Consider the following 49,438-nt stretch of genomic DNA (forward strand, 5'->3'; position numbering starts at 1 on the left):
CGCCACACCCGTGCTGCGCGTCGGCGGGCCGTCGGCGGAGGCGGTCCGGGTGGCCGTCGCGCCCGGCGGCACGGCCCGGCAGGCGCTGCGCGAGGCCCTGCTGGACTGGCCGGCGAACGGGCCGGCGCTGCGCCTGCTGATGGCCGAAGAGCCGGACGTCGACGAGGAGTTGCTCGCCGTCGCGCTGGACCACGCGGCCTGTGACGAGCAGGCGCTGGGCACCGTCACGGCCGAGCTCTCCGAGGCGTACGCGCAGGACGAGGAGCCCGGCGCGGGCCTCGACCCGGCCGCCCTGGCGGCCTACCGCGTGGCCGTCGAGTGCCAGCTCGCCGCCGAGGACGCCGCGTCCACCCCCGCCGCGGCCGCCCACTGGGGCCGGCGGCTCGGCGGTCTGGCCGGAGCCGGCGGAAGCCCGGTGCAGTCCACCGGCATGCTCAGCCACCGGCTGCCCGCCGCCACTGGCGCCGCCCGCAGCGCAGTCTTCCCCGCCCTGTTGGACGCGGTCTCGGTGGCCGGCCACCGGCTGTACGGGACGGACGCGCCGCTCGCCCTCGGCTACCCGTGGGGCGGCCGCCCGCCCGGCGCGCCCGCCGCGCTCGGCTGCTTCCTCAACACCCTCGTCCACGCGGGCACACTCGGCCCAACCGACGACCTGGACGCACTCGCCGACGCCTGGTGGGACGACCTCGACCACGCCGACACGCCCTTCGACGAGGTGGTCCGCGCCGCCCGCGGGGCCGGCGCCGCCTGGACGGGCGCCCTGGACGGGCTGCTCACCCTGGAGGACCTGCACCGCCGCCCGCCGCTCGCGCTCGCCGGCGTCCCCGGCCGGGAGACCCACCTGGCCGGGCGTCCCCTGCCCGTGCCGCTCGCCGTCTCCGCCTCACACGGCGACGACCTGCTGGTCCGCCTCGCCTGGGACCGCGAACGCTTCCCGGACGCCACCGCCGAGGCGGCCTTCGACGGCCTGCTCGGCACGCTGCGCCACCACCTAAAACCGGCCGCCTGACCGCGCGCCGCCGTACAGATCCCCAAGAACCCCAAGACCTCCGAAGACCCCCAAGACCCCCAAGACCCCCACGCCGTACCGCCGTTCGCGCCACCACCCTTGGCGCGCCCGGCACCGGCCGGGGCGGGACCACCCCACACCCGCTCCGCCACCGCAGGACGAACACGCCCGCCACCACATGGGAGTCGCCATGTTCGCTCTCTCCTCCTCGCAGGAGATCGTCTGGCTGCACGAGCAGATGCTGCCCGGCAGCCGTGCCTACAACTTCACCGCCGTCCTCGACCTCTGGGGCACGCTCGACGAGGACGCCCTGCGGGTCGGCCTGGCCGCCGTGCTCGCCCATCATCCGGGCCTGCGGCTGGAGTTGGTCGCCAGTCCGGAGGGCCTGCCCGGCCAGCGGGTCGCGCAGAACTGCCAGCCCCGGCTGCGCACCAGCGACTTCTCCGCCGAGGCCGACCCGGAGGCCGCATTCCGCACCCTGCTCGCCGCCGAGGCCGAGGAGCCGCTGGACACCGGGCAGGCGCCGCTGCTGCGCTGGCACCTGGTCCAACTGGCGGACGACCACCACCGGTTGATCCACGTCGAGCACCATCTGATCCACGACGGCCACTCCTTCGCGCTCCTGTTGCGCGACCTGTTCACCGTCTACCGCGCCCACCTCCTCGCCGAGCGGTACGAGCTGCCGCAGGCGCCGTCGTACGAGCGGCACGTCCGCACCGCCACCGGCCCGAGCGAGGACGGACTCGCCTTCTGGGTGCGGGAGTTGGCCGACGCGCCGCGCGAGGTCACGCTGCCCGGGATGGCCCGGCCGGGAGCCGTCCGCCGCCATCGCGGCGGGCAGCTGCGCCAGGCGATCGGCGCCGACCTGGCCGAGCGGCTGCGCGAGCGCAGCAAGGCGGACGGCCACACCCCGTTCAGCACGCTGCTCGCGCTGCTCGCCGAACTGCTGCGTCGCCACAGCGGCCGCGACGAGCTCGTCGTCGGCACCGCCGTCGGCAACCGCCCGGCCGGTTTCGAGGGCACCGTCGGCATGTTCGTGAACACGGTGCCGCTGCGCCTGCGGCTGGACCCGGAGGCGCCCGGCACCGAGGCCGTCGACGAGGTGACGGACGTCCTGCTGCGCGCCCTGCCGCACCAGGACCTCCCGGTCCAGGAGCTGACGCGCCGCCTCGGGCTGCACACCACCGGCGCGGACAACCCGCTGTTCAACGTCATGTTCAGCGCGCACGACGCGGCGCTGCCGGACGTGCGGGTGCCGGGCCTGGAGGTCCTGCTGTACGAGGGCTTCAACACCGGCACCACCCGGTTCGACCTCGACCTCGTCCTGATCCCGGACGACCGCCGGGTGGTCGGCGAGAAGCACGGCGCCGCCGGAATGACCCTGGTCTGGGACTACGACGCGGACCTGTTCGGCGAGGCCGAGGCGGCCCTGCTGTCCGAGCGGCTGCTGGAGCTGCTGCGCGCCTACCTCGACCGGCCGGAGACGGCGCTCGCCTCGCTGGCGGCGGCGGAGACCGTCACCCCTGCGGTGGCAGGCGTCGAGCCCGCTACCGCCGACGCGGCCGCCACCCTCGACCCGGCCGCCGTCCACGACCCCACCGCCCTCGCCCTGATCGCCGGCACCGAGCGGATCACCTACGGCGAGCTGGACCGCCGGGTGGCCGAGCTCGCCGAGCGGCTGCGCGCCGCCGGGGTGGTGCCCGGCCAGCCGGTGGCCGCCGTCCTGCCGCGCGGCGTGGACAGCGTGGTCGCCCTGCTCGCCTGCCTGCGCCACGGCGCCGTGTACGCGCCGCTGTCCGCCGAGGACCCGGCCGCCCGCCTCGGGCTGCTGCTCGACCGGCTGACCCCGGCCCTGGTGCTCGCCACCAGGCAGAGCGCGCTCGCCCTGCCTGTCGACGGCGTCACGCCCGCGCTCCTGGACGGACCGGCCTTCCCCAAGGCCGACCCGGCCGCGGTGCTCGACGGCGCCGCCTACGTGATCCACACCTCCGGCTCGACGGGCGTGCCCAAGCCCGTCCTGGTCGGCCGCGCGGCGCTGGCCGGGTACGTCGCCGCGCTTGCCGGACGGTACGAGCTGACCGCCGCCGACCGGGTGCTGCTGTTCGCCCGCCCGTCCTTCGACGTGGCGCTGGAGGAGGTGCTGCCCGCGCTGGCCGCCGGCGCCGCCCTCGTCGTGCCGCAGCGCGAGGTGCCCACCGGGCCCGAGCTGGTCGCCGTCCTGGCCGCCCGCGCCGTGACCGTCGCCAACCTGCCCACCAGCTACCTGCTCGCCGTCCGCGAGGACCTGCGCGAGGCCATGGGCGACGGCCGCTGGACGCCGCGGCTGCTCGTCCTCGGCGGCGAGCGGCTGCCCGCCCGCGCGCTGGCGGGCCTGACCGGGGCCACCACGGTGCTCAACGCCTACGGCGTCACCGAGGCCACCGTCACCTCCACCGTGCACGAGGTCGCCCCGGCCGACCTGGACAGCGACGGCGAGGTGCCGCTCGGCGTCGAGCTGCCCGGCGTGCGGATGCACGTCCTGGACGCGGCGCTGCGCCCGCTCCCGGCCGGCTGCGTCGGCGAACTCGCCGTGGGCGGCGCCATGGTGGCCGACGGCTACCTCGGCCTGCCCGAGCCGACCGCGGAGCGCTTCCGCGACCTCCCCGGCCTCGAGCGGGTCTACCGCACCGGCGACCGCGGCTACCGCGACCTGGACGGGAGGTTGCGCTTCCTCGGCCGTACCGACAACCAGGTCAAGCTGCGCGGCCACCGGATCGAACTGGAGGAGATCGAGGCCGCAGCCTCCGCCGAACTCGGCGGCCGCTCCTGCGCGGTGGTCCTGCACACCGACCCGGAGGCCGGTCCCCGCCTGGTAGGCTTCCTGGAGGGCGCCGAGCGGCCCGACCAGGCCGCCCTGCACACCGCCCTCGCGCAGCGGCTGCCCGGCGGGCTCGTCCCGGCCACCTGGACGGCCCTGCCCGCGATGCCCACCCTGCCCGGCGGCAAGCCCGACCGCGCCGCCCTCGCCCGGCTCGCCGCCGAGGCGCCCGAGCCGGCCGAGGCCCCCGTCGAGCCGGCCGCCTTCGACGGCCCCGGGGAGGAACTGGTCGCCGCCGCCTGGCGCGAGGTGCTCGGCCACGACCGGTTCACCGCCGAGTCGCACTTCTTCGAGGTCGGCGGCCACTCGCTGCTCGCCGCCCAACTCGCCGCCTGGCTGGAACCGCACCTCGGCGGCCGGCCGCCGCTGCGCACCCTCTTCCGCCACCCCGTCCTGGCCGACCAGGCCCGCGAACTGACCGGAGGTGCCGCGTGAGCGAGCGCAGCGAGCGAACCATCAAGAGGTGCGCGTTTCGCGAAGCGGCCACCGAGCGCAGCGAGGTGGGCGCATGAGCGAGCGCAGCGAGCGAACCATCAAGAGGTGCACGTTGGCGAATGCCCCTGCCGAGCGAAGCGAGGTGGGTGCATGAGCGCCACTCCGTCCTCCGTTTTGGAGAGCGACCACAGCGAGATCGTCGAGGCGTTCGAGAGCTTCATCCGCCGCGAACTCGTCCCGCTGGCGGCCGAGTTGCCCGAGACCGCCGACCAGCCGCCGGCCGACCTGCGCACCTACGTCCGCAAGCGCTCCGCCGCGCTCGGCTTCTACGCCGGCGACTACCCCGAGGAACTCGGCGGCGCCGGCATGCCGTTCACCGCCGTCGTGCTGCTGCACCACGCCGCCGGCCGCAGCGGCTGTCTGCTCGCGCCGTACGCCCTGGCCGGCTCGGACGGCCCGAGCCCGCTGCTGCGCAACGGCACCCCCGAGCAGGTCGAGCGCCACCTCGTGCCGCTGGTGCGCGGCGAGCAGACCCGCTGCCTCGCGCTCACCGAGCCGCACGCCGGCTCCGACGCGTTCCGGCTCACCACCACCGCCGTCCGCACCGGCGACACCTGGGAGTTGAACGGCCGCAAGACCTTCGTCAGCAACGCCGACCGGGCCGGCCTCGCGCTCGTCGTCGCCGCCACCGACCTCGGCGACGGCCGCACGGTGGGCGCCACGGCGTTCGTCCTCCCGATGGACCAGCCAGGCCTGCGGATCGGCCAGCGCTACGAGGGCATGTCCGGCGAGCCGCTGTTCGAGCTGCTGCTCGACCGGGTCACCGTCGGGCCGGAGGCCGTCATCGGCGGCGAGGAGGGCATCGGCGCGGCCACCGCCCTCGCCATCGACAGCCTCTCCCGCGGCCGGCTCGTCGTCGCCGCGATGTGCAACGGCATCGCCGAGTACGCGCTGCGCATCGGCGTCGAGTACGCCCGCGAGCGGCAGGCGTTCGGGCGGCCGATCGGCGACTACCAGCACGTCCAGGAGCACCTGGTGAGCACCCGGGCCGAGGTGGAGGCGTCCAAGCTGCTCACCCTCGCCTGCGCTCGGCTGGTCGACGCGGGCACCGAGGCGCCCGAGAACGCGGCCCTCGCCAAGCTCACCGCCTCCGAGACCGCCGTCCGCGCGGTGGACCGCTCGCTCCAGGTGCACGGCGCCACCGGCTGGGTGCGCGGGCACCCGCTGGAGTTCCTGTACCGGTACGTCCGGATGATGACGATCATCGAGGGGACCTCCGAGGTCCAAAAGGTGATCGTCGCCCGGGCCATGGGCCTGAACTGATGCCGGCCCTTTCTGACGGACAGTCAACTCCCTGGAGACGATGATGGAATCCCCCAGCATCGGGTACGGCCGTTCGCACCACGACGGCGCCGTGCTCGACCTGTTCACCACCTGGGCGCACCGCACCCCGGACGCGCCCGCGCTCGTCGACGGCGCCCGCACCTGGAGCTACGCCGAACTCGACCGCCTCGCCGACACCGTCGCCGACGCCCTGCGCGAGCGGGTGCGGCCGGGCGACCTGGTCGGCGTCTGCCTCGACCACTCGGCGGCCCTGGTCGCCGTCACCCTCGCCACCGCCAAGCTCCGCGCCGTCCACCTGCCGCTCGGCCCGCGCCCCGGCGAGCGCCGGCTCCAGGCCGTCGCCGAGCAGCTGCGGCCCTCCTGTCTGGTCGGCGACCCCGTCCTGCTGCCGCCCGGGCACCGGGCCGGCGAACACCTCCCGCTGGCCGTGCCCGCGGAGGGGGCCAACGCGGCGGCCACCGTGGTCGCCGCCTTCGCCCCCGGCGGTGCCGTGAGCGTGCCCAAGGGCACCCACTACGCGGTGCTCACCTCCGGTTCCACCGGCACGCCCAAGGCCGTCGCGGTCGGCGAGCCCGCGCTCGGCGCCATGCTGCACTGGTATCGCGGCCTGACCGGGCTCGGCCCCGGCGACCGGCACAGCCTGCTGATCGGGGTGGCCTTCGACCCGCACCTGAAGGAGCTGTGGGGCACCCTCACGTCCGGCGCCGCGCTCAGCGTCGCCCCCGACGCGGTCCGCTGGGACTCGGGCGCCCTGACCGACTGGTGGCGCGAGGCCGGGATCACCGTTGCGGTGCTGCCCACCCCGCTCGCCGAGCCCGTCCTCGACCGCCCCTGGCCGGCCGGGCTCGCGGTGCGGCACCTGTCCGTCGGCGGCGACCGGCTGCGGCGTGCTCCCGGCCGCGACGTCACCGCCACCGTCCACAACGCGTACGGCCCGGCCGAGGCCACCGTCGTGACCACCGTGCACACCATGGCCCCCGGCGTCGACCACGGCGCCGACGCGCCGCCGATCGGCCTGCCGATCCCCGGCGCGGTCGTCGTGGTCACCGACGAGGACGGGCGGCCGGTGCCGCGCGGGCAGGCCGGCGAACTGCGGATCGGCGGCCGGGGCCTGGCCGCCGGCTACCTCGACCCCGAGCTCACCGCCCGCCGGTTCGTCGGCGCGCCCGACGGCGTCGAGGGCGCCGACCGGGTCTACCGCACCGGCGACCGGGTGCTGATGCGGGCCGACGGCGTGCTGGAGTTCCACGGGCGGCTCGACGACCAGGTGAAGGTCAGCGGCGTGCGGATCGAGCCGGCCGAGGTCGAGGCCGCGTTCGAGCGCGACGCCCGGGTGCGCCGCGCGGTCGTCGCCGCCGAACCCTCGCCCGCGGGCGGCACGCGGCTGCTCGCCTTCGTCCAGGCGGCGCCGGCGGAGCTGCCGACCGGTCCGGAGCTGCTCGCGGCCGTGCGTCCCTGGCTGCCAGAGCAGGCCGTGCCATCGGTCGTCCGGCTGGTCGACACCTTCCCGCTCGACGCCAACGGCAAGGTCGACCGGGCCGCCCTGCTCGCCGCCCCGGTGGAGGAGGGCCCGGACGACGACGGCGCCACACCCACCGAGCGCACCGTCCTGAAGCTCTGCCGCGACCTGCTCGGCCGCGCCGACCTCGGCCCGCTCGACAACTTCCTGGACGCGGGCGGCAATTCACTCGCCGCCGCCCGCCTGCTGGCCACGCTGGAGGAGGAGTTCGGCGTGCGCCTGCGCGCCGCCCAGCTGCTGCGCCAGCCCGACCTTCGCGCTGTCGGACGACTGGTGGACGAGCGGCGCGTCGGCGCCGCCGCCACCGCCTGACCGCGTCCTCAAGGCCTTGACCAGGGCGCCCCGGCCATCTCCGGGGCGCCCGGAAGGGAACCACGCCATGTCCGCTGCGGACACCGTCCCCGCCCTGATCGCCCGGCACGCCGAGGAGCGCCCGCAGGCGCTCGCCGTGACCGACGGCACCACCGTCCTGACCTATCGCGAACTCGCCGACGCCACAGAGCGGTTGGCTACCGTGCTGACCGCCCGCGGGATCGGCCCGGGCAGTGCCGTCGGCCTGCTCTGCGCCCGCTCGACCCGCCTGGTCGTCGCCCAGCTCGCCGTCTGGCGCGCGGGCGGCCACGTCGTACCGCTCGACCCGGCCTACCCGCGTCCGCGCATCGCCGAGATGACCGAGGACGCCGGCGTCCGGCTCACCCTCGGTGACAAGGCCCTGCTCGCCGAGGCCGGCCTGCCGGAGGAGCAGACCCTCGTCCTCGCCGAGCGCGGCGCCGACGACGACCTCGAAGACGTCGTAGCGGGCGCCGTCGGCGTCGGACCGGCCGCGACCGCCCTGGTGCTCTACACCTCCGGCTCCACCGGCCGCCCCAAGGGCGTCCGGATCCCGCACGGCGCCATCGTCGACCTCACCACGGCCCCGGGCGGGATCACCCTCGGCCCCCGCGACCGCGTGCTGTTCCACTCCACCGTCACCTTCGACGCCTCCACGTTCGAGCTGTGGGCCCCGCTGGCGCGCGGAGCCGCGGTGGCCGTCTCACCCGCCGACCGGCCCACGGCCGAGGAACTCGCCGCCGACGTCGAGCGGTTCGGCGTCACCACGCTCGTCCTCACCACCGCCCTCTTCCATCACCTCGCCGCCCGCCAGTCCCGGATCTTCGGCGTCCTGCGCACCCTGATCGTCGGCGGCGAGGCGCTCTCGCCCGACCACGCCGGGGCCGTGCTGCGCGCCTTCCCGTGGCTGGAGCTCGTCAACGGCTACGGACCGACCGAGGGCACCACCTTCACCTCCCTGCACCGCGTCGACCCGGCCGACTGCACCGGCCCGATCCCGATCGGCCGCCCGGCCGGCGGTGCCCGCACGCTCGTCCTGGACGAGCACCTCGCGCCCGTACGGCCCGGCACCGTCGGCGAGTTGTGGATCGCCGGTGCGCGGATCGCCGACGGCTACCTCAACCGGCCCGAGCTGACCGCGGAGCGCTTCCGCGAGGTCCCGGGCGTCGGGCGGGCCTACCGCAGCGGTGACCTCGCGCTCGAACGCCCGGACGGCGTCCTGGAGTTCCACGGTCGCGTCGACGACCAGGTCAAGGTGCGCGGCTTCCGGATCGAGCCCGGCGAGGTGGAGCACGCGCTGCTGCAGTTCCCCGAGATCGCCGAGGCGGCCGTGGTCGTCCGCCGGCCCGGCCTCGCCGACGCCGCCCTGACCGCCTGCGTCGTCCCCGCCGAGGGCACCCGCCCGCACGCCGACACCCTGCGCGCCCGGCTCGCCGAACGGCTGCCGGCCCACCTGGTGCCCACCTCCTGGACCGTCCTGGCCGCCCTGCCGCTCACCACCAGCGGGAAGGTCGACCGCCGGGCGCTCGCCACGGACACCGACCCGGACGCCGGTCCGGCGGCCCGCGACGCGGAGTTGACGCCGATCCAGCAGGCCGTCGCCGACGCCTGGTCCCGCGCCCTCGGGCGCCCGGTGACCACCCCGGCCGCCGACTTCCTCGCCGAGGGCGGCCACTCGCTGCTCGCCATGTGGGTCGTCGACGACCTCCGCGAGGATCTCGGCGTCGAGCTCTCGCTCGCCGACTTCCTCGGCCACCCCACCGTCGCGGCCCAGGCCGACCTGCTCGAACGGTCCCTGCGCGACGCGGACGCCCAGCCCCAGGGAGCCGCCCGATGACCACCGTCGACCAGGCCGACCTGCTGCTCCGCGCCCGGCGGCGCGCACGCCCTGCCGCTCCCACTCCTATGGCATCCACCGGCCCCGCCCCGCTGTCGCACGCCCAGCAGCGGATGTGGCTGATGGACCACCTCGGCCAGGGCGGCGCCCTCTACAACGTCCCGCTCGCCACCCGGTTGCACGGTCCGCTCGACGCCGACGCCCTCGCCACCGCGCTCACCGCCCTCACCGAGCGGCACGCCGTCCTGCGCACCCACTACGGCCGGCGGGGCGACGAGCCCTACCAGGAGGCCGCCCCGGTCACCCCGGTGCCCCTCCCGGTCGTCGACGCCACCGCGTCGGACGCGCCCGCGCTGCTCGCCGCCGAGGCGGCCCGCCCGTTCGACCTCGCCACCGGCCCGGTCCTGCGTGCGCTGCTGCTCCGGCACGCCCCGGACGACCACACGTTCCTGTTGACGATCCATCACATTGCCGTGGACGGCGGGTCCCTGCCGATCCTCGGGGCCGACCTCGCCGCCCTCTACCGGGCTTCGCGCGACGGCATGCCCGCCCAACTCCCGCCGCCCGGAATGCCGTACGCCGACCACGCCCGCCGCGAGCGCGCCCGCGACGCCGAACTCACCGCCGCCGCCGACACCCGCGCCGCCCAACTGGCCGGTGCCCGCCCGCTCCCGCTGTTGCGTCCCGTCCCGCCCGGCGCCCGCGAGCGCCGCGCCGCCCTGCACAGCGCCCCGCTCGACCCCGGCACCCTCGACGGCCTGCGCCGCCTCGGCACCCGGCACGGCGCCACCCTGTTCGCCGTCGTCCTGGCGGCCGCCTTCGCGACCCTGCGCATCGCCTCCGGCGAGGCCGACCTCACCCTCGGCTGCGCCAGCGGCCACCGCGCCGGGCCCGAGCTGCGCCGGACGGTCGGCCTGAGCGTCAACACCCTCGCCGTCCGGGCGGACGTGGCAGGGGACTTGGCGTTCGCAGAGGTCCTGGCCCGGGTCAAGGCCGCCCTGCTGGACGCGCAGCAGCACCACGAGGTCCCGTTCGACCTGGTCCTCGAACGCCTCGGCGCCGACGCGCGCGGAGCGGACGGCAGCCCGCTGCTCGCCGTGAGCTGCGACGTCGTCCACCCGGCCGAACCCCTGGCGCTGCCCGGGCTGCGCGCGGAGAACGTCGAACTCGACCTCGGGCTGGCCAAGTTCGGCCTCGCCCTGCTGGTCGAGGACGGCCCAAAGCCGCGCTGTCTCGTCCAGCACGACCGGGACGCCCTCGACGAGCCGACGGCCGGCCGGCTGCTCACCGCGTTCGCCGAACTGCTCGCCGCCGGCGCCGCCGACGAGAACCGCCGCCTCGACGCACTTCCCGGCGAGCGGCTCACCGCGGCCGAACATCCCGCCGTGAGCGCTCTGTTGGCGGATCCCCGGGTCGTCGAGGCCACGGTCGCGCAGCCGGCGGACGGTCCGCTGCTCGCCTACGCCGTCGTGCGCGGCCCGGTCGCACCCAGTGGCGGCGAACTTCGGTCGGGCCTTCGCCGCGTCGTGCGTGCTGCCGAACTTCCGGTAGCCGTCGTCCTGTTGGACCGGCTGCCCCGCCACAAGGACGGCACCCCCGACCACACCCGCCTGCCCGGCGCGACGCGGCCGGGCACCGACGAACGCGGCCCGCTGGCGGCCGTCCGCGAGGCCTTCGGCGAACTGCTCGGCAGCATCCCGGCCACGGACGGCGACTTCTTCCACCTCGGTGGCCACTCCCTGGTCGCCGTCCAACTCGCCGAACGCCTGCGCACCAGGACCGGCCTCCCGCTGACCGGCCTCGACATCCTCGAACAGCGCACTCCCCGCGCTCTGGCCGCGCTCCTGGCCACCCGCGCCGACGAGCGCCGCACCGCCCTCGTCCGCACCGGCGCGCCGGTCAACCGCGCCCGCGCCGGCACCGTGCTGGTCACCGGCGCCACCGGAGGGGTCGGCGCGGCCGTCCTCCAGGAACTGATCGCCCTGGGCCGCCCGGTCCGGGCCCTGGTCCGCCCCGAATCGGCCCACCTGGCGGCCCTGAACGGCGTCGAGGTGGCCGAGGGCGACCTCGCCGACCTCGACAGCCTGCGCCGTGCCGTGGAGGGCGCCGACGCCGTCATCCACGCGGCCTGCACCTTCACCGAGCACGCCACCGACGTGGCTGCGATGCGGGCCCTCGTGGACGGCTGGCGCGGCGGCCCGTTCGTCTTCGTCAGCAGCATCGACGCCTACGGCCGCCCCGCCGGCGCCGACGTCCCCGAGGGCGCCCCGCCCGGCCCGTCGCTCAGCCCGTACGGCCAGGCCAAACTGGACTGCGAACGCATCCTCCTGGAAGCCGGCCGGGACCCCGCGAGCATCGTGCGCGCCCCGATCGTCTGGGGCCCGCACCAGCGCCTGCGCGACCAGCTCCGCTGGGGCTCCACCGGCGCGCTGTACCAGGCCGCGCTGGCCGGCCGGCCCATCACCCTTCCTGACGGCCCGGGTTGGACCGGCGCCTCCTGGGTGCACTCCGCCGCCCTCGCCCGGGCCCTCGCCGCCTGCACGGCCGAGCACCCGCCCGCCGCCGGGCGGATCGTCAACGCCGTGACGGGCCACGTCTCGTGGCCTGACTTCACCACCGAACTCGTTCGCCTGCTCGGCTCCACCAGCACCATCGAGACCGGCCCCGAAGCCGACCAGGAGCTCCAACGTCCCTGGCAGTACCGGGCGGAGGCCCTCGCCGCACCCCTCCGCCCGGAGCCGGGGGAGGACTGGCGCAGCGTCCTCGCCGCGATGGTCGGCTGACCGGTTGAGACCGAGGCCCCCGGCGGATCCCGCCGGGGGCCTCGGTGCCTTCCGACCGACTATTCGACGTACTTCCGCAAAACCTGCTGGTAGTCCGCGAATTCGGGCTCGGAGTGCAGCTTGTCGATGCCCTTCTTGAGGTAGACCATGCTCGGGCAGTTCGCCTTCGCGCTGCCCGCCACCCGCTCGTTGCCCAACTTCTTGCCCGTCCGGGCCTCGTACACGGTGACGTTGTACACGCCGCGGTAGAGCTTGAGGGAGTCCGACGTGAACTTGCAGTCGGTGATGAACTCGCCGTCGTCCGGCTCGTCCAGGCAGGCGATGAGCTGCACGCGGTGCGGGTCGAGCTTGTTCCCGCTCCACTGCTCCGGCGTCCCGGAGGGCGGATAGACGGCGTGGGACGCGCCGGACTCCCAGATGCCGAACATCGCGACCGGGTGCGGACCGGGTCCCGTGTGCTCGGCGGTCTGGGTGAAGTACTTCCGGGCGAGGGCGCCCCCGCAGCCGTCCTCCAGGTCCGAGATCCGGCTCAGCGCCTTGTCGCTGGCCTTCGGCTCGAAGACCACCCAGTAGACGCCGTACCCGACCACCCCCACCATCGCGAGGGCGACCACCCGCAGCACCAGCGTCCGCCGCCTCCGCTGCTCCGGCGTCACCGGCCGCCCGTCCCGCGGCCCGCGCTTCTTGGTGACCACGGCGTACACCAGGAACGCGATCGGCGAGACCGCCACGACGGCGAACAGCACACCGATCGGCACATTGCCGCCCTGGAACCCGAACACCGAGAACAAGACTGCGAGAGCCATGAGCAGAACTGTCAACTTGGCCATGAACAACGCCTTCCAACGGATCAAGAGCAGCCGTGAGACTACCGGCGGCGGGTGGGCACAGGGGTGGCCGTGTGCCGGACCGGGACAGGCTTGATGCAGACCTGTCACGGAAGGCGACCTGACCCCCCTTCAACATGCCAGTGCCCGCCCGGTGGTTTCCGGGCGGGCACTGGCATGTTGAAGGGCCTTCGGCTAACGGCCCTGGAGGGACTTGACGTTGTTGGCGAAGGTCCAGTCGCGGGAGCCGTCCCAGTTGAGGGACCAGGTCATGAGGCCCTTGAGGCGGTTGCCGGCACCGGAGCCGTAGGTGTTCCAGGCCTGGGCGACCTGGGACGGGTCCATGTAGCCGCCGCCGGCGCCGGGTTGGGCGGGGAGGCCGGGAACCTGCTGGTCGTAGGGGATCTGGACCGTGGTGCCCTGGACGGTGAGGCCGTTGGCGAGGCAGTCGGTCTGCGCGGTGAAGCCCTGGACGGTGCCGGCCTGGTACGAGTCGCCGGAGCAGCCGTACATGCTGCCGTTGTAGTACTGCATGTTCAGCCACCACAGGCGGCCGTTGTCGACGTACTTCTTGATCACGGGCAGGTAGGCGCCCCAGATGGAGCCGTAGGTGACGCTGGCGCCGGTGACGTAGGCGGTCTCGGGGGCCATGGTGAGGCCGAAGCCGGGGGGCATGGCGGCGAGGATGCCGTCGATGATGCGGATGAGGTTGGCCTGGGAGGGGGAGAGGCTGGTGATGCTGCCGCTGCCGACGAGGCCGGTCTCGATGTCGATGTCGATGCCGTCGAAGTTGTTGGCCCTGAGGATCGGCACGATGGTGGCGACGAAGCGGTCGGCGACGTCGCTGTTGGAGAGGTCGATGCCGGCGGCGGCGCCGCCGATGGACATCAGGACGGTCAGGCCGCTCGCCTTGGCCTGGCAGACCTCGTCGGGGGTGGGGACCTTGACGCCGGTGTCCATGCCGTCCTGCCACAGCGCCGTGCCGTCGGAGAGGATGACGGGGAAGGCGGTGGTGACGACGTTGTAGCCGTTGCCGGTGATGCGGGAGTCGGTGAGCGGGATCCAGCCGAGCGGCGGGTGGACGCCGTTGGCGGCGCCGTCCCAGTTCTCCCAGTAGCCCTGGAGGACCTTGCCGGCGGGGCGCTGCTGCTGGGCGCAGGACGCCTGATCGGCAGGAGAGGCGCCGTGGGCGGCGGTGGCGGGCAGCGCGGTGGTCGCGAGTGCGAGGGCGAGCGCGCCGAGGAGGCGCGCGGTGCGGTGGGCCATGGCGGAGTAGCTCCCTTCCGGCCATGGCGTCGGCCCGCGCGGCAGGGGGCGGCGGGGTGTGGGGGAGGCCATGGCGAGGTGACGTGGGGGTGGGCGGCGGGAAGCGGGAAGCCCGGGCGGCTGGGTACGTGTCGCGGCCCTGACACGTCCGGCACCCGCAGGGGATCGTAGGGCGGCCCCGAAGGGGCGTCAATAGGTCTGGACCACGGCCGGAACCCGGGCCCGGCGGCGGAGCGCCGGACTATCGCTCGCCGCGTGGCCGCAGTTCCAGGAGCAGGCCGGCTGCTTCCGCTCGGACGGTCTCGTCCGGGTCCGACGTCAGGTGCGAGCAGAGCAGTTGGAGGTGTGCCCGGTCCTCGTCGGACTGGAGGCAGCTGCAGATGATCGCGTCATTGAGGTGATCACTGGAGTCGTGGTCGGCGTCCGCGAATGCCGCGAGTACCAGCCGCAGCCCGCAGGTGTCCCGGCGTTCGAGCAGGGCTTCGGCCGTTTCCTGGGTGACGGCGGTGTCCTGGCCGTCCAGCAGGAGCCGGCGCAGGACGTCGGTGGCGGCGGGGAGGTGCGCATAGGCGGCGAGGTGACGTCCGGCGGCCGCCCTGACGGACCAGGACGGCGAGTCGGAGGCTCGAATGGCCGCGTTCAGCTCGTCGTCGATCTCGGAATTCCCCATGGCGTCATCCTGGCATGGGGCCTGGGACCGGCCGAACGGTTGCTTGACGAACCATCGGCTGCAACCACCCGCAGCGACGCGCGTCGCATCAGGTCCGCAACACGCCGGGAACGCGTCGGAGACGTGCCGGCGTGTCGGCGGCCCGGGCCCGTGCGGGGTGCCGTACCGCGTTACCCCTCGGCCTCCGTCCCGGCTGCTTCCCCGGCTGCTTCCTCGTTGGCTTCGTCCAGCTTCCGCAGCCCTGCCAGGGTCCGGTCCAGGACCTTTGCCCGGAAGGGGTGCCCGGGTGCGAGCACCTGCAGGGCCGCCAGCGCCTCGTGGAGCAGTGCGCGCCGTACCTGCGGCAGGTGCGCGACCTCGGGAGAGCGGCTCGCCTCCACCAGGACGTACGCCAGCTTGGAGGCGTACACCTGCGGGCTCACCGCGTACAGGAGCCGGTACACCCCCAGTCCGGCCGGCGCGTGCAGCACCCGCCCGTCGTGGCTCATCAGCCGCATCCGCGCCTTCAGCACGAGATCCCGATCCATCCTCACGCCCCCTGTTCGCTTCGCCCACCTGTCCCCGGCCCGGCGGCAGCACGACGCGCGCGCCGGCCCCGCGAGGCGGGTGCCGGCACGTGGCCGAGGGAGTGGATGCGGACGAGTCTGCGGGGCCCGCCCGGGTCCGGGCAAGGCGAAAGCGGCGTGCGCTGCGTCCTACCGCAACCTCCCGCCGGCCTGGCAGGATTGGGGTCGGCACACACCTGGGTCGGGTTCACGCCCGCGCGCGTTCGATCCGCGCACTCTCAGCGCGCTCTCCGTGCACCGCAGGCACGTTGAGAGAACACCGTCCGAGGGCGAGCTGGCATCGGCGAGCCCAAAGGCCTGTAAAGCCCCTCGTGTGTCGGCGTCTGCTGCCGGTGGTTGCCAGCCCGAGTCCGTCCGTTCGGGTCCTTCGTGTGCGCGTGGTCCGGGGCGGTGTGGTGTGTCGGGTTCCGGTGGTGGTTGCGGGTGGGGAGTTTGTGTTCTGGCTACGATCGGCTGTGCGGGGTATGGACACACCGGTTTGTGGCGGGAGTGGGACGGATGGTGCACGTACGGGCTGGTCGGCCGGCCGAGTCGGGTGATCTGGTGGATGTGGCACGGTTGGTGACGGCGTATTACGCGTTGCGTCCGGATCCGCTGGAGGCGGGTCAGCGGGTGGTGTTCGGGACGTCGGGGCATCGGGGTTCGTCGTTGGACGGGGCGTTCAACGAGGATCACATCGCAGCGACGACGCAGGCGATTTGTGAGTACCGGGAGCGGCAGGGTGTCGGGGGGCCGTTGTTCCTGGGGGTGGATACGCATGCGTTGTCGGAGCCGGCGCGGGTGACGGCGGTGGAGGTGCTGGCAGCGAACGGGGTGCAGGTGCTGCTGGACGAGGCCGATGGTTATACGCCGACGCCGGCGGTGTCGCATGCGGTGTTGGCGCACAATCGGCGCAGTCCGCGGGCGTTGGCGGACGGGATCGTGGTGACGCCGTCGCACAACCCGCCGCGGGACGGGGGTTTCAAGTACAACCCGCCCAGTGGGGGGCCCGCGGGGTCGGAGGCGACGGGGTGGATCCAGGACCGGGCGAACGAGTTGATCCGGGAGGGGCTGCGGGGGGTCCGGAGGGTCCCGTGGGCGCGGGCGCTGGCGGCGGCGACGACCGGGCGCTACGACTTCCTGGGCGCCTATGTGGACGATCTGCCGCACGTGCTGGACCTGGATGCGGTGCGGGCGGCGGGGGTTCGGATCGGTGCGGATCCGCTGGGCGGGGCGTCGGTGGCGTACTGGGGGCGGATCGCGGAGGTGCACCGGCTGGATCTGACGGTCGTCAACCCGGAGGTCGACCCGACGTGGCGGTTCATGACGCTGGACTGGGACGGGAAGATCCGGATGGACTGCTCGTCGCCGGCGGCGATGGCCTCGCTGATCGGGCGCCGCGACCAGTACGCGATCGCCACCGGGAACGACGCGGATGCCGACCGGCACGGCATCGTCACCCCGGACGGCGGGCTGATGAACCCGAACCACTACCTGGCGGTGGCGGTGGACTACCTGTACCGCAACCGCCGGGACTGGCCGGCGGATGCGGCGGTCGGCAAGACGCTGGTGTCGTCGTCGATGCTGGACCGGGTCGCGTCCGATCTGGGACGGGAGCTGGTGGAGGTGCCGGTCGGTTTCAAGTGGTTCGTCGACGGGCTGCTGGAGGGTTCGATCGGCTTTGGCGGGGAGGAGTCGGCGGGGGCGTCGTTCCTGCGGCGTGACGGCGGGGTGTGGACCACGGACAAGGACGGGATCCTGCTGGCGCTGCTGGCGTCGGAGATCACGGCGGTGACCGGGGGCACGCCGAGTGCGTACTACCGGGAGCTGACCGCGCGTCACGGCGAGCCCGCGTACGCCCGAATCGACGCGCCGGCGGACCGGGAGCAGAAGGCGCTTCTCTCCCGGCTGTCGCCGGAGCGGGTGAGGGCGCGCGAGCTGGCGGGGGAGCCGGTGACGGCGGTGCTGGCGAAGGCGCCGGGCAACGGGGCGGCGATCGGCGGGATCAAGGTGTGTACGGACAACGCCTGGTTCGCGGCGCGGCCCTCGGGGACGGAGGACGTGTACAAGATCTACGCGGAGTCCTTCCACGGCCCGGAGCACCTGGCCCGGGTGCAGGAGGAGGCGCGCGCGCTGGTGGGGGAGGTCCTCGGGGCCTGACGGTGCGTTCGTGTGCCCCGGAGCGTGTACGCGCTCCGGGGCACACGCATGTCGGGGGTGCGCGCCTGCCGGGGTGTGGGTCAGGGGATGTTGAAGGGTCCGTGTTCGGTGAAGCGCTGCAGCCCGCGGGCGAAGGCCTCGGCCTCGCCGGCGGGCCAGGGGGCGAGCGCTTCCTCGATGGCGGCGGCCAGGCGTCGGCGCATCTCGGCGACCGTCTGTTCGCCGGCCGGGGTGAGGGCGAGCAGGGTGGCGCGCTGGTCGCGGGGGTCGGTCTCGCGGTGCAGCAGGCCGGCGGCCTGGAGGCGGGTGGCGCGGCGGCTGACGCCGGAGCGGTCCAGGCCGATCTCGGTGGCGAGGTCGGCGGCGCTGCGTGCCCCGGTGCGGGCCAGGGCGCTGAGGACGGGGTAGGTGACCTCGTCCACGGCCTCGCCCAGGCCCTCGGTGAGGCGCCGGTGGAGCGCGGCGCGGGCGGGGCGGCGCAGGAGGGTGGCGAGGGCGTCGGCGACGGTGTCCCCGAGACCGGGGACGGGGGCGGGGCTTGCGGAGGAGTTCACCCCCCGATCGTAGCGTGCGCGGCGCACGCATTCCTGGGGTAGAGTCGTCCCCCAGGAAGCGTGCGCCGCGCACGCTTATTCATTCCTCGAAGGAGCTCCGCCATGTCTGCGACCATCGCCCCCAGGACCACGATCGCCGCCGCCCTCGACGACCTGCTGTTCACTCCCGGCCTTGCCCTGGAGGAGGCGCTGGATCGGCACTTCGCCCCTGACTACCGCCAGCGCACCGACGGCCGCTGGGACGATCGCGCCGGCTTCGCCGCCCACATCCGCCACCTGCGCGCCGTCGTCGCCTCCGGGCGCGTCGAGGTTCACGAGGAACTCACCGCCGGCGACCGCACGGCCGACCGGCACACCGTCGAGGTCGTCAAGACCGACGGCACCCGGGTGCGAATGGAGGTCTACCTCTTCGGCGAGTACGCCCCCTGCGGGCGCTTCCGCCGCATCGAGGAGACCACCCTGCTGCTGGACGGGCCCGAGGGCGAGCGCGACCTCGGCTCCGCCCGCTGACCCTGCCGCCGCCCCCCGGCCACCCGACGTGCCGGGCTTTCCCAGCTGCTGACAACCCCCTGGGCATTTCGCGCAGATCCGGGCAGAGTCGGAGTCAACGAGCCCCATCGGCCGTCCAGGGGGCGGTTCACGGCCGCGCCGTCGTCGTCGCTGTTGCCGAAGCCGAAGCCGAAGCCGAAGCCGAAGCCGAAGCCGAAGCCGAAGCCGAAGCCGTTGCCGGGGCCGGCGCCGGCGCGGTGTCCGGCGTCTTCTCCCGTGTGGTGGCCGCCGCGATGGTGGCGGCCACCAGGCCGAGCGCGGCCGCCGCGAGGGGGAACCAGCGCCCGCCCAGCAGCGCGATAGCCCAGCTGCCCGCGACTCCGCCCGCGGCCGTTCCCAGGTACAGCGCGCTGGAGTTGAGCGAGATCAGCAGTGGCGCGCTTGCCGGGTCGATCGACGCCAGCCGGTGCGGCAGCGCCACCGACACCGCCCACCCCACCAGCGGCACCACCGCCGCGTACACCAGCGCCCCCGCCATGCTGCGCCCCAGCCACGGCAGTGCGGCGAAGCCGCCCGCCGCGATCGTGGAGCCGGCCAGCAGGACCCGCCGCACCCCGACCCGGTCCACGAGGCGCCCGCCCAGCCAGCTGCCCGCGACCGAGGCCGCGCCGGTGGTCAGCAGGATCGCGCTCAGCCGGTTCGCGTCGCCGCCGGTGGCGCCCGAGACGGCGGTGGCCAGGTAGATGTAGACGCTCTGGAAGGCGAGGAAGAACGCGAGTGTGGTGGCCGCCGCCCCGAGCACCCGCGGGCGGCGCAGCGGCGCCAGGCGTGCCTTGAGGCCGGGTGCGGCGGCGGGCGCGGGCAGGTCGCGCAGCAGGAGGGCGAGTCCCGCGAGGGCCGCCAGGCCCAGCGCGGTGACCAGCCACATGGTCATCCGCCAGTCGGTGCGTCCGACCCAGGTGCCCAGCGGGACGCCGAGGGCGGTGGCGACCGTCATCCCGCCGAGCACGGTGGCGAGTGCCCGGCCGCGTCGCTCGGGGGCGACGAGGGTGGTGGCTACCGCGTTGGCGGTCGGTGTGTAGAGGGCCGCCCCGGCCGCGGCGAGCACCCGGGTGGCCAGCAGGAGGGTGAAGGTGGGGGCGAGCGCGCTGAGCGCGTTGGCGGCGCTGAACACTGCGAGCGCGGTCAGCAGCAGGCGCCGGCGCGGCCAGCGGGCGGTGAGCGCGGCCAATATCGGGGCCAGCAGCGCGTAGCCGAGCGCGAAGACGGTGACCAGCTGGCCCGCGGCCGGCGTGGACACCCCCAGGTCCGCGGAGACGGGGCCGAGGATGCCGGCGACGACCATCGAGTCGGTGCCCACGGCGAAGGTGCCGAGGGCGAGCAGGAGCAGGCGGACGGGCACGGACGGACCCCCGGAGCGGATTGTTGGACGAACGGGCAACAGTTTGACGCTCGTCAAACACTATGGATTGGTGGATGATTGTCAAACCAACGTCCGAATGCCGCGACCCCGACCCGCGGCCCCTGCCCCCGACTTGTGACCCCGACCTGCGAGGACCGAGCGCCATGCCCGAAGACGAGCGGCTTCCCCAGCCCGCGACCCCCGACATCGACCTCGTCACGGTGCTGCACGCCCTCGGCGACCCGGTCCGCATGCGCCTGCTCCTCAGCTACGCCGACGGCGCCGAGCACTCCTGCGCCCCCCGCGACCTGGGCCTGGAGCACCTCCACAAGTCGACCGTCTCCCACCACATGCGCGTCCTGCGCGAGGCCGGCGTCACCACCACCCGCGTCGCCGGACGCAACCGCTTCGTCAGCCTGCGCCGCACCGACCTCGACACCCGCTTCCCCGGCCTGCTCGACGCCCTCCTGACCGCCGCCCCGCAGCAGGCCCGCACCGGCCCCGGGGCGTAGGCCCGCGGTCGCACCCGGACCGGGAGCGGGGAAGACGACGCTGGCGCGGGCGCCGGCCGCCGAGCTGGGCCTGCCGCTGTTCAGCAAGGGCGCGGTCAAGGAGACCCTGGCCGACACCCTGGCCGGCCTGCGCCCGGCGGGGTGCCCGGACGGCGACTGGAGCCGAGCCCTGGGGGCCGCAGCCGGGGAGACCCTGTGGACGCTGCTGCGCGCCGCGGGCGGCGCGGCGGTGATGGAGAGCCCGTGGCTGGCCCACACTCGCCCGATCGTGGTCGCGGGGCTGCGGCGCGCGGGCGTGGCGAGGGTGCGCGAGGTTTGGTGCGACGTCCCGCCGGAGGTGGCACGCAGCCGCTTCGCCGCGCGCATGGCCCAACGCCACCCCGTGCATCCCGAGCGCGTCGGCGGCCTAGGCGGGGACTGGGAGTTGTGGTCGCGCGGCGCCGAACCGCTCGCCCTGGGAACCGTCCACCGCGTGGACACAACCCGCCCCGTCGACGTCCCCGCCCTGGCGGCCTCGCTCACTGCGGCGGCCCGCTGACGGGCGCCCGACGGCCGCCCGGGGGGCCCGAACCTGGCGGGCTCCCTGCCGACTTCCCCCGTGGGCAAGGTTCTCCCGGCCTGCCCGGCTTCGCCCGTCGTTCCTGACGGAACCGGCGCCTGCCCGACGTCCCGCAACATGTCCACCGTCCGGTTCGGTGCGCCTGCTCGGCAGGGGGCCGCCGAGCCTGCTGTGTCCGAACTCGGCTGCCACCAGGCCTGGTTGCCTGCCGGGCGGCAGCCGTTGCGTCCGGCGTGCGTGAACTCGTCGGCGGCCCGAGTCCGGTTCTCGTGCCGCGTAGTTGGCACTGATGTGCGTGGCGTTGCCCTCGTGCGGGATGCCGCGCACCTGCTGGTCGTACGCGGCGGCCGGGGTCGGGTAGTCGCCCTCGGTGATGGCGGGCATGTTCACCGCGAGGCGGTTGCGGTCGACGCCGGGCAGGGCGGGTTCCAGGGCTTGGGCTGTGGCGATCTGCAGGTTCAGGACGCGTTCAGCGGGCAGCGAGTCCGGGGCGGGCAGGTCGTTGGAGTGGTGCCGGCGGGCGTGGCGAGTCCACCACGAACGCGCCCATGCCCTATGTGAGTTCGGCGGCCACGGACCTCCTGCCGATGCCGGATGCCCCACCTGGCACCAGCACCTCTCAGGCGCGTCGTGGCGCCACGGCCGGGGTCTGTTGCGCAGTGCCGGTCACGGTCGCTCGTCGCGCGACTTCGGCTGGGCGCTCGCGAGCTCGGCATTGGCCCGGGCCGTGACAAGGGTCAGCACGCGGGCCGCGGCTGCCAGGTCGTCGGCCGGGAGGTCGCCGTACAGCCGGGCGGTGAGCTCGTCGACCGCGGTGCGGATGTCGCGGTTCAGCGCCCGGCCCGCATCGGTGAGCAGGAGGTGGTTGTCCTCGTCGGGCAGGTGCTCGATCAGGTGGGAGGCGGTCAGTTCGGCGATCGTCGCCAGAGCCGTCGAGTCGTCGAGCTTCAAGGTGGCGGTCATCCGGGCGATCAGTTGGCCGCGGTCCATGGCCGCACCGTTGCCCGCGATGGCGTTGAGGGCGACCGACTGCTGGAACGAGGTGTCGGTGCGGGCCAGCAGCCGCTCCAGGACGGCCCGGGTGGCGTAGTGGGCCTGGCCGATGATCTGGCCGTTGACGGTCGGTGTTGCGGACATCGCTACTCCTTGGTCGGGGGATCGAGCGGTACGTCGAGAAGGGCTGTCAGCTCGTGGGCGAACGCCTCGGTCCGCGGGCCGTCCAGGCCGCCCAGGGGGGTCAGGAGCCGGTCGAGCAGCTGCTGGACGATCACGACCGCGTTGCGGGAGACCTCCCGCCCGTGATCGGTGAGCGACAGTCGGACCGCGCGGGTGTCGGCGGGGTCCGGGGCGCGCTCGATCAGGCCGGCCGCCTCCAGTGTGCGGGCCAGCTTCGAGACGTAGAGCGGTTCGAGCCCGGTGTGGTCGGCGAGTTGGCGCTGGCTGGGACTCAGCCCCGACCGCTGCATGCCGAGCAGCGACGCGAGCAGCGAGTACTGCGCGTGGGTCAGGCCCAGCGGCGCGACGGCCCGGTCGACCGCCACCCGCCACTTCATCGACAGGCGCCAGACCAGGAAGCCGGGCGTCGGACTCGGGGGTGCTCCGCTCATGGCAGATACAATACATGGATATTAAGTACATGGCTACTATTGTGGTCGTGGTCGTGGTCGTGGTCGTGGCCGCGGTCGTGGCCGCGGCGGTGGCCGGGACGGGCGCCGGGGCGGCCTTCGCGGCGGTGGCGCCGTCGTCCTGCCCGGGCTGGACGATCCGCACCACCGCGAACCCGAGCGCCGCCGCGACACCCGTGGAAGCGGGTTGCAGCGCGCTCGTCCGCGGTCGCGCCTGTGCCCGCCTGTGCCGACGTGGCGCGGGTGGTGACGGGAAGTCCGGGCACGGTCCTGGTCGTGCTACGTGGCACCAGCGGCTCGGGCAGGTTGGGCATCGCGGCCGGGCTGCGGGCCGCCGCGGTCGGTGGACCAACAACCTGCGCCGCACCGTGCTGCGTGAGCGCGGCGTGCCGGGAGCCGCGGCCGTCCGCCTCGACGAGGCGGCCGCCCGCTGCGCCCTCGACCACGGGTTCCACGTCGTCGTTGAGGGCATCCTGGCGGCCGTCCGCCACGGGCCGATGCCGGCGCGGTCGGCGGCCCGGCACCAGGGCCTGACGCGGCTGTACTGCCCGGACGGCCGCTCCCGCAGGCGATGCGCCGCCATGCGACCCGTCCGCAGGCGGCGCGGTTCACGCCCGCGGACATGGCGGGCTGGTGCTGCCCGCCATGGACGTGCTGCTCGCGGGGGTAATCAGGGCGGAGCACGCGCAGGCGGCGAGTGTGCGGCCGGTGCCGGCCCCGGTGCCGTGGGCGCGGCGGGTCAGTCGGTGTCCCGCAGGGGGCGGCGCACCGCCCACGGCAGGACGAACCACAGGCCGGCGAAGACCAGCGCGATGACGGAGGTGAGGACGAGGGCCGTCGGGGTGCCGAGGACGACGTCCAGGACCAGCAGCACGGCGCCGGTCAGGGCGGAGGCGAGCAGGACCAGGCCGAGCTGGGCGACGCGCACCGACACCCGGACGATCCGCTCCTTGCCCGGGTGGTGGAACAGCCCACGGTGCAGGGCCACCGGCGTGGCGAACACGGCGGAGGCGAGGACGGCCAGCAGCAGGGTGGTGACGTAGATGTCCTGCTGGGCGTCGCCGAGTTCGGCGAAGCGCGGGGTGAAGGCGACCCCGAGCAGGAACGCGAACACGATCTGCACACCGGTCTGCAGCACCCGCAGTTCCTGCAGCAGCTCGATCAGCCGGCGGTCCGCCCGCGCCGCCGGGCTCTCGGGGTAGGGCGGCGTGGGGTCGGGCTGGGGTGGCGGGGTGATGGTCATGCGTCACATTGTGCTGGCCCGCTGCCGGTACGAGCGGATGCCGTCCGGGCGAAGGTCGAGTCCCGGCAGGGGCAGGGGCAGGGGCGCGCCCGGCGGTGCGGTGGGCGGGGGCGGTCCTGCGGGCGCCGACCCGGCCGAGCCCTACGGCACCGCGGCTGGGCGGGCCGGTCAGACGGCGTCAGGCCCGGCGCCGTCCAGGCGGTGCTGCCAGGTGGTGAGGAGGGATTCCAGGGCGGCGGCCTCGTCGGGAGCGAGGAGCGAGAGCAGGCGGTGCTCGTTGCGCATGTGGGCGGTGAACGCCTCGTCGATCAGGCGCAGCCCGGCGTCGGTGAGGGCGACGACGCGGCCGCGCCGGTCGTCCTCGGCGTGGCGGCGGGTGACCAGGCCGGCCCGTTCCAGGCGGTCGATGCGCTTGGTCATCGCGCCGGTGGTGACCATGGTGTGCGCGGCCAGTTCGCCGGGGGCGCGCTCGAAGGGGGCGCCGGCGCGGCGCAGCGCGGCCAGCACGTCGAACTCGCCCTCGCCGAGGCCGTAGCGGGAGTAGACGAGGCACAGTTCGCCGGTGAGGCGGGCGGCCAGGCGGTGCAGGCGCCCGATCACGGCCTGCGGGGAGACGTCGAGGTCGGGGCGTTCGCGGCGCCACTCGGCCTGGATCAGGGCCACGTGGTCGGGCCCGGGGCCGGTTCCCGAGCCGGTGCCGGTTGCGTGATCGTGCTGCTGGGGCTCCATGGCACCCATCCTACCTCCTATAGCTTCCCAAGAAGCTATATTGTCTTCCATGGAAGCCAATCTCCGATGGGTGCTGCTGACCGCCCTCGCCCCGCTCGCCTGGGGCGCCAACTACTACGTCACCCGCGCCTGGCTGCCCGCCGACCAGCCCCTGTGGGGCGCCGCGCTGCGGGCCTTGCCCGCCGGACTGGTCCTGTTGGCCCTGGCCCGCCGCCGCCCGTACGGCCCCTGGTGGTGGCGCTCGGCGCTCCTCGGACTGCTCAACACCGCCGTCTTCTTCGTCCTGCTCTACCTCGCCTCCCAGCAGCTGCCCACCAGCGTCGCCGCCACCGTCATGGCCGCCTCCCCGCTGGCCATGCTGCTCACAGCGTGGGCGCTGGCGGGGCAGCACCCGCAGCGCGCCCACCTGGCGGGCGCGGTGGTGGGCCTGGGCGGGGTGGCGCTGATGCTGCTCGGCTCGGGCGGTGCGGTCAGCGGGACGGGGCTGGTGGCGTCGTCGGCGGCGATGCTGGTCTCCTCCGTCGGCTACGTCCTGGCCGCGCGCTGGCGCGAGGGCGCGGACCCGCTGGCCGCCACCTCCTGGCAACTCACCGCCGGCGGCCTGCTCCTGCTGCCGGTCGCCGCCGTGGCCGAGGGCGCCCCGCCCGCCATGGACGCCACGGTGCTGCTCGCGTTCGGCTACGTCACCCTGGTGGCCACCGCGCTAGCGTTCGCGCTCTGGTTCGCGGGCCTGCGCCACCTGCCGGCCGGCACCGTCGGGCTGCTCGGCCTGCTCAACCCGCTCGCCGGCGTCCTGCTGGGCACGGCGGTGGCGGGGGAGGACCTGGGGCCGCGCCAGGGGGCGGGGCTGGCGCTGGTCCTGGCCGGCGTCCTCCTCGGCCGCCCCCGCACCCCGGCCCGCCCCGACCCCGCCGAGCCGGCCCCGGCCGTCGCCTCGCTGCGCACGCGCCGCTGACGGCCGCTGACGGACCTGTCGGCGGTGCCCGCTAGCCTGCCGGCCATGCCCCTGGACCCCGCCCTGGCCGCCCGCATGGCCGATGCCGACTTCTGGCCCCGCTACCTGCTGGAGGACGACGACACCTACGACGAGGGCGACGGCGAGGGCGGCGAGGACGAGTTCCAGGCCCGCTTCGCCCTCGACGACGGCCACGCCCTCCTCCTCGACATCTCCCTGCCCTACACCACCTACGACCTCCAACTCACCGCCCCCGGCCTGCCCGAACCCGTCCAGCTCGGCTGGGACGACCAGGCCCACTTCCACCCCCACGTCCTGCGCTGGGCCGAACTCGACCGCCTCGCCCGCGCCTTCGCCCTCACCGACCCCCAACTTCCCCACCCCGGCCCCGTCCTCGCCCTGCTCGCCCGCTTCACCGTCCTCGACGAACACGACGACCCCGACACGATCACCCCGCTCCTCGACGCCGCCTTCCACCACGTGCGCCCCGGCGCCGGAGGCGGCCCGCGCCCGGAGACCCGCGACTGGTGGGAACTGCGCAATCTCGCCGCCACCGGCCTGACCTGGGTCACCCGCGAGGACGGCCACCCGGCCTGCGACCAGCCCGACGACCTGCGCACCGACCTGCCGCTGTACTCCCTGCGCACCGTCGACGGCGAGGACTTCCCCTTCGCCGCCTTCGCCGCTCTGACCGCCCGTGCCGACCGCATCCTCGCCGACGCCGCCGCCCACCCCGCCCTCACCGACCCGGCCGTACGCGCCGCACTCGGACGCTGCACCGCCCCCGACGGCCACACCCACCTGCCCGCCCTCGGCACCGCCCTCGACGCGGCCGGCCACACCCACCCCGTCCTGCGGCGCGCCCTGCGCTCACCCCACTCGCGCGCCGAGGCCTGCTGGGCGGTGGAGACCCTCGCCGCCCTCACCCCGGGCGAGCTGGTGCGGCGCTGGTTCGGCCCCAGCCCCCTGAACGGCGCCCGCCACTGGGACCTCACCCTCGAACTGCCCACCCTCGCCCGCCCCTTTCGCTACGCCCGCCACCTCGCGGACGACCTCACCGGGCGCCTCAAGGCCGCCGCCCGCGGCCACGCCGACCTCAACGGCGGCACCACCAGCTACGGCCCCGACGGCGCGCGGGTCGCCGAGACGTCCCGCGTGCAGATCCGCATCCGCGACGACCTCGCCGCCGGCCTCGCCGTGATCGCCGCCACCCTCACGGCCCACACCGCCGACCCGGCCGCCGTTCTCAAGCACGCGAAGTACCCGTACGAGGTGGTGGAGTTGCCGTAGATCCCTGATTGCCGACCCCACCGCCCCCTGGCCGCGAGCCGCCCGTATGCAGTGGCGGAGATGCGGTCGATTCTTCGCCCGACTCGGGGCAGGAGGCGCCGGTGGTGGTGTCGTGCGATGTGCTCGCGCGTAGATCCCCTTTGGCGCTGGGGAGTTGGCGCCGGGTGGTGGCAGGATCCTGGTCATGGTGACGGATCCGTTGGTGGGCAGGGCCCGTGGGGTGTGGGAGGAACTGGCCGGTGTACCGGTGGCGTTCACGGCGACCGGGGGTGGGGTGGAGGTGGTGGTCTCGCCGGGGTCGCGGTGGTGTCCTGGGGGATGGGTGGGGGTGGTGTCGCTGGGGGAGCGGCGATGGTGACCGCGCCCACCGAGGACGCCGCGGCGCGGGTGCGCAGGGCGTTGCGGGTGGTGCCGGCGTAGGAGCCTGCCACGCCCAGGGCGCAGGCCGGAGGGTCAGAGGGCACGGTCGAGCACGGACTCGTGCCCCTGGGGCGGGAGGGTGAGGACGGCCTTGCCGCGGACCTCGCCGCGGGCGAGGGCGGTGAGGGCGTTGGGGGTGCGGGTCCAGTCGGCGGTGAGGGTGGTGTGGGGGGTGAGACGGCCGTCCGCGACCAGGCGGGCGAGCGTGGCGAGGTCGTCGGCCATCGTGGGACCGCCCCCGGCACCGACACCGGGGTCGGCGCTGATCAGGCCGACGAGGCGGGCGTTCCAGCCCTGGGCGTAGAAGTCGGCGACGGACAGTTGGGACGGCCCGCCGAGGTTGCCGTACAGGACGGCGGTGGCGCCGGGGGCGAGGAGGCGGACGGCGTCGGCGAGGGCGGGGCCGCCGATGCCGTCGAGGACGAGGTGGTAGGGGCCGTGGGCGGCGGCGTCGGCCAGGCGGGTGACGACGTGGCGGGCGCCGAGGGCGCGGGCGGTGGCGGCGCGTTCGGGCCGGCTGACGTGGGCGGTGACGCGGGCGCCGGCGGCGGTGGCGAGTTGGACGGCGAACTGGCCGACGCCGCCGGTGGCGCCGGTGACCAGGACGTCGGCGCCCAGGAGCAGGCCGCCGTGGCGCAGAGCGCGCAGGGAGGTGACGCCGGCGATGGGCAGGGTGGCGGCCTGTTCGAAGCTGACGCCGGGTTCGAGAAGGGCGGCGCTGTGGACGGGGACGGCCGCGCGTTCGGCCCACCCGTGCTGGTCGAGGCGGGCCAGGACGCGGGCGCCCTCGACGGGGCCGGTGCCGTCGGCGGCGGCGCGCAGCACGGTGCCGGCGACGTCCTGCCCGGGGCGCCAGCCGTCGGGGCGGCGGCGCAGGAGGTTGAGCTCGTCGCGGTTGAGGGCGTAGGCGTGGACGGCGAGGAGGAACTCGCCGGGGGCGGGCTCGGGTTCGGGCAGGTCGTCGGCGAGCCGCAGGCCGGCCGGGGCGGTGGGGTCGGTGAGGAAGCCGCGCATCGCAGAACGTCCTTTGAGGGTCAGGCGGAGACGGAGGTCTTGGCGCCCGCGGCCGGAGCGGGGGCTGCGGAGCCGGGCCGGGGGAGCAGCGTGACCAGGCCGGTGGCCGCCGCGTAGAGCAGGGCGGCGAGCCAGGCGGTGAGTTCGGCGGCGCCCGCGTAGCCGGCCGGGGCGGGGTGGTGGCCGAGCGCGGTGAAGAAGACGGCGCCGAGGACGGCGACGCCAGTGGCGGTGGAGAACTGCTGGGTGGTGGCGAGGACACCGGAGGCGGCGCCGGCCCGCTCGGGGCGCACGCCGGAAAGGACGGCGCCGGTGAGGGCGGGCATGGTCAGGCCGCTGCCGAGGCCGACGAGGGCGAGGGGGAGGGTGAGCAGCGGGGCGCTGATCGCGGCGCCGGCCAGGTGCAGTTCGAGGGCGAGCAGGATCAGGCCGAGGGTACCGAGCGCGTTGCCGGTGGGCAGGGTGCGGGCGCCCAGGCGGGCGGTGAGAGGGCGGCCGAGCAGGGAGGCGGCCATGGTGGCGGCGCCCATGGGTACGAACGCGAGTCCGGCGTGGGCGGCGTCCAGGCCCAGTCCGGCCTGCAGGAGCAGGGTGGTGGTGAGCATCAGGCCGCCGAAGGCGAGCATGACGGCGACGTTGACGAGCAGGCCGACGCGGAAGGAGCGGGCACGGAACAGGGCGAGGTCGAGCAGGGGTTCGCCACCACGCCGGGCCCGGCGGCGCATCCAGGCCAGGGCCGCGGCCAGTGCAGGCGGGGCGGCGGAGAGCGAGAGCAGGCTCCACAGCGGCCAGCCCTGTTCGCGGCCGACGACCAGCGGCACCAGGGCGAGCGCGAGGGCGAGGGTCAGGGCGAGTGCGCCGACGGGGTCCAGACCTGGGCGGGCGGCGGGGGCACGGCGGGGCAGCAGACGGGCGGCCGAGACGACGGCGGCCACCCCGACGGGCCCGTTGACCAGGAAGATCACCCGCCAGCCGAGGCCGAACGGGTCGGCCTGGAGCAGCAGTCCGCCCAGCACCTGCCCGGCGATGGCGCCGACGCTGATGGTCAGGCCGAACCAGGACAGTGCACGCGGCCGTTCGCCGGCGGGGAAGGAGGCGGTGATCAGGGCGAGCACCTGCGGGGCCATCGCGGCGGCCGCGAGACCCTGGAGGAGCCGGGCGGCGATCAGTTCGGGGGTGGTGGCGGCCAGTCCGCACAGCAGGGAGGCGGCGGTGAAGCCGGCCATGCCGAGCAGGAAGAGGCGCCGGTGGCCGAACAGGTCGCCGAGCCTGCCGCCGGTGACCAGGCCGGCCGCGTAGGTGAACCCGTAGCCGCCGACGACGAGTTCGAGCGCGCCCTGGCCGGCGCCCAGGTCACGGGCGAGCGAGGGGGCGGCGACGTTGACGACCATGTAGTCGAACGCGGCCATGAAGGTGGCCAGCAGGATCACCGGCAGGGTGCGCCAGCGGCGCGGATCGGGAAGGGAGGAGTTCACGGTCGAGGGGCCTCTCGTCATCGGGGTGCGGCGGTGATCGCCGAGGCGGTGATCACCGCCTCGACGAGCCTCGCTCTGAACACCCGCCCACCGCATGGGGCGGATTGCCTAGGCACCTCTTCAGATCCGCACCCGCGAAGCCCGCCACGGAGTCTGAGAAGCCCGCCACGGAGTCTGAGTAGGATGCACGCCGATGATCATCCCGTTCGAGCCCTCACCGTTCCTGGCCCGCAGTGCGGAGCTGGACGCCCTCGCCGACGCCTACGCCCACGCGAGCGCCGTCGCCCCGCTGACGGTCCTCGTCGGCGGGGAGGCCGGGATCGGCAAGACCCGCCTGGTCGCCGAGTTCACCGCGCAGCTGGCCACCCGCACCCCCGCCCGCGCCTACCTCGGCGGGTGCCTGGCCCTGGGCGCCGACACCCTCCCGTACGCGCCGTTCACCGCCCTGCTGCGCGCACTGGCCCGGGAGTTCGGGACGGCATGGACGGCGGGCGCGCTGAGCACGGCCGGGCGGCGGGCACTGGCGCCCTGGCTGCCCGAACTCGACCTGCCGGACTCGCCGGACGCGCGGGACAAGCCGGACGCGCCGGACCAGCCCCCGGCCGAACCCGACCCGCACGGGCGCGCCCGCCTGTTCGGCGCCGTCCTCACCCTCGTCGAGGCCGCCGCCCACCACCACCCCCTCGTCCTGGTCGTCGAGGACCTGCACTGGGCCGACGCCTCCAGCCGCGACCTCCTGCTCTACCTCGCCCGCAACCTCACCCGCCCCGGCGTACTCCTCCTGGCCACCCACCGCTCCACCGACCTGCCCGACGACCACCCGCTGCGCCCGCTGCTCACCGCCCTCGCCCGCCTGGGCCCCGTGCGCCGCGTCGACCCCGGCCCGCTGCAACAGGGGGACGTCGCCCGCTGGCTGACCGAACGCCACCTGGACCCGGCGCGCGCCGGCGAGATCCACCGCCGCAGCCAGGGCAACCCGCTGTTCGTCGAGGCCCTCGCCGAGGCCGGCGGGCCCGCCACCCCCGTCCCGCTGCGCGACCTGCTGCTCACCGCACTGCGCGAACTGCCCGAACCGGGGCGGCGCGTGGTGCGCGCCGCCTCCGCGGCCGAGGACAGCGTCGGCCACCGCCTGCTCGCCGCCGTCCTGCCCGAGGAAACGGGGCTGCGCGAGGCGGGGCTGGAGGAGTGGCTGCGCCGGGCCGTCGAACGGCGCCTGCTGGTACCCGCCGGCGACGGCTACCGCTTCCGCCACGCCCTGCTGCGCACGGCCGTCTACGAGGACCTGCTTCCCGGCGAACGCGCCCGCCTGCACACCGCCTACGCCCGGGCACTGGCCGCCGACCCCGCCCTCGCCCCGCCCGGACAGCTCGCCGCGGCCCTCGCCACCCACTGGCACGCCGCCGGCGACCGCCCCCGCGCCCGGTCCGCCGCCTGGCACGCCGCCGGCCAGGCGCGCCGCGCACATGCGCACGCGGAGGAACTCGCGCTCCTCGAACGCGTCCTGGATCTGTGGCCGGGCTGTGATGCGTCTGCCGGGGTGTTGCCCGCTGGCGTACTGCCCGCCGAGGGGCCGTACGTCGGTGGGTTGCGCGTCGAAAGGCTGCCTACCGCTGGGCCCCGGGCCGGTGAGCAACCGGCCGGCGTGCCGGCCCGGGAGGAGGTGGAGGCGGCAGCCGCCCGCGCCGCCCTGGACGCCGGCCAGGCACAGCGCGGGATCACCCTCGCCACCGCAGCCCTCGCCCGCCTGACCGACCCCGCCCGGCGGGCCCTGCTGCTGGAGACCCGCAGCCTGCTCAAACACCGCGCCGGCCAGGACGGCCTGGACGACCTGCGCGAAGCCGTCCGTACCCTCCCGGACGTGCCGGATGCCCCGGACGGCCCGGGTGGGGCCGCCCGTAGTCTGCCGGACGCGCCGGACGCCGTGGGTGTCCTGCGTGATGACCTCCCCGTGCCTCCCGGTGCGCCGTCGCACCCGCACGGCCCGGGTGGGGCTGCCCGTACGCTCCCCGGCGCCCCGGCCACCGGACCCGACACCCCCGCCACCCCCAGCACCCCCGCCACCCTCGCCGTGCGCGCCCGGCTGCTCGCCACCCTCGCCAGCCGCCTGTGGGTGCTTTCCCACCACCGGGAGGCCGTCGAGCACGCCGAAGCCGCCCTGCGCCTGGGCCGCGCGGTCGGCGAGGCGGCCGTCCAGGCCCTCGCCCTGGCCACCCTCGCCGCCCACGCCTCCCACACCGGCCACCCCGAGCGCGCCCGCGCCCGCTGTGCCCGGGCAGCCGCGCTGGCCGCCGAAGCGGGGAACGACGACACCGCCGCCCTGGTCGCCGTCGTCGACTCCCTGGCCTGCAAGGCCGACGGCCGCTACGAGGACGCCGCCACCGCCGCCCGCCGAGGCCTCGACGCCGCCCGCCGGGCCGGGTTGGCGGGCAGCCGCGGCGCCGTCCTGGCCGCGGTCCTCGCCGACGCGCTCGCCTGCCTGGGCCGCCACGACCAGGCCCGCCACACCGCCGAGGCCGCGCTCGCGCTCGAACCCCCGCCGCTCTACCGGGCCGTCCTGCTCACCTGCCTGGGCACCGTCGCCCTCACCGAGGGTGACACCGCCGCCGCCACCGAGGCCGCCGCCACCGCCGCCGGCCTCATCACCCCCCACTACACCGGCCGCGAGTTCCTGCTCCCGCTGTACGACCTCCAGCTGCGCACCGTCCTGGAGGCCGGCGACCACGAGAGCGCCGAACGTCTCCTGCGCACCGCCCTGGCCGACCCGGGCCTCGCGGACCACCCCGTACTCGCCTGGCCGCTCGCCCACACCGGCCTGCTCATCACCGAGGCCCGCCGCCCGGAGGCCGTCGACCTCACCGCCCAACTCGCTGACCTCATAGCAGAGTTGGCCGCACCCGGACCCGTCCAGCAGGCCCAGCGCGCCGCCTGCCTCGCCCGCCTGCGCGACGACGACGCCGCCCAGCGGGCCGCCGTCGCCGCCTGGCGCGCCCTCGGCCACCCCCACCCCCTCGCCGAGGCCCTGCTGCGCGCCGCCGATGCCGCCCTGACCGCCGGCGACCGCCCCGCCGCCGAGGCGTACCTGCGCGAGGCCGGCGCCCTCGCCGGCGCCCTCGGCGCCCCCGCCCTGCACCGCCACAGTGCCCAACTCGCCGCCCGGGGACGCCTGACGCCCGTCGCACCCGAGGGCCCGCAGGGCCTGGGCCTGACGCCCCGCGAGACGGAGGTGCTGCACCTCGTGGCCCAGGGGCGCAGCAACCGGGCCATCGGCGAGGAGCTGTTCATCTCCGCCAAGACCGCGGGTGTGCACGTGTCCAACATCCTCGCCAAACTCGGCGCCGCTTCCCGTACCGAGGCCGCCGCCCTGGCGCACCGCCGCCGCCTCTTCGACTGATCCGCGCCCGAGGGGCAAATGTGCGGCGCAGACTCCTTGCGCGGTGTCGACGCCTTGGGCGTCGGATGCCCCACCGCGATGCGATAGGGGGTGCCGGAGCGGGCCGTTGATGTCGGCCGATCCGGTCCCGCGTCCGTTGTCCCGTCTGCCGCCGCCATGACCCCCTCAACGGCCTCTTCTCCGACGGTTGCCCGTGATGGTGCTGTTCCGTGGATCGGACACCTGGTGGCGGAGGTGCGGGGGCGCCGTCAAAGGGCGGAGCGGCTCAGTTGAGGCAGACGGCCTCGACCTCGCGGCGCGCGTTGGTGAAGTAGAGGACTCCGTCGAGCATCACGGGTGTGCCATGGTCGTCCGGGCTCAGGCTCATGTTGTACGGCGAGCCCAGTGCGCGGCCGGTTGCCGCATTCCGCGCGGTCAGCCCGGTGTGCCCGATGGTGTAGATGGCCCCGTCCGTCACGAGAGGCGCGATGAGCAGAGTCCCGTTGCTCGGCCTGCGGGGCCAGACGTCCTGCCCGGTTGCCGGGTCCACCGCCAGGAGCATGCGCGCGTTCCTGACCAGGAGGACGCGGCCGTCCGCCATGGTCGGGGGACGGCTGATGCCGACGGCGCTCCATCGGGTGCGGCCGCTGTGGGTGTCCACGGCGTGCAGTTGACGTTCCGTGGTGCGCAGGAAGACGGTTTCGCCCGCGGCCGTGAGGTCCGCGGGTGTGCCGTCGAACGAGTCGGACTCCCACCGGCGGGCGCCGGTCGCCGAGTCCAGGGCGACGAGGCGGATGTGCGGCGGAGGCATTTCGATCACGTAGACGGCATCGTCGGTGACCGACCACACCCCGGACAGCGGCGACGCCGTCGGGGACAGCCACCTCCCGGACCCGTCCTCCTCGTGGAGTGCTGCCACGCAGTCAACACCTCGTTCTGAAGCGCGTTTCGTGCACCCCAGACCGAAGACGTCGCCACCTGACACGCGCGGCGCGGAAACGATCTCACAGGCCACGCCCTTCATGGTCCAGCGCCGGTGCCTTCGGAGCAGGTCCAGTGCGGTGACGGATCCGTCCGGGCCGACTGTGAAGGCGGTGCCGCGGGAGACGCTGGTCATGCCTTCATGGAGTCGGTGCCTGGGATCCCAGCGATGTTGCCTTCCGGTGTGAAGATCGAATGTGTTGATTTGCTTGTTCAGGCCGAGGAAACAGACTTGGCCGGAGTCCAGGTGCGGCCTGGCGTCGTTTCCGGCCAGGACAAGAAGCCGTCGGCGTCCGTCGTGGGTGTCGAGGATGTGGAGACGGCAGCCCTCGCCCACCACGAGTGAGCCGTCCAGATGCATTGGCTGGCGGACCGTGGGGAGTGTGGACCGGTCCTTTCCCGAGCCCTGTTGGACGCCGACCGGGACCGGTCCCCACGCCCGCGAGGGAAGGCGGCGGCCTCTGCCACGCTTGCCGCCGACCCCCTTCCGCCTTTCCAGGTCTTCCTCGGGCGATGACGGAGGAGGCGAGTCGTCGCGCCCTTTCGGGTGCGTCGGTTCGGGCTTCTCGGCCGGAACGGCGGGCCCGGGGCCCGGGAGTAGGCCGACCACCGTGACACTGAGGTTCTGTGCCTGGAAGACATGGCCGTGCACGGTCACCGGGCCAGTCACCCGATTGCTGACCCGGGTCGGGTTCGGAGGCGTCTCCGGACGGTCCATCGGTGGATCCTCCCCGTGCCCAGCGTGGTGAGACCATCGGATACCCAGACTTACTCGATCCTCCTCGGCTCCCACCAATCCGCAGGCGGCCCACCTGTCCTCGCCCTGCGGCAAGGGGTGCCGGCCGACCGGCCGTCGTCCGGTGAAACTGCAGGTCGGAACGGGTGGGGCGGCATCGTGACGGCTGGCCGGGATTCGAAACCCCACTCGATCAATCGTGCGTCAGTCCGTTCGCCCGAGCTGCGGGCGCCAGCGGTCGTACGTTGCCGAGGCGGGCCGCCGAGGTGGAGGTGCCATTACGCCGTTCTCCTCGGCGGGGGTGTCCGTCTGACTGGTAATCAGTGGTCCGATACGGGTCGGGGGGCGAGCCGCTGATGTCGGCCCCGATCCGGATCCTGAGGCGATCGGGCGGAAGCGCCGGACCTGCTCGTCCTGGCGGAGTGAGCCCGAGGAGTCGGGCCCGTTTCGGACCGCGGATGCCGACGTCCACAGTGGCCTTCCATGCCGAGGCCGCCGCCTCTTCGCCCGGAAAACCCGGTGCCGTCCCCGGCCGGGCGTGTCTAGACTCGCCCGGCAGACGCGTGCCGCCGCCCCCGAAAGCCGGGTGCCGGTGCGTACCCGTGACGCCGGAGTGAGCAGAAGAGGAGGGGGAGTGGCCGTGACCGCGCAGCGCACCGCCGTTCCCTCTCCCGCGTCCCGGTACGAGGTGATCCTGGTGTCCCCGGTCTTCCGGTGCCCGCTGCGCGGCCGGCACCGGAGGAGCGCGACGACCGCCTGAGCCTCGATGGCCTCGATGCGCGGCATGTCCGATACGTGCCCGCACCAACAAGTGTCTGACGTGCCGTCAGGCATCAGTCGGTCAGTCGCTGACAGCAATCGCGCGCCCACCCCTTTGACTGCGGATCACTTCCGAAAGGCACCCCGGGCCATGCGCACCGACACCACCACCAGCACCACCACCAGCACCACCAGCACCACCAGCACCGACGGCATCGCCGCGGTCCGTAACCTCGGCATTCTCGCTCACGTCGATGCCGGCAAGACCACCGTCACCGAGCGGATCCTCTACCTCACCGGTACCACCCACAGGCGGGGCGAGGTCCACGACGGCACCACCGTGACCGATTTCGACCCGCAGGAACGCGACCGCGGCATCACCATCTTCGCCGCCGCGGTCAGCTGCGCGTGGGCCGGGCACCGGATCAACCTGATCGACACCCCGGGCCACGTCGACTTCGCCGGCGAGGTCGAGCGCTCGCTGCGCGTGCTGGACGGCGCGGTCGCGGTGTTCGATGCGGTCGCGGGCGTCGAGCCGCAGAGCGAATCGGTGTGGCGGCAGGCCGAGCGTCACGGCGTGCCGAGGATCGCGTTCGTGAACAAGCTGGACCGCGCCGGCGCCGACCTGGACGCGGCACTCGCCTCCATCCGCGAGCGCCTGCACCTGCACCCGCTGGCGGTGCAGCTGCCGATCGGCGCCGAGGGCGCGTTCACCGGTGTCGTCGACCTGCTGCACCTGCGCGCGCTCACCTGGACCAACGAGGGCGACGGCGGCGACGGCGGCGACGGCGGTATGCGCCGGGGTCCGGTGCCCGCGCACCTGGCCGCGGAGGCCGCGGTGCGCCGGCGCGCCCTGGAGGAGGCGGTGGCCGCCCTGCACCCGGGCGCCCTGGAGGAGTTCTGCACGGACGGGACGCTGGGGGCTGCGACCCTCACGGCCGCGCTGCGGGACCTGACACGCACCGGCGAGGCGGTGGTGGTGCTGTGCGGTTCCGCCTACCGCAACCGCGGCATCGAACCGCTCCTCGACGCTGCCGTCGCCTACCTGCCCTCGCCACTGGACGCCCCGGCGGTGCGAGGCGTCACCAGCCTCACCGACGACACCGTGCAGGAACGCGACCCCGACCCCGAACAGCCCTTCACCGCCCTGGCGTTCAAGGTGAACGCCGCCCCCACCGGCCGCCTCACCTACCTGCGCCTGTACGCGGGCCGGCTTCACAAGGGAGACACCGTGCTCGACACCGCCACCGGCCGACTGGAGCGCGTCTCGCGCATCCTGCGCGTACAGGCCGAGCGCCACACCGAGACGGACCACGCCGTCGCCGGGGACATCGTCGCCGTGATCGGCCTCAAGGCCGCCCGCGTCGGCGCCACCCTGTGCGCGCCGCACGCGCCGCTGCTGCTGGAGGCCCCGGTCAGCGCCGAACCGGTCGTCACCGTCGCCGTCGAGGCTCGCCGTAGCGCCGACACCGACAAGCTGGCCGCGGCCCTGGCCCGGGCGGCGCAGGAGGACCCCTCGCTGCGGCTGCGCACCGACCCCGAGACCGGACAGCGCACGCTGTCGGGGCTGGGGGAGCTGCACCTGGAGGTCGCGGTGGAGAGGATCCGCCGCGACCACGGGATCGACGCGGTGGTGGGCCGCCCGCAGGTCGCCCACCGCGAGCGCCTCGTCGCCGGCGTGACCGGCTTCGTCCACCGGCACGTCAAACAGGAGGGCGGCGCCGGCCAGTTCGCGCACCTGGTGCTCGACATCCACCCCCTGGACGACACCTGCGAGGAGGACTTCGTGTTCAGCTCCGCCGTCACCGGCGGGCGGGTGCCGCGCGAGTACGTGCAGGCCGTGGAGGCCGGTCTGCGCGAGGCCCTCACCGAGGGCCCGCTCGGCGGCCACCCGGTCACCGGCGTGCGCGTCACCCTCACCGACGGGGCCACCCACCCCAAGGACTCCTCCGAGCTCGCCTTCCGCACCGCCGCCCGCCAGGGGCTGCGCGAGGCCCTGCGCGCCGGGCGGACGGTGGTGCTGGAACCGCTCGCCGAGGTGACGGTGAGCGTGCCCGAGGACGCGCTCGGCACGGTCCTCGGTGACCTCGCGGCCCGCCGCGGCCACATCCAGTCGACCGCCGCCTCTCAGGTGACGGCGCTGGTGCCGCTGGCCGAACTGTTCGGCTACGCGACCCGCCTGCGCAGCCGCACCCAGGGCCGCGGCACCTTCACCACCCGTCCGGCCGGCTACGCGCCCGCACCCACCGGATGAGTAACGGCCTGCCCCTCCCCGACGGGAGGGGCAGGCACCGCCCGCCGCCGCACCCCCGGGCTGCGCCGTGAGGAGGTCGCCCACCTGGCCGGCCTGTCCGTGGACTACCCCGTAGGCTGGTCCGCCGGGGCCGCGCCACCGAGCGGCACGGACGTACGATGACGATTCAGAGGCGGGCAAGGGCGTGCAGTTCGATGACCAGGGTGACCTCGACACCTCGCAGGTCGACGACCGGCGTGGGTTCCCGGGTGGGAAGGTCGCTGTCGGCGGTGGGGCGGTGGGGCTGATCGCCGTGCTGTTCGCGGTCCTGCTGGGTGTGGATCCCAAGCTGCTGAGCCTGTCGTCCGGTGGTGGCGGCAGCACCGGTTCCACGGGCGGCCGTACCTCCGGCGAGGTGCAGCAGTCGTGTAAGACGGGCGCGGATGCCAACAAGCGTCAGGACTGCCGGATCGTGGCGGTCACCAACAGCGTGCAGGAGTTCTGGCGTACCGAGCTGCCCAGGCGCGGCATCGCCTACAAGAGCGCGGAGACGGTGCTGTTCACCGGCCGGGTCAACACCGCCTGCGGCCCGGCGACCTCCGCGGTGGGTCCGTTCTACTGCTCGGGCGATCTGAGGGCCTACTTCGACCTCGGCTTCTTCGACGAGCTGTCCACCCGCTTCGGTGCCAGGGGCGGCCCCTTCGCCGAGTCCTACGTCGTCGCCCACGAGTTCGGCCACCACGTCCAGACCCTGACCGGCGCCATGCAGAAGGTCGGCGGCGACCGGCAGGGCGCGACCAGCGCCTCCGTCCGCCTGGAACTGCAGGCCGACTGCTACGCCGGGGTGTGGGCGCACCACGCCACCACCACCCCGCAGCCCTCCACCGGGCGCCCGTTGATCGCCTCGATCACCGACCAGGACATCGCCCAGGGCCTGGACGCGGCCTCCGCGGTGGGGGACGACCGGATCCAGAAGCAGGCCACCGGCAAGGTCAACCCGGAGAGCTGGACCCACGGCTCCTCCGACCAGCGCAAGGCCTGGTTCACCACCGGCTACCGCACCGGGGACATGGCCCAGTGCGACACCTTCTCCGCCGCCAAGCTGTAGGCCGTCTGACTCTGGAGACGGGCCTTGGTGGCGGTGTGTGTCCCTGTCAGATGTCAGGGACCGCCGCGGTGGGGTGTGTTCGTAGGCTGCTGACCACTGGCCAGACCAGTGAACCCAGCAAGGGAGAACCATCCATGCGCAGGATCATGCACGCCGCCGCGGCGCTCGCCCTGGCGGCCGCCGCCCTCACCACTCTCGCCACCAGCAGTGCCGGCGCCGCCGACGGTTCGTGGGCGGGCTGCCCGTACGGCGCGGTCTGTATCTACCCGCAGGGCCAGAACCCGGCCGCCACCCCGAGCGACGTGTTCTGGAGCTACGGCGCCCACAACCTCAGCGGCCAGTACGGCAGCCACTGGGTGCTCAACAACCAGTCGGGCGGCGCCCACGCCCGCCTGTGCCGCGGGTCGGGCGGCGCCGACTGCGTCTACGACATCGCCGCCCAGAACGGTGTCTGGTACGACCTCGGCCCGATCAACTCGATCACCCTGGACCGTCCCTGACGGTCCGCCTTTGAAGCGGGGGTGCCCGCCGTCGCGGGGGGACGGCGGGCACCCCCCTTCCGTTGTTTCGTCGTCCTGGTCGGTGTCTGCGGGTGGCTTGTGTTGCCTGGTGGTGGATGGCCCGGGTGGCGGCTGTGGTACGGGATGTCGTCGGCCTGGTGGAGGTGGCCGCGTGCCGGGTCGGTTGGGCCGGTCCGGGTGTGCTTTCGGATGCCTTCGCCCGGCGGTTCGGCGCCGGCGCTCTGTCCCGTAGGCCTTCCCGTACCCCCTTCCGCGTCCCTGTCCCGCACCCGCATGCCCTCCCGTACCTCCGTCCGTGTCCTTTCGGTGTGTGTCGTTCGTGTGGGTGTGTGGTGGGTGGGGGTGGTGTTTGGAGTTTCCTCCAGGTTTCGGTCTCGGGTGTGCGTTCATGAAGATAACGAGTGGGAGAGGGTTGGGGGCATTCTGGGTTTACTTATTGACGTCTTGTGGGTGGGCGGGTTTAACTCCCCGGTATTCCGCCGCAGTGTCGCGGCGACGTCAGGGAAGAGGCACCCCCCCATGAACGCAAACGTGCGTCGCGCCGTCATCGCCACCACCGGCATTGCGCTGGCCGTGTCGATGGCTGCGTGTGGCAAGGCCGGTGGCGGCGCGAAGGACTCCGCGGCCTCCGGCGACACCGGGTCGATCGGCCTGCTGCTGCCGGAGAACGCCTCGTCCACCCGCTACGAGTCCTTCGACCGCCCCTTCATCGAGGCCAAGGTCAAGGCCCTGTGCGTGGACTGCAAGGTCCTCTACAACAATGCCGAGGGCAGTGCGGCCAAGCAGAAGCAGCAGTTCGACACCCTGATAGCCCAGGGCGTCAAGGTGATCGTCCTGGACGCCTACGACGCCACCTCCACCCAGAGCTGGGTCCAGGAGGCCGCTGCCAAGGGCGTCAAGGTCGTCGCCTACGACCGTCTGGCCACGGGTCCGGTGGCGGCTTATGTGTCGTTCGACAACGAGAAGGTCGGTGAGCTCCAGGGTCAGGCCCTGGTGGACGCGCTGGGTCCGCAGGCCGCCGATGCGGGCATCGTGATGATCAACGGTGACGAGGCCGATCCCAATGCGGCGCAGTTCAAGGCCGGTGCGCACAAGGTCCTCGACGCGAAGGTGAAGAAGGTCGTCTACGAGCAGTCCGGTGAGTGGAAGCCGACTGTCGCGGGTCAGAAGATCGGTGCGGCTGTCACGCAGCTCGGCAAGTCGGGTTTCCAGGCCGTCTATTCCGCCAACGACGGTATGGCCGGTGCGATCATCACCCAGCTTCAGTCCAATGGCATCAAGGTTCCGGTGGGCGGGCAGGATGCCGGGCTCGATGCCATCCAGCGCATCGTCACCGGCGATCAGGCCTACACCATCTACAAGGCCTACCGTCCTCTGGCCGACAGTGCCGCGGAGCTCGCCGTCGATCTCCTGAAGGGCAAGGACATCAAGACGGTTGCCACCGCGAGTGCCGACAGTGCGACCGACAAGGGCATCCCGGCCAGGCTCCTGGATGCCAAGGTCGTCACCAAGGCCAGCATCAGCGACACCGTCGTCGCGGACGGTCTCTACAAGGTCGCCGACATCTGCACCGCCGACTACGCCGCCGCCTGCACCGCCGCCGGCCTCAAGTAGCGCCGCCCGGCCTCATGTGGCGCCGCCCGGCCTCATGTGGCGCCTCCTGGCCCCATGGAGCGCCGTCCGGCCTCGTGTGGCGCCTCCTGGCCCCATGGAGCGCCGTCCGGCCTCGTGTGGCGCCGTCCGGCCCTGGGCCGGAGACTCAAGTACCCCACCGTATAAGAAGGTTCATGTGACAGGCGCACCCGTCCTGCAGTTGCGCGCGGTCTCCAAGCGCTTCGGTGCCGTTCAGGCCCTGACCGACGTCGATCTGACGGTCCACGCCGGCGAGGTCCTCGCTCTCGTCGGTGACAACGGCGCCGGGAAATCCACTCTGGTGAAGACGATCGCGGGGGTCCATCCCGTCGACGAGGGCACGATCACCTGGCATGGCGACCCGGTGCGTCTGACCCGTCCCCAGGACGCCCAGGCCCTGGGTATCGCCACCGTCTACCAGGATCTCGCCCTGTGTGACAACCTCGACGTCGTCGCGAATCTGTTCCTCGGCCGTGAGAAACACCTGCGCGGTCTCCTGGACGAGGTTGCCATGGAACAAAAGGCCCGCGAGCTCCTGGACACCCTCGCGATCCGCATCCCCGACGTGCGCACCCCGGTCGCCGCCCTGTCCGGCGGCCAGCGCCAGGTCGTTGCGATCGCCCGTGCCCTGGTGGGCGAGCCCTCCGTCGTCATCCTGGACGAGCCGACCGCCGCCCTGGGTGTCGAGCAGACCGCGCAGGTCCTCGACCTCGTGGAGCGCCTGCGCACCCGGGGCCTGGGCGTCATCCTCATCAGCCACAACATGGCCGACGTGCGGGCCGTCGCCGACACCGTCGCGGTCCTGCGCCTGGGCCGCAACAACGGCGTCTTCCCCGTCGCCGGCACCACCCAGGAACAGATCATCTCCGCCATCACCGGCGCCACCGACAACGCCGTCACCCGCCGCCAGGCCCGCCTCACCCAGGAGGAGGACGCCGCATGACCACCCCCACCGCCCCCACCGAAACCCCCGCCCCCCAGGCGCCCGCCGCGGACCCCCGCCTGCTGGTGCGATCCGGCGGCCTCACCGGCTACCTCGACGACCTGCGCCGACGCCTGGCCGGTGGCGAACTCGGCTCCGCTCCCGTCGTCATCGGCCTCATCCTCATCGCCGTCATCTTCCAGAGTGTCACCGGCCACTTCCTCCAGGCCGACAACCTCACCAACATCACCAAATACATCGCCGGTCCCGGCCTGATCGCCGTCGGCGTCGTCTTCGTCCTCCTCCTCGGCGAGATCGACCTCTCCCTGGGCTCCGTCGCCGGCGTCTGCGCCGCCATCGCCTCCGTCCTGGCGGTGCGCCAGGGCGTCAGCGAATGGCTCGCCGTCGCCGCCGCCCTCGCCGCCGCCGCCGCCATGGGCGCCCTCCACGGCCTCTTCTTCGCGCGCATCGGCGTCCCCGCCCTCGTCGTCACCCTCGCGGGTATGCTCGCCTGGAGCGGCCTGCAGGAATACGTCCTCGGCGATCTCGGCACGATCAACAACCGCCACGACGGCCTCATCGCCACCCTCGACACCCACTTCCTCGGCGACGGCGACATCGCCTACGCCTGGGCCCTGGCGATCCTGGCCCCCGCTCTCTACCTCCTCGCCCAACTGCGCACCGCCCGCCGCCGCCGCCAAGCCGGCCTCACCGCCCGTCCCACCACCGACATCGCCCTGCGTGCCGGCGCCCTCGCCGTCCTGGCCCTGCCCCTGGCGTACGCCCTCAACCAGGACCGCGGCCTGCCGCTGCCCCTGGTCGTCCTGGTCGGCGTCGTCGCCGGCACCGACTTCGTCCTGCGCCGCACCGCCTGGGGCCGGCAGGTCTTCGCCGTCGGCGGCGGCATCGAGGCGGCCCGCCGTGCGGGTATCAACGTCGCCCGGGTACGGATCTCCGTGTACATGACCTCCGCGACGCTGGCGGGCCTGGGCGGCCTGTTCATCGCCTCCCAGCAGGGCTCCGCCGACAAGCAACTCGGCGGCGGCAACGTCCTGATGAGCGCGATCGCCGCCGCCGTCATCGGCGGGACCAGCCTGTTCGGCGGGCGCGGCAAGACGTGGTCGGCGCTGCTGGGCATCCTGGTCATCCAGTCCATCACCACCGGCCTGGACATGGTCCATGCCGCCCAGGCCATCCAGTACATGATCACCGGCGCCGTGCTGCTGGCCGCGGTCGTCCTGGACTCCGTCTCCCGCCGCACCCGCGCCGGTGCCGCCCGCACCTGACCCGGTCCCGCCTTCCCGATGGGCCCGCCCGATCCGCGCGGTCGGGCGGGCCTTTGGGGTGCTCGCCTGCTGCGGGTGCCGGTGGCGCCGTGCTGGCGGCCGGGGTCGTTCTCGGTTCTGTTTCGTACTCGTGCCGGTGCCGCCCGCACCTGACCCGGTCCCGTCTTCCACCTAGTCGTGCGGGGTGAGCACGCTGGGGGCCGCCGGAGACCGGGGCCTCCGCCGCCGAGTCAGCCGCCGACGTGGATAGGGGGAGGCGCTGCGCGCAGTGCTGTCGATGAGCTGGACTGGGTCAGCCTGCCAGACGGGCGAGGGCCAGCGCGTGAGCGCGGTCGAGGGAGTCGCCGGCAGCGCAAGGGAGGTCCGGCTGCACACCGGTGCCCTCCCAGTTCGTGCCGGAGACGGGGTTGATGGCGCGGCCAACGGGGACGGTGGCTTCCAGGTGTGGGTGCACGGTCCAGCCCTTGCACGGATGTGCGCCGCCGCGAGTGCGCTCGCCGACGACTACGGCGCGGCCGAGCTGCTGGAGGTCGTACGCCAGCTCCTCAGCGGCAGAGAAGGTGCTGTCGCTGGACAGCACATACAACGGCTTGCTGCCACCGAAGCGCGCGCCGGGAACATGCGGCAGACTCCAGGACTGCTCGCTGCGCTCGCCGCCGTGCCAGTACATGGTGTTGAGGTGGGTGCGCTCGTCGAGTAGGTAACTGCAGACGAACGCGACCGTGTCCGGGTCGCCGCCCCGGTTGGCGCGAAGGTCCACGATCAGCGCCTGGGCGCGGGAGGCCAGGGTGAGCGCGGCGCTCAGCGGTTCGGCGGCCCACTCCAGCGGAAACAGCATCGGTGCCAGCTCCACCACGGCGACCCCTCCGTCGAGCAACTGAACCCGGGGTGCACCGCCCAGCGAGGTGTCGAAGTCCCGGCGCATGGAGTCCCGGGTGGCTGCCCCCTGCTTCGGGGAGACCGGGTCGGCGTGGTGCTTCAGTCTCAGGTGTCGGTCGCCGTTGACGGACTGCAGGTCCGCGGTGACCAGCCGGGCGAGCTCCTCGGCGCCGTCGACGTCGTAGGCGCCCTCGGTGAGGCGTCGTTGCAGCAGGCCGGCGAGCTGCTCGGCTATCTCGGGGAAAACGTAGTGCTCGGTCAGGAGCCGGGCTGTCTCGTCGATGACAGGGGCAGGCGGAATCTTCGTCAGAGTCGTCATGGCAGGGAGTAGAGCACTGCCCTTGCGAAAGCGTCAAAGAGTTTAGACACTTTCGTATGCGTGATCAGCCTTCCTGCCTGCCGCCTCCTGAGGATGTTCTGGAGATCGGTGCGCCTGAGCAGTTCGCGGCGCTCTCTCACCCGTTGCGTCAGCGGTTGCTCTTCGCCCTGGGCCACCGGCCTGCCACCGTCAGGCAGCTTGCGGCGCAGCTCGACGCGAAGAAGGGCAGCGTGGCCCACCACCTCAGAGTGCTCCGCGATGCCGGGCTGGTCCGCGTCGTCGAGACCCGCCAGGTCCGCGGCGGCACCGAGCAGTACTACCAGCGCACGGCCCGTCACATGGTCGTCACCGAACCTCAAGCGGCAGGCACCGCCGCGATGCTCGCCGCGGTCGCCCAGGAGCTGGACCTCTCTCCCGCCGAGACCCACCTGACACTGCGCCACCTGCATCTCAGCCCCGCGAAGACAAGAGAACTCGGCGAGGCCCTCGCCAAACTGGTCGACGAGGCCGAGGAAGATGCAGAGGACCAGCCCCTGCACGGTGTGTTGGTGGCGCTCTATCAGCAGGCCCTGCCGACCAGCACCACCAGTTCCGCCTAGGGTCTGCTTTAGAAGTGGATCAAGGTCGTGCGATGATCACGTTCCATGGCTCGGGGAGATCTGACAGACGCCCAGTGGGCAGTGCTGGAATCACTCAATCGCTCGTCGAAGTAGGCACCCGGCTATACCCCCGCGGCCTCGCCACGGCTACCCCGCAGCACTTCACCGTGGCCTCCCGGGCCATCTGGTACGCACGACCCGGGAGTTGCCCGCCCTGGAAGAAAGGCGAGCACGCACCGCAACCAGCCCAGATCCGCCAGGTTCGAGCTGATGTCACCTTAGGAGGCTTCAAGCACCGGTTCCTCTCGTATACCTCTCCGTCTCGCTCGCCGGACCCGCGCCATCTGGCAGTGCTGACACATCCCGGCTTTGTCGGGGCCGCTTGCCACCCTCCCCGGCACCTCCCGGGTCAGGCTGCCCCCAGCTTCACCACCCTGCTGCGACAGGACAGTGGCGAAGGTCTCTCACCTCCACTCGATCGATCAGCGCCTCACGGCGCACGCGCCAGAGATGCCATCGGTCGGCGACCTGGAGGGCCTGCGGGGCGCCGGGGGTGGCACCTTCGGCGAAGAAGGGCGCCCGGTCACGGCAGACGATCTCGATGCTGGGCCGCTCGGCGAGCCAGGGCGCGAGCGTGTCCGCCTCCCGATCGGGAAGGAGGTCGACCGGGCGACGTGTCTCGACGTCGACGAGCACGGTTCCGTAGGCACGGCCCTTGCGCATCGCGTACTCGTCCACACCGACCAGGCGGGGTACTGCGGTGGCGGGGTCCGGAAGCGAGGCGATCAGCCTCAGCAGGGTGTTCCGGCTGACCGGAACCTTGAGGGCATCCGTCATCCGGGCGCCGGCCCGGCCCGCGAGCGCAAGACCGACCGACACCAGCGTCGACCGCAGCCGCTCGGTCCGTCGCCCGAACCTGCGGGTGAGACCGGGTACTTGCTCGGCGAAGGTCATGCGCTCGCAGGATTCCTCCTCGCAGACGAACCTCCGCACCCGCAACGACACCACGACGAACTTGCGCGCCGTCGGCAGATCGCGAGGAAATCGCAGGTAGGAGCCGTGTATTCGCCCCGACCAGCACCCGCACCCCGGACAGGCCGCCCGCCCTGCGGTCGTACGGGCCTCGACCCGGACGACCGTGTCGATCACCTCGACCGATTCCACCAACACGCCCTCGACCGAGGAGAACAGCAGCTCGTTCAACTGCGGCAGCACTTCGTTCACGGCGAAGGACTGTCGACCACACCACCGTCCAGCCAGGCGATCTTTGGGCGGACTTCAGTGGTCGTAGGCGGTCAGTGCGCGCATGACTGTCCGGCCGCGCATGAACCTGGCTCCACTCATCAGCCCCCCTTGGAATCGATCATCCAGGGAACCGGGAGGCGCTCTACCGGCGGACCGCCGAGATCAGTCCGCCGGGCCGCTCCTCGCGCTGCGGCGGGGTGCTGATCGGGCGGCCGTAGGCGGCAGCGCGCTCGCGCAGGGTGTGGCTGTCGGCCTCCCAGCCGTGCCCGGCCAGCCAGCCCACCGGGTCGTCGGGCATCTCCGAGATCCACATGGACGCCGCCGATCCCTGCGCGGCGTCCGCGCCGAAGCGCTCGATCACGCCGCGCGAGCCCAATGTCAGCCCCATCCGACTGCCTGCCGCCGACTGCGTGCTGATCCGGGCCAGCAGTAGCTCCACCGCCTCCTCGGGCAGATAGATCAGTAGTCCTTCGGCGATCCACGCGGTCGGCATGGCCGGGTCGTGCCCTGCGGTGGCCAGCGCGCCTGGCCAGTCCTCACGCAGATCCACCGCGACGGTGATCCGCTCGCAGCGTGCGACGGCCCGCTCCTGGCGCAGTACCGAAGCCTTGAAGTCCAGTGGCGCGGCGGTGTCGACCTCGAACAGCCGGGTGCCCTCGGGCCAGTCCATCCGGAAGGCCCGGCTGTCCATGCCGGCGCCGAGCAGCACGACCTGCCGGACCCCGGACGCGGAGGCCTGCTGCAACAGGTCGTCGAGGAACTTCGTCCTGATGACGATGGAGAACGACACGGCCAGCCGTCGGCGTCGCGCGGCCTCGTCATCGGGCAGCGGCGGCGAGGAGGGCCACAGGCCGCCGGCGGTGGCGAAGGCCTGTGCCAGTGGGTCGCGGAACAGCGCGTTCTCCCGCTCGGTCTCCAGCGCCCGCACCCTGGCCACCCCCACCGCCGTGGCCCACACTCCCGACGGCTGCACCCGCTCCTGCTCATCAGTCACCGCGCCAGCCTAGATGATCGATTCCAAGGGGCCTGATGAGGGGAGCCAGCTTCATGCGCGGCCAGCCAGTCATACGCGCACTGAACGCCTATGACCACTAAAACCACCATTAGGCGAAGATCAACAGCCACCCTGTGTTCGCGACCACACGAAGTGGACCAGAGCCGGTTCTCGTGAACAAAGCCGGCTGCGGGTACCGGAGGCGCCGTGCTGTCGGCCGCGGTGGTTCTCGGCTCTGTTTCCTGTCGTACCCGTGCCGGTGCCGCGAGCAGCTGACCCGGCGCTTTCCCCGATGGGCCCGTTTGGTCCGCGGGATGGGGCGGGCCCGTTGTGGCGTGCGGACCGGGGGCCTCAAGGTCTCCGGGATGCTCAAGAACCGTGGGCTCGCCGGCAGGAGCGGGTGGGGCGGTGGCCGGCTCGGCGTTGCCGGCCGCTGGTTGCCCTCCTCGCGTCCTGGTCAGGGCTGGGGCCCTGTGGTGTCCGGTGGTGGCGTTCCCTGGTGCTGTCGGGAGTGCTGTGAAGCATTCCAGTGAGTGGCCGGTGTGTTCGTGGTCGGCGGTGGTGGTGAGGTCGAACAGCAGGCCTCGTAGGACGGCCACGACGAGGGTGGGGGTGGCGGTGTCATCGGGGCCGGTGACGGCGTCGGCGAGGACGTTGCCGGGTGGCGGTGCGGGAGCTGAAGGAACCCGGGAATCCGGTCAGCCCCGGTGCGGGGGTGGGGATTTGCCCCCACCTCCCGCTCCGGGGGTGGTCGGTGTGGCGTCGGGTTGTCGAAGTCACCGGGCGTGTACGGCGGTGGTGAAGGCCTGCCGGCGGGGACGTTGCCGGGTGGTGGTGCGGGAGCTGAAGGAACCCGGGGAGTTCTGCCAACCCCCTTGCGGGGGTGGTGATTTCTTCGCTTCCGCTCCGGGGGTGATCGGTGTGGCATTGGGTCGTCGAAGTCCCCGGGCGCGTACGGCGGTGACGAAGGCGCGCCATGCGGGGGAGGGGAGGTGTAGGGCGGGTCCGCGGGGTTCTTCCGGGGTGGTCAGTGTGGCGTCGGGTTGTCGAACTCTCCGGCGTGTATGGCGGTGATGAAGGCCTGCCAGGCGGGGGAGGGGAAGTGCAGGACGGGCCCGTTGGGGTCTTTGGAGTCGCGTACGGGCAGTATGCCGGTGACGGCGGTGGTGCCGTCGGCGACCTCGATGCAGCCGTCGGAGCCGCCGCTGTGGGTGCTCTTGCGCCACACGGCACCGCCCGCCGCGGTGCCGCCCGCCGTGGCGCCGGTCGTGGTGGTGCCGGTGGTGGTGGTGCCGGTGGTGGTGCCGTCCATCGCAGACTCCTTCTGATCGGACACGGTCAACCCGTCACCACGGTACGGGCGGTGCGGGACGTCGGCGAGGTGACGTTGCGCACGGTCCGGGATGCACGGCATCCGGGGGGACCCGCACCCGGCGGGGTTCAGGAGGAGGCGGTGGCGGCCTTCTGTATGTGGGCGGCGAACGTCCCGGCCGGCGCCGGGCCTCGCCCGCATCCGGTGCGCCGCGCTCCGGGGTGGTGGTGGCGACGGCCGGGGCCGGGCGCATCGTCAGGTAGAGGCCGTCCAGCCTGCCGGCGTTGCGGTAGCAGGCGTGGCTGCCCGCGGTGCCCGCGGTGCCCGCGTCCGCCGCGGCGTCCGTCTTCCGGTACGTGGCCGACCGTGCGACCTCCCGGCGGCACGCCTCCTGGGCGCCCGCCGGGTCGGCGAACGCTCCCGGGCGGAAGGTGGGGGCTCTCCCCGTCGGTCTTGAACCGGGCTCGCCCGGCCGCGACGGCGGTGCAGTCCCAGGACGCGTCCGTGCCGCAGTCGGCCGCGCTCTTCGCCTTGTCGGCGACGTGGGTGTTCCCGCTCCTGGGTGTCCGCCGGGTCGGCGAACGCTCCCGGGCGGAAGGTGGGGGCTCTCCCCGTCGGTCTTGAACCGGGCTCGCCCGGCCGCGACGGCGGTGCAGTCCCAGGACGCGTCCGTGCCGCAGTCGGCCGCGCTCT

Annotated in this window: 36 protein-coding genes and 2 pseudogenes (1 of these 38 cut by a window edge); 20 read left to right on the top strand and 18 right to left on the bottom strand. The window is 73.7% G+C overall.

Features of this window, described 5'->3' with window-relative positions; translation table 11 throughout:
* From KV557_RS18850 to KV557_RS18875, 6 genes are all read left to right on the top strand, one after another.
* A protein-coding gene (locus KV557_RS18850; RefSeq protein WP_256177611.1) for a non-ribosomal peptide synthetase crosses the window boundary here: on the top strand, window positions 1-1,009 show its 3' portion. It extends 320 nt beyond the left edge of the window; 1,009 of the gene's 1,329 nt are visible here — the last part of the coding sequence; its start codon lies off the left edge, out of view; the stop codon is at window positions 1,007-1,009.
* A gap of 190 nt (window positions 1,010-1,199) precedes the next feature.
* Complete coding sequence (locus tag KV557_RS18855; protein WP_218201731.1) at window positions 1,200-4,301, top strand: non-ribosomal peptide synthetase; 3,102 nt, start codon at window positions 1,200-1,202, stop codon at window positions 4,299-4,301.
* A 150-nt stretch (window positions 4,302-4,451) separates the two neighbouring features.
* The gene (locus KV557_RS18860) at window positions 4,452-5,624 is read left to right on the top strand and encodes an acyl-CoA dehydrogenase family protein (protein WP_218201733.1); all 1,173 of its coding nucleotides are present in this window, start codon (window positions 4,452-4,454) and stop codon (window positions 5,622-5,624) included.
* A 40-nt stretch (window positions 5,625-5,664) separates the two neighbouring features.
* A complete protein-coding gene (locus tag KV557_RS18865) occupies window positions 5,665-7,476 on the top strand; it encodes a non-ribosomal peptide synthetase (RefSeq protein WP_218201735.1) in 1,812 nt (603 codons plus the stop codon).
* Between the two features lie 67 nt (window positions 7,477-7,543).
* Window positions 7,544-9,331, top strand: coding sequence for a non-ribosomal peptide synthetase (locus KV557_RS18870; protein ID WP_218201738.1), 1,788 nt, complete (start codon window positions 7,544-7,546; stop codon window positions 9,329-9,331).
* Entirely contained in the window at window positions 9,328-12,114 is a 2,787-nt protein-coding gene (locus tag KV557_RS18875; RefSeq protein ID WP_218201740.1) for a condensation domain-containing protein, read from the top strand. Before KV557_RS18870 ends, KV557_RS18875 begins: the two co-directional genes overlap by 4 nt.
* 59 nt (window positions 12,115-12,173) lie before the next feature.
* On the opposite strand, the gene KV557_RS18880 is transcribed toward KV557_RS18875, so the two are convergent.
* The 4 genes from KV557_RS18880 to KV557_RS18895 form a co-directional block, all read right to left on the bottom strand.
* A complete protein-coding gene (locus KV557_RS18880; RefSeq protein ID WP_256177612.1) occupies window positions 12,174-12,920 on the bottom strand; it encodes a hypothetical protein in 747 nt (248 codons plus the stop codon).
* Window positions 12,921-13,136: 216 nt separating this feature from the next.
* Complete coding sequence (locus KV557_RS18885; RefSeq protein WP_218201743.1) at window positions 13,137-14,207, bottom strand: chitinase; 1,071 nt, start codon at window positions 14,205-14,207, stop codon at window positions 13,137-13,139.
* Between the two features lie 241 nt (window positions 14,208-14,448).
* A complete protein-coding gene (locus KV557_RS18890) occupies window positions 14,449-14,877 on the bottom strand; it encodes a hypothetical protein (RefSeq protein WP_218201744.1) in 429 nt (142 codons plus the stop codon).
* 170 nt (window positions 14,878-15,047) lie between these two features.
* A complete protein-coding gene (locus tag KV557_RS18895) occupies window positions 15,048-15,404 on the bottom strand; it encodes a hypothetical protein (RefSeq protein ID WP_218201745.1) in 357 nt (118 codons plus the stop codon).
* A 537-nt stretch (window positions 15,405-15,941) separates the two neighbouring features.
* On the opposite strand from KV557_RS18895, the gene pgm reads away from it, so the two are divergent.
* The gene (gene pgm / locus KV557_RS18900) at window positions 15,942-17,582 is read left to right on the top strand and encodes a phosphoglucomutase (alpha-D-glucose-1,6-bisphosphate-dependent) (RefSeq protein ID WP_218201818.1); all 1,641 of its coding nucleotides are present in this window, start codon (window positions 15,942-15,944) and stop codon (window positions 17,580-17,582) included.
* Window positions 17,583-17,662: 80 nt separating this feature from the next.
* Here the strand turns inward: pgm and KV557_RS18905 are convergent, their stop codons facing one another.
* Window positions 17,663-18,136: a MarR family winged helix-turn-helix transcriptional regulator gene (locus KV557_RS18905; RefSeq protein WP_218201748.1), complete on the bottom strand. Its 474-nt coding sequence runs from the start codon at window positions 18,134-18,136 to the stop codon at window positions 17,663-17,665.
* A 102-nt stretch (window positions 18,137-18,238) separates the two neighbouring features.
* On the opposite strand from KV557_RS18905, the gene KV557_RS18910 reads away from it, so the two are divergent.
* Window positions 18,239-18,646 (top strand): nuclear transport factor 2 family protein, encoded by a 408-nt coding sequence (locus KV557_RS18910; protein WP_218201750.1) that lies wholly within the window; start codon window positions 18,239-18,241, stop codon window positions 18,644-18,646.
* Between the two features lie 127 nt (window positions 18,647-18,773).
* Here KV557_RS18910 and KV557_RS18915 read toward each other — a convergent pair whose 3' ends face one another.
* Window positions 18,774-20,027 (bottom strand): MFS transporter, encoded by a 1,254-nt coding sequence (locus tag KV557_RS18915; protein ID WP_218201751.1) that lies wholly within the window; start codon window positions 20,025-20,027, stop codon window positions 18,774-18,776.
* A gap of 164 nt (window positions 20,028-20,191) precedes the next feature.
* Here KV557_RS18915 and KV557_RS18920 point away from each other — a divergent pair, with 164 nt between their 5' ends.
* Both KV557_RS18920 and KV557_RS18925 read left to right on the top strand, forming a co-directional pair.
* On the top strand, window positions 20,192-20,539 hold the full coding sequence (locus KV557_RS18920) for an ArsR/SmtB family transcription factor (protein ID WP_218201753.1): 348 nt from the start codon (window positions 20,192-20,194) through the stop codon (window positions 20,537-20,539).
* 31 nt (window positions 20,540-20,570) lie between these two features.
* Window positions 20,571-21,077 (top strand): annotated as a pseudogene (locus KV557_RS18925) (AAA family ATPase); the annotation flags it as partial.
* A gap of 687 nt (window positions 21,078-21,764) precedes the next feature.
* Here KV557_RS18925 and KV557_RS18930 read toward each other — a convergent pair.
* The 4 genes from KV557_RS18930 to KV557_RS18945 all read right to left on the bottom strand — a co-directional run bounded on the left by KV557_RS18930 (window position 21,765) and on the right by KV557_RS18945 (window position 24,695).
* Window positions 21,765-22,235, bottom strand: a complete 471-nt coding sequence (locus KV557_RS18930; RefSeq protein ID WP_218201755.1) for a winged helix DNA-binding protein — start codon at window positions 22,233-22,235, stop codon at window positions 21,765-21,767.
* 2 nt (window positions 22,236-22,237) lie between these two features.
* On the bottom strand, window positions 22,238-22,705 hold the full coding sequence (locus KV557_RS18935) for a MarR family winged helix-turn-helix transcriptional regulator (protein WP_218201756.1): 468 nt from the start codon (window positions 22,703-22,705) through the stop codon (window positions 22,238-22,240).
* 757 nt (window positions 22,706-23,462) lie between these two features.
* Window positions 23,463-23,966 carry a DUF6328 family protein gene (locus KV557_RS18940; protein WP_218201759.1) on the bottom strand — a complete coding sequence of 168 codons (504 nt, stop codon included), beginning with the start codon at window positions 23,964-23,966 and terminating at the stop codon, window positions 23,463-23,465.
* Window positions 23,967-24,134: 168 nt separating this feature from the next.
* Window positions 24,135-24,695 carry a MarR family winged helix-turn-helix transcriptional regulator gene (locus KV557_RS18945; protein ID WP_218201761.1) on the bottom strand — a complete coding sequence of 187 codons (561 nt, stop codon included), beginning with the start codon at window positions 24,693-24,695 and terminating at the stop codon, window positions 24,135-24,137.
* Window positions 24,696-24,744: 49 nt separating this feature from the next.
* Between KV557_RS18945 and KV557_RS18950 the strand changes: the two genes are divergently transcribed.
* Window positions 24,745-25,650: an EamA family transporter gene (locus KV557_RS18950; protein ID WP_218201763.1), complete on the top strand. Its 906-nt coding sequence runs from the start codon at window positions 24,745-24,747 to the stop codon at window positions 25,648-25,650.
* Window positions 25,651-25,695: 45 nt separating this feature from the next.
* A complete protein-coding gene (locus KV557_RS18955; RefSeq protein WP_218201767.1) occupies window positions 25,696-26,940 on the top strand; it encodes a hypothetical protein in 1,245 nt (414 codons plus the stop codon).
* Between the two features lie 453 nt (window positions 26,941-27,393).
* Here the strand turns inward: KV557_RS18955 and KV557_RS18960 are convergent, their stop codons facing one another.
* Window positions 27,394-28,374 carry a zinc-binding dehydrogenase gene (locus KV557_RS18960; protein WP_218201769.1) on the bottom strand — a complete coding sequence of 327 codons (981 nt, stop codon included), beginning with the start codon at window positions 28,372-28,374 and terminating at the stop codon, window positions 27,394-27,396.
* A gap of 20 nt (window positions 28,375-28,394) precedes the next feature.
* Window positions 28,395-29,849, bottom strand: a complete 1,455-nt coding sequence (locus KV557_RS18965; protein ID WP_218201770.1) for an MFS transporter — start codon at window positions 29,847-29,849, stop codon at window positions 28,395-28,397.
* Window positions 29,850-30,042: 193 nt separating this feature from the next.
* Between KV557_RS18965 and KV557_RS44090 the strand changes: the two genes are divergently transcribed.
* On the top strand, window positions 30,043-33,240 hold the full coding sequence (locus tag KV557_RS44090) for a helix-turn-helix transcriptional regulator (protein WP_218201773.1): 3,198 nt from the start codon (window positions 30,043-30,045) through the stop codon (window positions 33,238-33,240).
* A 265-nt stretch (window positions 33,241-33,505) separates the two neighbouring features.
* Here KV557_RS44090 and KV557_RS44490 read toward each other — a convergent pair whose 3' ends face one another.
* Entirely contained in the window at window positions 33,506-34,138 is a 633-nt protein-coding gene (locus KV557_RS44490) for a PQQ-binding-like beta-propeller repeat protein (protein WP_308129968.1), read from the bottom strand.
* Between the two features lie 165 nt (window positions 34,139-34,303).
* Window positions 34,304-34,918: pseudogene (locus tag KV557_RS44880) on the bottom strand (hypothetical protein); the annotation flags it as partial.
* A gap of 928 nt (window positions 34,919-35,846) precedes the next feature.
* Between KV557_RS44880 and fusA the strand changes: the two are divergent.
* The 6 genes from fusA to KV557_RS19005 all read left to right on the top strand — a co-directional run bounded on the left by fusA (window position 35,847) and on the right by KV557_RS19005 (window position 43,397).
* The gene (fusA, locus tag KV557_RS18980; RefSeq protein ID WP_218201777.1) at window positions 35,847-37,949 is read left to right on the top strand and encodes an elongation factor G; all 2,103 of its coding nucleotides are present in this window, start codon (window positions 35,847-35,849) and stop codon (window positions 37,947-37,949) included.
* A 184-nt stretch (window positions 37,950-38,133) separates the two neighbouring features.
* Window positions 38,134-39,036 carry a KPN_02809 family neutral zinc metallopeptidase gene (ypfJ, locus tag KV557_RS18985; protein WP_218201779.1) on the top strand — a complete coding sequence of 301 codons (903 nt, stop codon included), beginning with the start codon at window positions 38,134-38,136 and terminating at the stop codon, window positions 39,034-39,036.
* A gap of 134 nt (window positions 39,037-39,170) precedes the next feature.
* A complete protein-coding gene (locus KV557_RS18990) occupies window positions 39,171-39,536 on the top strand; it encodes a hypothetical protein (protein ID WP_218201781.1) in 366 nt (121 codons plus the stop codon).
* Window positions 39,537-40,076: 540 nt separating this feature from the next.
* Entirely contained in the window at window positions 40,077-41,171 is a 1,095-nt protein-coding gene (locus KV557_RS18995; protein WP_218201821.1) for a sugar ABC transporter substrate-binding protein, read from the top strand.
* A 175-nt stretch (window positions 41,172-41,346) separates the two neighbouring features.
* Complete coding sequence (locus KV557_RS19000) at window positions 41,347-42,132, top strand: ATP-binding cassette domain-containing protein (RefSeq protein WP_218201782.1); 786 nt, start codon at window positions 41,347-41,349, stop codon at window positions 42,130-42,132.
* Window positions 42,129-43,397: a sugar ABC transporter permease gene (locus KV557_RS19005; protein ID WP_218201784.1), complete on the top strand. Its 1,269-nt coding sequence runs from the start codon at window positions 42,129-42,131 to the stop codon at window positions 43,395-43,397. Before KV557_RS19000 ends, KV557_RS19005 begins: the two co-directional genes overlap by 4 nt.
* A gap of 292 nt (window positions 43,398-43,689) precedes the next feature.
* Here the strand turns inward: KV557_RS19005 and KV557_RS19010 are convergent, their stop codons facing one another.
* Complete coding sequence (locus tag KV557_RS19010; RefSeq protein WP_218201786.1) at window positions 43,690-44,595, bottom strand: S41 family peptidase; 906 nt, start codon at window positions 44,593-44,595, stop codon at window positions 43,690-43,692.
* Between the two features lie 56 nt (window positions 44,596-44,651).
* Here KV557_RS19010 and KV557_RS19015 point away from each other — a divergent pair, with 56 nt between their 5' ends.
* Window positions 44,652-45,194 (top strand): ArsR/SmtB family transcription factor, encoded by a 543-nt coding sequence (locus KV557_RS19015; RefSeq protein WP_218201788.1) that lies wholly within the window; start codon window positions 44,652-44,654, stop codon window positions 45,192-45,194.
* A 426-nt stretch (window positions 45,195-45,620) separates the two neighbouring features.
* Here the strand turns inward: KV557_RS19015 and KV557_RS19020 are convergent, their stop codons facing one another.
* The 3 genes from KV557_RS19020 to KV557_RS19030 form a co-directional block, all read right to left on the bottom strand.
* Window positions 45,621-46,418: an ISL3 family transposase gene (locus KV557_RS19020; protein WP_218201790.1), complete on the bottom strand. Its 798-nt coding sequence runs from the start codon at window positions 46,416-46,418 to the stop codon at window positions 45,621-45,623.
* Between the two features lie 163 nt (window positions 46,419-46,581).
* Complete coding sequence (locus KV557_RS19025) at window positions 46,582-47,433, bottom strand: class I SAM-dependent methyltransferase (protein WP_308129969.1); 852 nt, start codon at window positions 47,431-47,433, stop codon at window positions 46,582-46,584.
* Between the two features lie 1,027 nt (window positions 47,434-48,460).
* Window positions 48,461-48,745, bottom strand: a complete 285-nt coding sequence (locus KV557_RS19030; protein ID WP_218201793.1) for a DUF397 domain-containing protein — start codon at window positions 48,743-48,745, stop codon at window positions 48,461-48,463.
* Between the last annotated feature and the right edge of the window lie 693 nt (window positions 48,746-49,438).

The sequence above is a fragment of the Kitasatospora aureofaciens genome, from assembly GCF_019192735.1.
GTDB lineage: Bacteria > Actinomycetota > Actinomycetes > Streptomycetales > Streptomycetaceae > Kitasatospora > Kitasatospora aureofaciens_A.

Bases quoted from the DNA above. Each gene is read 5' to 3' on its own strand.
- KV557_RS18855 (WP_218201731.1), top strand. From the start codon at position 1,200: ATGTTCGCTCTCTCCTCCTCGCAGGAGATCGTCTGGCTGCACGAGCAG.
- KV557_RS18860 (WP_218201733.1), top strand. From the start codon at position 4,452: ATGAGCGCCACTCCGTCCTCCGTTTTGGAGAGCGACCACAGCGAGATC.
- KV557_RS18865 (WP_218201735.1), top strand. From the start codon at position 5,665: ATGATGGAATCCCCCAGCATCGGGTACGGCCGTTCGCACCACGACGGC.
- KV557_RS18870 (WP_218201738.1), top strand. From the start codon at position 7,544: ATGTCCGCTGCGGACACCGTCCCCGCCCTGATCGCCCGGCACGCCGAG.
- KV557_RS18875 (WP_218201740.1), top strand. From the start codon at position 9,328: ATGACCACCGTCGACCAGGCCGACCTGCTGCTCCGCGCCCGGCGGCGC.
- KV557_RS18880 (WP_256177612.1), bottom strand. From the start codon at position 12,920: ATGGCTCTCGCAGTCTTGTTCTCGGTGTTCGGGTTCCAGGGCGGCAAT.
- KV557_RS18885 (WP_218201743.1), bottom strand. From the start codon at position 14,207: ATGGCCCACCGCACCGCGCGCCTCCTCGGCGCGCTCGCCCTCGCACTC.
- KV557_RS18890 (WP_218201744.1), bottom strand. From the start codon at position 14,877: ATGGGGAATTCCGAGATCGACGACGAGCTGAACGCGGCCATTCGAGCC.
- KV557_RS18895 (WP_218201745.1), bottom strand. From the start codon at position 15,404: ATGGATCGGGATCTCGTGCTGAAGGCGCGGATGCGGCTGATGAGCCAC.
- pgm (WP_218201818.1), top strand. From the start codon at position 15,942: ATGGTGCACGTACGGGCTGGTCGGCCGGCCGAGTCGGGTGATCTGGTG.
- KV557_RS18910 (WP_218201750.1), top strand. From the start codon at position 18,239: ATGTCTGCGACCATCGCCCCCAGGACCACGATCGCCGCCGCCCTCGAC.
- KV557_RS18920 (WP_218201753.1), top strand. From the start codon at position 20,192: ATGCCCGAAGACGAGCGGCTTCCCCAGCCCGCGACCCCCGACATCGAC.
- KV557_RS18930 (WP_218201755.1), bottom strand. From the start codon at position 22,235: ATGTCCGCAACACCGACCGTCAACGGCCAGATCATCGGCCAGGCCCAC.
- KV557_RS18935 (WP_218201756.1), bottom strand. From the start codon at position 22,705: ATGAGCGGAGCACCCCCGAGTCCGACGCCCGGCTTCCTGGTCTGGCGC.
- KV557_RS18940 (WP_218201759.1), bottom strand. From the start codon at position 23,966: ATGACCATCACCCCGCCACCCCAGCCCGACCCCACGCCGCCCTACCCC.
- KV557_RS18945 (WP_218201761.1), bottom strand. From the start codon at position 24,695: ATGGAGCCCCAGCAGCACGATCACGCAACCGGCACCGGCTCGGGAACC.
- KV557_RS18950 (WP_218201763.1), top strand. From the start codon at position 24,745: ATGGAAGCCAATCTCCGATGGGTGCTGCTGACCGCCCTCGCCCCGCTC.
- KV557_RS18955 (WP_218201767.1), top strand. From the start codon at position 25,696: ATGCCCCTGGACCCCGCCCTGGCCGCCCGCATGGCCGATGCCGACTTC.
- KV557_RS18960 (WP_218201769.1), bottom strand. From the start codon at position 28,374: ATGCGCGGCTTCCTCACCGACCCCACCGCCCCGGCCGGCCTGCGGCTC.
- KV557_RS44090 (WP_218201773.1), top strand. From the start codon at position 30,043: ATGATCATCCCGTTCGAGCCCTCACCGTTCCTGGCCCGCAGTGCGGAG.
- fusA (WP_218201777.1), top strand. From the start codon at position 35,847: ATGCGCACCGACACCACCACCAGCACCACCACCAGCACCACCAGCACC.
- KV557_RS18990 (WP_218201781.1), top strand. From the start codon at position 39,171: ATGCGCAGGATCATGCACGCCGCCGCGGCGCTCGCCCTGGCGGCCGCC.
- KV557_RS18995 (WP_218201821.1), top strand. From the start codon at position 40,077: ATGAACGCAAACGTGCGTCGCGCCGTCATCGCCACCACCGGCATTGCG.
- KV557_RS19005 (WP_218201784.1), top strand. From the start codon at position 42,129: ATGACCACCCCCACCGCCCCCACCGAAACCCCCGCCCCCCAGGCGCCC.
- KV557_RS19010 (WP_218201786.1), bottom strand. From the start codon at position 44,595: ATGACGACTCTGACGAAGATTCCGCCTGCCCCTGTCATCGACGAGACA.
- KV557_RS19015 (WP_218201788.1), top strand. From the start codon at position 44,652: ATGCGTGATCAGCCTTCCTGCCTGCCGCCTCCTGAGGATGTTCTGGAG.
- KV557_RS19030 (WP_218201793.1), bottom strand. From the start codon at position 48,745: ATGGACGGCACCACCACCGGCACCACCACCACCGGCACCACCACGACC.